At 69.9% G+C, this 57,671-nt stretch carries 47 protein-coding genes and 1 pseudogene (2 of these 48 running past the window's edge); 23 read left to right on the top strand and 25 right to left on the bottom strand.

All coding sequences use genetic code 11. The annotated features are described in order from the left end of the window. Positions 1-250 carry the beginning of a siderophore-interacting protein gene (locus tag V1460_RS06860; protein WP_338672756.1) on the bottom strand. 479 nt of this gene lie to the left of the window's left edge, so 250 of the gene's 729 nt are visible here — the first part of the coding sequence; the start codon lies at positions 248-250; its stop codon lies off the left edge, out of view. A 62-nt stretch (positions 251-312) separates the two neighbouring features. Between V1460_RS06860 and V1460_RS06855 the strand changes: the two genes are divergently transcribed. Both V1460_RS06855 and V1460_RS06850 read left to right on the top strand, forming a co-directional pair. Then, on the top strand, positions 313-2,388 hold the full coding sequence (locus tag V1460_RS06855) for a penicillin acylase family protein (protein WP_338672755.1): 2,076 nt from the start codon (positions 313-315) through the stop codon (positions 2,386-2,388). 102 nt (positions 2,389-2,490) lie between these two features. After that, positions 2,491-3,099: a GNAT family N-acetyltransferase gene (locus V1460_RS06850; RefSeq protein WP_338672754.1), complete on the top strand. Its 609-nt coding sequence runs from the start codon at positions 2,491-2,493 to the stop codon at positions 3,097-3,099. Here the strand turns inward: V1460_RS06850 and V1460_RS06845 are convergent, their stop codons facing one another. From V1460_RS06845 to V1460_RS06790, 12 genes are all read right to left on the bottom strand, one after another. After that, a complete protein-coding gene (locus V1460_RS06845) occupies positions 3,100-4,161 on the bottom strand; it encodes a dipeptide ABC transporter ATP-binding protein (RefSeq protein WP_338672753.1) in 1,062 nt (353 codons plus the stop codon). Beyond that, positions 4,154-5,131 (bottom strand): ABC transporter ATP-binding protein, encoded by a 978-nt coding sequence (locus V1460_RS06840; protein WP_338672752.1) that lies wholly within the window; start codon positions 5,129-5,131, stop codon positions 4,154-4,156. Before V1460_RS06840 ends, V1460_RS06845 begins: the two co-directional genes overlap by 8 nt. Before the next feature lie 14 nt (positions 5,132-5,145). Continuing rightward, positions 5,146-6,150, bottom strand: coding sequence for an ABC transporter permease (locus V1460_RS06835; RefSeq protein WP_338672751.1), 1,005 nt, complete (start codon positions 6,148-6,150; stop codon positions 5,146-5,148). Then, complete coding sequence (locus V1460_RS06830) at positions 6,143-7,066, bottom strand: ABC transporter permease (RefSeq protein WP_338672749.1); 924 nt, start codon at positions 7,064-7,066, stop codon at positions 6,143-6,145. The genes V1460_RS06835 and V1460_RS06830 overlap by 8 nt, the downstream gene beginning before the upstream one ends. Before the next feature lie 65 nt (positions 7,067-7,131). After that, positions 7,132-8,769 (bottom strand): ABC transporter substrate-binding protein, encoded by a 1,638-nt coding sequence (locus V1460_RS06825; protein WP_338672747.1) that lies wholly within the window; start codon positions 8,767-8,769, stop codon positions 7,132-7,134. A gap of 247 nt (positions 8,770-9,016) precedes the next feature. Continuing rightward, the gene (locus V1460_RS06820; protein ID WP_338672745.1) at positions 9,017-10,165 is read right to left on the bottom strand and encodes a dipeptide ABC transporter ATP-binding protein; all 1,149 of its coding nucleotides are present in this window, start codon (positions 10,163-10,165) and stop codon (positions 9,017-9,019) included. After that, positions 10,158-11,216, bottom strand: a complete 1,059-nt coding sequence (locus tag V1460_RS06815; RefSeq protein ID WP_338672744.1) for an ABC transporter ATP-binding protein — start codon at positions 11,214-11,216, stop codon at positions 10,158-10,160. Before V1460_RS06815 ends, V1460_RS06820 begins: the two co-directional genes overlap by 8 nt. An 11-nt stretch (positions 11,217-11,227) precedes the next feature. After that, positions 11,228-12,178 (bottom strand): ABC transporter permease, encoded by a 951-nt coding sequence (locus V1460_RS06810; RefSeq protein WP_338672743.1) that lies wholly within the window; start codon positions 12,176-12,178, stop codon positions 11,228-11,230. Next, complete coding sequence (locus V1460_RS06805; protein WP_338677929.1) at positions 12,171-13,103, bottom strand: ABC transporter permease; 933 nt, start codon at positions 13,101-13,103, stop codon at positions 12,171-12,173. Before V1460_RS06805 ends, V1460_RS06810 begins: the two co-directional genes overlap by 8 nt. A gap of 170 nt (positions 13,104-13,273) precedes the next feature. After that, on the bottom strand, positions 13,274-14,911 hold the full coding sequence (locus tag V1460_RS06800; RefSeq protein ID WP_338672742.1) for an ABC transporter substrate-binding protein: 1,638 nt from the start codon (positions 14,909-14,911) through the stop codon (positions 13,274-13,276). 448 nt (positions 14,912-15,359) lie between these two features. After that, on the bottom strand, positions 15,360-17,267 hold the full coding sequence (typA, locus tag V1460_RS06795) for a translational GTPase TypA (RefSeq protein ID WP_338672741.1): 1,908 nt from the start codon (positions 17,265-17,267) through the stop codon (positions 15,360-15,362). Positions 17,268-17,611: 344 nt separating this feature from the next. After that, the gene (locus V1460_RS06790; RefSeq protein WP_338672740.1) at positions 17,612-20,233 is read right to left on the bottom strand and encodes an ABC transporter substrate-binding protein; all 2,622 of its coding nucleotides are present in this window, start codon (positions 20,231-20,233) and stop codon (positions 17,612-17,614) included. 303 nt (positions 20,234-20,536) lie between these two features. On the opposite strand from V1460_RS06790, the gene V1460_RS06785 reads away from it, so the two are divergent. The 4 genes from V1460_RS06785 (at position 20,537) to V1460_RS06770 (ending at position 24,435) form a co-directional block, all read left to right on the top strand. After that, on the top strand, positions 20,537-20,761 hold the full coding sequence (locus V1460_RS06785; RefSeq protein WP_338672738.1) for a hypothetical protein: 225 nt from the start codon (positions 20,537-20,539) through the stop codon (positions 20,759-20,761). Between the two features lie 92 nt (positions 20,762-20,853). Then, on the top strand, positions 20,854-21,681 hold the full coding sequence (locus tag V1460_RS06780; protein WP_338672737.1) for a hypothetical protein: 828 nt from the start codon (positions 20,854-20,856) through the stop codon (positions 21,679-21,681). A 55-nt stretch (positions 21,682-21,736) separates the two neighbouring features. Beyond that, positions 21,737-23,668 carry a fumarate reductase/succinate dehydrogenase flavoprotein subunit gene (locus V1460_RS06775; protein WP_338672735.1) on the top strand — a complete coding sequence of 644 codons (1,932 nt, stop codon included), beginning with the start codon at positions 21,737-21,739 and terminating at the stop codon, positions 23,666-23,668. Continuing rightward, entirely contained in the window at positions 23,665-24,435 is a 771-nt protein-coding gene (locus tag V1460_RS06770) for a succinate dehydrogenase/fumarate reductase iron-sulfur subunit (RefSeq protein WP_338672734.1), read from the top strand. The genes V1460_RS06775 and V1460_RS06770 overlap by 4 nt, the downstream gene beginning before the upstream one ends. A 202-nt stretch (positions 24,436-24,637) precedes the next feature. Here the strand turns inward: V1460_RS06770 and V1460_RS06765 are convergent, their stop codons facing one another. After that, positions 24,638-24,811: a CsbD family protein gene (locus V1460_RS06765; protein WP_338672733.1), complete on the bottom strand. Its 174-nt coding sequence runs from the start codon at positions 24,809-24,811 to the stop codon at positions 24,638-24,640. A gap of 137 nt (positions 24,812-24,948) precedes the next feature. Between V1460_RS06765 and V1460_RS06760 the strand changes: the two genes are divergently transcribed. After that, on the top strand, positions 24,949-25,119 hold the full coding sequence (locus tag V1460_RS06760; protein WP_338672732.1) for a hydrophobic protein: 171 nt from the start codon (positions 24,949-24,951) through the stop codon (positions 25,117-25,119). Positions 25,120-25,343: 224 nt separating this feature from the next. Here the strand turns inward: V1460_RS06760 and V1460_RS06755 are convergent. Beyond that, positions 25,344-25,745: pseudogene (locus V1460_RS06755) on the bottom strand (hypothetical protein); the annotation flags it as partial. A gap of 236 nt (positions 25,746-25,981) precedes the next feature. Here V1460_RS06755 and V1460_RS06750 point away from each other — a divergent pair. From V1460_RS06750 to V1460_RS06740, 3 genes are all read left to right on the top strand, one after another. Next, complete coding sequence (locus V1460_RS06750; protein WP_338672731.1) at positions 25,982-28,105, top strand: TPM domain-containing protein; 2,124 nt, start codon at positions 25,982-25,984, stop codon at positions 28,103-28,105. Positions 28,106-28,138: 33 nt separating this feature from the next. Continuing rightward, a complete protein-coding gene (locus tag V1460_RS06745) occupies positions 28,139-28,849 on the top strand; it encodes a PspA/IM30 family protein (RefSeq protein ID WP_338672730.1) in 711 nt (236 codons plus the stop codon). Positions 28,850-29,264: 415 nt separating this feature from the next. Beyond that, positions 29,265-30,764 (top strand): phosphoesterase, encoded by a 1,500-nt coding sequence (locus V1460_RS06740; protein ID WP_338672729.1) that lies wholly within the window; start codon positions 29,265-29,267, stop codon positions 30,762-30,764. A 227-nt stretch (positions 30,765-30,991) separates the two neighbouring features. Here V1460_RS06740 and V1460_RS06735 read toward each other — a convergent pair whose 3' ends face one another. The 7 genes from V1460_RS06735 to V1460_RS06705 form a co-directional block, all read right to left on the bottom strand. Then, entirely contained in the window at positions 30,992-31,633 is a 642-nt protein-coding gene (locus tag V1460_RS06735; protein ID WP_338672728.1) for a VCBS repeat-containing protein, read from the bottom strand. 46 nt (positions 31,634-31,679) lie between these two features. Then, complete coding sequence (locus V1460_RS06730) at positions 31,680-34,379, bottom strand: SpoIIE family protein phosphatase (protein ID WP_338672726.1); 2,700 nt, start codon at positions 34,377-34,379, stop codon at positions 31,680-31,682. Positions 34,380-34,527: 148 nt separating this feature from the next. Beyond that, entirely contained in the window at positions 34,528-35,013 is a 486-nt protein-coding gene (locus V1460_RS06725; RefSeq protein WP_338672725.1) for an ATP-binding protein, read from the bottom strand. A 195-nt stretch (positions 35,014-35,208) separates the two neighbouring features. After that, the gene (locus V1460_RS06720) at positions 35,209-35,610 is read right to left on the bottom strand and encodes a (deoxy)nucleoside triphosphate pyrophosphohydrolase (RefSeq protein WP_338672724.1); all 402 of its coding nucleotides are present in this window, start codon (positions 35,608-35,610) and stop codon (positions 35,209-35,211) included. A gap of 98 nt (positions 35,611-35,708) precedes the next feature. Beyond that, on the bottom strand, positions 35,709-35,906 hold the full coding sequence (locus tag V1460_RS06715) for an SPOR domain-containing protein (protein WP_338672723.1): 198 nt from the start codon (positions 35,904-35,906) through the stop codon (positions 35,709-35,711). A 277-nt stretch (positions 35,907-36,183) separates the two neighbouring features. Further along, a complete protein-coding gene (locus V1460_RS06710; RefSeq protein ID WP_338672722.1) occupies positions 36,184-36,936 on the bottom strand; it encodes a GntR family transcriptional regulator in 753 nt (250 codons plus the stop codon). Positions 36,937-37,148: 212 nt separating this feature from the next. Further along, positions 37,149-38,726 (bottom strand): S8 family peptidase, encoded by a 1,578-nt coding sequence (locus V1460_RS06705; protein ID WP_338672721.1) that lies wholly within the window; start codon positions 38,724-38,726, stop codon positions 37,149-37,151. 212 nt (positions 38,727-38,938) lie between these two features. Between V1460_RS06705 and V1460_RS06700 the strand changes: the two genes are divergently transcribed. Together V1460_RS06700 and V1460_RS06695 are read left to right on the top strand one after the other, a co-directional pair. After that, positions 38,939-40,051 (top strand): pyridoxal-phosphate dependent enzyme, encoded by a 1,113-nt coding sequence (locus tag V1460_RS06700; RefSeq protein WP_338672720.1) that lies wholly within the window; start codon positions 38,939-38,941, stop codon positions 40,049-40,051. A gap of 236 nt (positions 40,052-40,287) precedes the next feature. Then, positions 40,288-41,961, top strand: coding sequence for a peptidase M23 (locus tag V1460_RS06695; RefSeq protein WP_338672719.1), 1,674 nt, complete (start codon positions 40,288-40,290; stop codon positions 41,959-41,961). 111 nt (positions 41,962-42,072) lie between these two features. Here V1460_RS06695 and V1460_RS06690 read toward each other — a convergent pair whose 3' ends face one another. Together V1460_RS06690 and V1460_RS06685 are read right to left on the bottom strand one after the other, a co-directional pair. Further along, entirely contained in the window at positions 42,073-43,116 is a 1,044-nt protein-coding gene (locus V1460_RS06690) for an alpha/beta hydrolase (RefSeq protein ID WP_407077596.1), read from the bottom strand. 96 nt (positions 43,117-43,212) lie between these two features. Beyond that, entirely contained in the window at positions 43,213-45,678 is a 2,466-nt protein-coding gene (locus tag V1460_RS06685; protein ID WP_338672717.1) for a penicillin acylase family protein, read from the bottom strand. Positions 45,679-45,897: 219 nt separating this feature from the next. Between V1460_RS06685 and V1460_RS06680 the strand changes: the two genes are divergently transcribed. The 11 genes from V1460_RS06680 to V1460_RS06630 all read left to right on the top strand — a co-directional run bounded on the left by V1460_RS06680 (position 45,898) and on the right by V1460_RS06630 (position 56,910). Next, the gene (locus tag V1460_RS06680) at positions 45,898-46,887 is read left to right on the top strand and encodes an esterase family protein (RefSeq protein WP_338672716.1); all 990 of its coding nucleotides are present in this window, start codon (positions 45,898-45,900) and stop codon (positions 46,885-46,887) included. 7 nt (positions 46,888-46,894) lie between these two features. Beyond that, positions 46,895-48,448, top strand: a complete 1,554-nt coding sequence (locus tag V1460_RS06675) for a peptidoglycan DD-metalloendopeptidase family protein (RefSeq protein WP_338672715.1) — start codon at positions 46,895-46,897, stop codon at positions 48,446-48,448. A 62-nt stretch (positions 48,449-48,510) separates the two neighbouring features. Continuing rightward, on the top strand, positions 48,511-50,538 hold the full coding sequence (locus tag V1460_RS06670; RefSeq protein WP_338672714.1) for a family 43 glycosylhydrolase: 2,028 nt from the start codon (positions 48,511-48,513) through the stop codon (positions 50,536-50,538). A 293-nt stretch (positions 50,539-50,831) separates the two neighbouring features. Continuing rightward, positions 50,832-51,644, top strand: coding sequence for a serine/threonine protein kinase (locus V1460_RS06665; protein WP_338672712.1), 813 nt, complete (start codon positions 50,832-50,834; stop codon positions 51,642-51,644). After that, complete coding sequence (locus V1460_RS06660) at positions 51,641-53,056, top strand: serine/threonine-protein kinase (protein ID WP_338672711.1); 1,416 nt, start codon at positions 51,641-51,643, stop codon at positions 53,054-53,056. The genes V1460_RS06665 and V1460_RS06660 overlap by 4 nt, the downstream gene beginning before the upstream one ends. Positions 53,057-53,209: 153 nt before the next feature. Continuing rightward, entirely contained in the window at positions 53,210-53,560 is a 351-nt protein-coding gene (locus V1460_RS06655) for a hypothetical protein (RefSeq protein WP_338672710.1), read from the top strand. A gap of 22 nt (positions 53,561-53,582) precedes the next feature. Next, positions 53,583-53,747 carry a GreA/GreB family elongation factor gene (locus V1460_RS06650; protein WP_338672708.1) on the top strand — a complete coding sequence of 55 codons (165 nt, stop codon included), beginning with the start codon at positions 53,583-53,585 and terminating at the stop codon, positions 53,745-53,747. Then, the gene (locus V1460_RS06645; RefSeq protein ID WP_338672707.1) at positions 53,747-54,070 is read left to right on the top strand and encodes a hypothetical protein; all 324 of its coding nucleotides are present in this window, start codon (positions 53,747-53,749) and stop codon (positions 54,068-54,070) included. Before V1460_RS06650 ends, V1460_RS06645 begins: the two co-directional genes overlap by 1 nt. Before the next feature lie 120 nt (positions 54,071-54,190). Next, positions 54,191-54,457 carry a hypothetical protein gene (locus tag V1460_RS06640; protein WP_338672706.1) on the top strand — a complete coding sequence of 89 codons (267 nt, stop codon included), beginning with the start codon at positions 54,191-54,193 and terminating at the stop codon, positions 54,455-54,457. Next, positions 54,454-54,846 carry a twitching motility protein PilT gene (locus V1460_RS06635; RefSeq protein WP_338672704.1) on the top strand — a complete coding sequence of 131 codons (393 nt, stop codon included), beginning with the start codon at positions 54,454-54,456 and terminating at the stop codon, positions 54,844-54,846. The genes V1460_RS06640 and V1460_RS06635 overlap by 4 nt, the downstream gene beginning before the upstream one ends. Positions 54,847-55,326: 480 nt before the next feature. After that, positions 55,327-56,910, top strand: coding sequence for an IS1182 family transposase (locus V1460_RS06630; protein WP_338672703.1), 1,584 nt, complete (start codon positions 55,327-55,329; stop codon positions 56,908-56,910). 246 nt (positions 56,911-57,156) lie between these two features. Here V1460_RS06630 and V1460_RS06625 read toward each other — a convergent pair whose 3' ends face one another. After that, positions 57,157-57,671 carry the final stretch of an IS1182 family transposase gene (locus tag V1460_RS06625; protein WP_338671414.1) on the bottom strand. The gene runs 1,066 nt beyond the window's last position, so the window shows 515 of its 1,581 coding nt (coding positions 1,067-1,581); its start codon lies beyond the right edge, outside the window — the gene reads right to left on this strand; its stop codon occupies positions 57,157-57,159.

Here is a 57,671-nt window from a genome sequence, read left to right as displayed (position 1 = left end):
CCAGACTGAACGTGCCCGCGTCCGGGGCCGGGTCGACAAGCGTGTAGGCGCGCTGGTGCGGCTTGCCCTCGTTCTCGAACCAGAGCCGCACCCACATCGTGGGGTGCACCCCGGTCGCCCGCAGCATGCCGCCGTCGCTCAGATGCACCCTGCGGTACCGCTCGGTGACCTGCTCGGCACCGGTCACCGTGAACGTGAAGTCCTTGCCCCGCATCAGTTTGAGGACGACGCCCTCCCAGCCATGCCCCACCGTGCTCTCCTCCCCGGACGAACAGTTAAGGTTAGGAGAGCCTAACCTAAAGGAGTGTCGGTGTGAGGACCGAGGTCTTCCGTGACGCGTGGGGCATCCCGCATCTGCGCGCCGGCAGCGTGAACGAACTCGCGTACGCCCAGGGGCACAACGCCGCCGTCGACCGCGCCTGGCAGTTGGAGATCGAGCGGCACCGTGCCCAGGGCACATCAGCCGCCATCCTGGGCAGCGATGCCCTCGCCTGGGACACCTTCGCCCGGCAGGCACGGCTCGCGGACACCGCGCGGCGCTGCTACGAGGCACTGGGCGGGGAGCCCCGCGCCTGGGTGGCGGCATACGTGGACGGGGTGAACGCGGGGCTCCGGCAGGGCGCGGCGGCCGCGCCCGAGTTCGCCGAAGCCGGCATCACGCCCGGGACGTGGGAGGCGTGGACCCCGCTGTCGCTCTGGCTTTCCACCCATGTCCTCTTCGCAGGATTCCCGACCAAGCTGTGGCGCGACGAGGTCGCACGACGACTCGGGGACGAGGCGACCGAGCTGTTCGCCGTAGACGGTCCGGGCACAGCCGGATCGAACGGCTGGCTCGTCTCGGCCGGACGCACCGGCACCGGCGCCCCTCTGATCGCGGGCGACCCGCACCGCTTCATCGAGGACCCCGGCATCTACCAGCAGGTGCATCTGGTCTGCCCCGATTACGACGTGACCGGGCTCGCCTTCCCCGGCGTCCCTGGCGTCGCCCACTTCGCCCACACCGGCGGCGTCGCCTGGGCGATCACCAATGCCATGGCCGACTACCAGGACCTGTACCGGGAGCGGCTGCGACGCACCGCCGACGGCGTCGAGGCGCTCGGTCCGGACGGCTGGCACCCGGCCTCGCGGCACACCGAGACGATAGAGGTCGCCGGAGGGGATCCGGTGCGGGTCGAGGTGATCGAGACGGCCCGAGGCCCGGTGATCATCGGTGCGGGCCCGCAGGGCGACGAGACCGTGGAGGCGATCAGCCTGCGGTACGTCCCCCGGGTCACCGGGGAGCTGGGCTTCACAGCGATCGCCGAGCTGCTGAAGGCACGTACGGTCGCCGATGTCGACCGGGCGTTCGAGCGCTGGGTCGAACCGGTGAACGTGGTTCTCGCCGCCGACACCTCGGGCGGGCTGCTGCACCGCACCGCGGGCCGGGTGCCGCTGCGGCACAAGGACAACCGGCTGCGGGTGGTACCGGCGTGGGAGCACGGGCACGAATGGCAGGGCATGCACGACCCGATGCCGCGCGCCGATGTGGCCGACTTCGCGGTGATGGCCAACGAACGTGCGCTGGCCGGGCCGCTCGGAGTGGAGTTCGCTCCCCGGCACCGCGCGGACCGGATCACCGAACTGCTGCGCGCATCGGACCGGTGGAGCGCCGCGGAGATGGCGTCGGTGCACATGGACACCCGTCTCGCGTCCGCCCGCCCGCTGCTGGACCTGATCGACGGGCTCGACGGGCTCGGTCCGGCGGCGGGCGTACTGCGCGAGCGGCTGCGGGCCTGGGACCTGCGCATGGACGCCGAGAGCACGGACGCCGCGGCGTACGCCGAGGTGCGGCACGCGGTCGTCCGTAGGTTCGCCGGGCACCCGGCGCTGGCCTCCCTCAGCGAACCCCTGCCGTACCCGGCGGTCTTCCAGCCCTGGCTCAACCTCCTGGTCAAGGTCGGCTATGCGCTCGAAGTGCTGCTCACCACCGAGTTGCTGCCCGGCATCGACCGGGCGGAGCTGGTCCGCGCGGCCCTCGAGGAGGTGGCCGCGGACCCGACACGCACCCAGGCCACCTGGGGCGAGCGGCACCAGATCGCGCCCTGGCAGGCACTCCCGCTGAGCGACGAGCAGTGGCCGGGGACGGCCGGTGACCACGACTGCGTCCTGGCCACCTCCAGCGTCCCCGGACTCACGGATCGCGCCGCACGCGGTCCGGCCGCACGCTACGTCTGGGACCTGCGGCGCCGTGAGGACAGCCGCTGGGTCGTCCCGCTGGGCGCCCGGGGCGTCCCGGGCGATCCCCACCACCGCGACCAGCTGCCGCTGTGGCTGCGCGGCGAACTCGTTCCCGTCGTCACCGACTTCGCACAGCTCAGTCCCGATTCGGCCGACGGGACCGCCGTCTGAGCACCACCCGCGTACCTGCGCTCCCGGCAGCCCCGGGGCCGCAGTCAAGCACCAAGCACCACGCACCACGCACCAACCGGCAGCACCGCACCGAGGAGAGGCATGACCACCGAGCCGGCCGACCGCACCAGCGTCCACGAGCAGGCCGTAGACGGCTTTGGGACACTGAGCATCCGCCCCCTGGACCCGGAACACGACGCCGATCTCATCCACTCCTGGGTCACCGAGGAACGGGCCCGCTTCTGGGGCATGACCGAACGGACCCGCGACGAGGTCCGGGACATCTACCGGCACATGGACACGCTCACCACCCATCACGCCTGGCTGGTGGAGAGCGACGGCACACCCCTGATGCTGTTCCAGAGCTACGACCCCGAAGCCGACCGGGTCAGCGAGTGCTACGACGTCCGGCCCGGTGACATCGGCCTGCACATCCTGGTCGGCCCGACCCATGGCTCTCCGCGTCCCGGATACACCAACGCTCTGCTGTCCGTCGTCACCGGCTACCTCCTGCGGGAGCCGCGCAACCAGCGGGTCGTGGCCGAGCCTGATCTGCGCAACGCCAAGGCCGTCAAGCGGCTGGAGCGCGTCGGCTTCACGCTGGGCCCCGAGATACTCCTGCCCGAGGTGGACCTCCCTGAGGTGTTCATCCCGCAGAAGGCAGCCCGGCTGGCCTTCCTCGACCGGGCCGCCCTCGAAGCCTTCATCTAGCTAGCCGGTTTCAGGCCGAGCGGTGCCGGGCTCGCCCGGCCCCGCCACCGGTTGCGGTTCGGCAGCGAAGTGGCAGGCCGATTCATGACTCGCGGGCCCTTCGGCGCGCCGGAACTCCTCGGGCACCGCCAACTCGGGCACCTCCAGGGCGCACCGCTCGCGTGCCTTCCAGCAGCGGGTGCGGAATCGGCAGCCGGAGGGGACGTTCGCCGGGGAGGGAACATCACCTGAAAGGATGATCCGCCCGCGCCGCTCACGCGCCTCGGGGTCCGGTACCGGGACGGCGGACAGCAGCGCCTGGGTGTAGGGGTGCGTCGGGTGCTCGTAGATCTCCTCGTCGCGGCCGAGTTCCACGATCCGCCCCAGGTACATCACGCCCACCCGGTCCGAGATGTGCCGCACGATCGACAGGTCGTGGGCGATGAAGACATAGGACAGGTCGAACTCGTCCTGAAGTTTCTCCAGCAGATTGACGATCTGGGCCTGCACGGACACGTCGAGCGCCGACACGGGTTCGTCCGCCACGATGACCTCGGGCCGCAGCGCAAGCCCGCGGGCGATGCCGATGCGCTGGCGCTGACCGCCCGAGAACTGGTGCGGATAGCGGTTCAGGTACTCCGGGTTGAGCCCCACGACGTCCAGCAGCTCCTGGACCCGGCGGCGCCGGTCGCCCTTGGGCGCTGCCTCCGGGTGGATCTCGTACGGCTCGCCGATGATGTCGCCGACCGTCATCCGGGGGTTGAGCGAGCTGTACGGGTCCTGGAACACCATCTGGATCTGGCGGCGCACGGCCTTGAGCGCCCGTCCCGACAACCTGGTGATGTCCTCGCCCTTGTAGCGGATCTGCCCGCTGGTCGGCCGCTCCAGATGGACCAGCAGTCGGGCGAGGGTGGACTTGCCGCAGCCCGACTCACCGACGATTCCGAGGGTCTCGCCCGGGAACAGGTCGGCGTCGACCCCGTCGACGGCCTTCACCTCGCCCACGTGCTTGCGAAAGAGCGCGCCCCGGGTGAGCGGATAGTGCTTGTACAGACCGCGCACCTCGATGATCGGCTCAGCCATGGAGGCACTCCCTCCAGAAGAAGCAGGCACTCGACCTGCCCGGCCGGTCCACGGCGAACAGCTCCGGCTCGTCCGTCAGGCACACGTCCCTGGCCTTCGGGCAGCGCGGGTTGAAGGCGCAGCCGGTCGGGACGCGGAGCAGGTTGGGTGGCAGACCCTTGATCGCGTACAGCTCCCGGCCCTTCTGGTCCAGGCGCGGGATGGAGTCGAGGAGGCCACGGGTGTACGGGTGGGCGGGCGCCTTGTAGAGCTCGTGCACGGGCGCGGTCTCCACGATCCGGCCCGCGTACATCACCGCGATCTTGTCCGCGACATCGGCGACGACACCGAGGTCGTGGGTGATCAGGATCAGACCCATGTTGTACTCGCGCTGGAGCTCCGCGAGCAGGTCCATCACCTGGGCCTGCACGGTCACGTCGAGCGCGGTGGTCGGCTCGTCCGCGATGATCAGGTCCGGCTCGAGCGCCAGCGCCATGGCGATCATGATCCGCTGACGCATACCGCCCGAGAACTGGTGCGGGTAGTCGCCGACACGCGCGGCGGCTGCCGGGATCCTGACCTTGTCCATCAGCTCGACGGCCTTGGCCTTGGCCGCTTTCCTGGACATGCCTCGGTGCACGGTGAACATCTCCCCCAGTTGTTCACCGACGGTCAGCACGGGGTTGAGGGCGGAGAGCGCGTCCTGGAAGATCATCGCCATCCGGGCACCCCGGACGGCGCGCCGCTCGTCCTCACGGAGCTTCAGCAGGTCCCGGCCCTGGAACAGCACCTCACCGGCGGTGATCCGGCCCGGCGGGCCGTCGAGGATGCCCATGACGGCCTGGGCCGTGACGGACTTCCCTGAGCCGGACTCACCCAGCACGGCCAGGGTCTCGCCCGCGTCGACGGCGTAGCTGACGCCGTCGACGGCCTTGGCGACTCCGTCCCTGGTACGGAACTCCACGTGCAGGTCGCGTACTTCGAGCAGCATGTCGGCGGAGCTCCTCAGCGCAGTCGGGGGTCGAGCGCGTCCCGTACCGCGTCGCCGAGCATGATGAACGCCAGCACGGTGATCGCGAGCGCTCCGGCCGGCCATAGCAGCATGTGCGGGGCGTTGCGGATGTACGGGGACGCGGCGGAGATCTCGATGCCCCAGGAAACGGTGGGCGGGCGCAAGCCGACGCCGAGGTAGGAGAGCGTCGCCTCCAGCGCGACATACGTTCCGAGGGCGATGGTGGCCACGACGATGACCGGGGCCACCGCGTTGGGCGCGATATGGCGGACCAGCAGCCGCCTGGGGGACGCGCCGAGCGCGCGGGCGGCCTGGACGTAGTCGTTCTGCCTGACGCTGATCACCGAGCCGCGGGCGATCCTGGTGATCTGCGGCCAGCCGAGCAGCACCATGAAGCCGATCACCGGCCAGATGGTGTTACTGGTGACGACTGAGAGCAGCACCAGTCCGCCCAGGACGACGGGGATGGCGAAGAAGACGTCGGTGAGCCGGGAGAGCAGGGAGTCGGCGAGACCGCCGAAGTATCCGGCGAGCCCGCCGAGTACGGACCCCAGCAGGGCGACGCCCAGCGTGGCACAGACGCCGACGGCCACCGATGTGCGGGCACCGTAGACGACCCGGGTGTAGACATCGCAGCCTTGGCCGTCGAAGCCGAAGGGGTGCCCCGGCTGGGAGCCCTGCTGGGCCTTGGCGAGGTCGCAGTCCAGTGGGTTTCCGGAGGCGATCAGCGAGGGCCAGAGGGAGATGACCACCAGGAACAGGATGACCAGGGCGGAGCTGACGAAGACGGGATTGCGGCGGAGATCGCTCCAGGCGTCGGACCGCAGGCTCCGGGGACGGCCGATGTGCCCGCCGAGTGGCGCGTCCGGTCCGCCCTGCGGGCCACCCCGGGGGCGTGCCTCCAGGGTCACGCCCTCGCTTGTGGCGAGGTCCATGGCACCGCTGGCGCCGGTGGGGGCGATGGCTCCTCCGTTGTCGTACGGCTGGGACTCAGGCATAGCGGATCCTCGGGTCGAGTACGGCATAGAGCAGGTCGACCAGCAGGTTCACCAGCAGGAACACCAGCACCAGCACCGTGACGAAGCCGACGACGGTCTGGATGTTCTGGCGCAGGATGCCCTGGTAGAGCTGGTAGCCGACGCCGTGGATGTTGAAGATGCGCTCGGTGACGATGGCCCCGCCCATCAGGGCCCCGATGTCCGCGCCGATGAAGGTGACGACCGGGATCAGCGAGTTGCGCAGCAGATGACGGCCGATCACCCTACGGCGCGGGAGGCCCTTGGCGATGGCGGTGCGGACGTAGTCGGCGCGCCGGTTCTCGGCGATGGAGGTACGGGTGAGCCGGGTGACATACGCGAGGGAGACGGATGCGAGCACCAGGCCGGGGACGATCAGCTCGCCGAGCAGGGCATCGGAGGAGACCGAGGGCTTGATCCAGCCCCACTCGACTCCGAGCAGCAGTTGCAGCAGCAGGCCGGTCACGAAGGTGGGGACGGAGATGACCACCAGGGTCAGCAGCAGTACGGAGGTGTCGACGGGCCGTCCGCGCCGCAGTCCGGTGAGCACGCCCAGACCGACGCCGATGACGATCTCGAAGAAGATCGCGACGAGGGTGAGCCTGATGGTGACCGGGAAGGCGGTGCCCATCAGCTCGGTGACGGGCTGTCCGTTGAAGGCGGTGCCGAAGTCACCGGTGAAGACGTTGCCCATGTAGGTCGCGTACTGCTGCCATAGAGGCTGGTCGAGGCCGAATTCCTTGCGCAGCTGGGCGGCGGTCGCCGGGTCGCACTGCCGCTCTCCGCACAGTCCGGCGATGGGGTCGCCCATCACGTTCACCATCAGGAAGATCAGCAGCGTGGCGCCGAAGAAGACGGGGATCATCTGGAGCAGGCGGCGGATCACGTAGCGTCCCATCACGGGCTCCCTGGGGTGGTGCGGGTCGGGGCGGGGCCGCGTGGCCGCACCTCAGTGCTCGGGCGTCAGCCGGACACCTTGATCTCGTTGTAGACGGGGACGCTGAACTGGTTCAGCTGGACATTGCTGATCCGGTCCGAGTAGCCGGCGCTGCCGTTCTGGTACCAGAGCGGAATCGATGCCATCTGGTCGCGTACGACGGTCTCGGCCCGCTTGAAGGTGTCGATGGCCTTGGCGGGGTCGGTCTCGGCGTTGGCCTGGTCGACCAGCCGGTCGAACTCCTCGTTCGTCCACTTGCCGTCGTTGGACGAGGCGTTGGTGTAGTAGAGCGGCTGGAGGAAGTTCTGGATGAGCGGGTAGTCCATCTGCCAGCCTGCCCGGAAGGGGCCGACCAGCTTGGCCTGGCTGATCTGGTTGCGGTAGTCGGCGAAGGTGCCGACCGGGCTGCTGGTGCAGGCCCGGTGGTTGTCGAGAGCGTTGTTGATGGAGTGGCAGACTGCGTCGACCCACTCCTTGTGCGAGCCGCTGTCCGCGTTGTACGTGATCGTCAGCCGGCCGCCCGGAATACCGCCGCCCTCGGCGATCAGCTGCTTCGCCCGCCTCGGGTCGTAGGTGCAGTACGTGCCGCAGAGCGCGTCGTCATAGCCCCCGTCGGGCCCGAGCACGGGGGAGGTCCAGTCCCTGGCGGGGGTGCGGGTCTTCATGAAGATCTTGTCGGTGATCTGCCGGCGGTTGATCGCCATGGAAAGGCCCTGGCGCACCTTCTCCTGGCCGGGCTTGTTCCAGGCCGGGTCGTAGTAGGGGAAGGCCAGGGTCTGGATGATGCCCGCGGGGGTGTTGATGTAGCGGTCGCTGAGGTCGGACTGCACATGCTTGAGCTGGGAGGCGGGGATGTCGTCGGCGAGGTCGAGGTTCCCGGCCGTCAGGTCGGTGTAGGCGGTGTTGCTGTCGGTGTAGACCACGAGGTCGACACCGCCGTTCATGGCCTTGTCGTCGCCGGGATAGGCGTCCCAGCGGCGCAGGGACATGCGCGAGCCCTTGGCGTAGGAGTCGACGGCGTACGGACCGTTTCCGACGGGCTTGGCGAGCCAGGCGTCATGGTCGGTGAAGAAGCTCTTCGGCAGCGGCGCGAAGGCGGCGTAGCCGAGGGTCTCGGGCCAGGTGGAGAACTTCTGGCTGAGCGTCACGGTGAAGGTCCGCGGGCCGGTGACCTTGAGCCCCGAAAGGGTCCGGGCGGTGGGTTCACCGGATTCGGGGTGGACCTGGTCGTACCCCTGGATGTAGCCGAAGAAATAGGCGTTGCGCTGGTTGTTCCGCAGATGGGCACCATAGTTCCAGGCGTCCACGAAGGACTCCGCGGTGACGGGCTCTCCGTTGGAGAAGGTCCAGCCGTCCTTGACGGTGATGGCGAAGGTGGTGGAGTCCGTGGTGGCGATCTTCTCGGCGAGCATGTCCTGTGCCTCGCCGGTCTTCGGGTCGTAGCGCTTGAGGCCTCGGAAGATCAGGTCCAGGACCTTGCCGCCCTGGACCTCGTTGGTGTTCGCCGGCTCCAGCGGATTCTGCGGATCACCCCACGACGAACTCACGATCCCGTCGGCGCCGCCGCCGCTGCCACCCCCACCGCCGCAGCCCACCGCGGCGAGCGCGAGGGCGAGCGCGACAGCGGCCCGCGTGGCGGATGTGGCCTGCACGACTGGGCGCATGGGATGCCTCCTCGGGGTCCAGGAAGACAAGTAGACCCCAATATCACCTCAAAACCTGACATTACACACATCGGTGGTGTCGGACAGCGGTACGGCCGCCGGGACAGCTTCTTCCGGTGCCGTCCGGTGACTCCGCCGGAACGCGCATCGGACCGGTGAAGTGGAAGGCGAAGGAAGAGGGGCGGCGAAGGAAAAAGGGCGCCCCGGCCGTTGCGGCCAGGGCGCCCTCAGGTATCACGACCAACCGTCAGGAGGCGTGCACCACGTCCTTCTCCTCGGCGAAGTGGCACGCCGACTCGTGCGCGGCGTGCGAGTCCGAGCCTTGGAAGCGCTCGGGGATCGCCAGCAGCGGCACGTCGGTGGCGCACTTGTCCTGCGCCTTCCAGCAGCGGGTGCGGAAGCGGCAGCCGGACGGCGGGTTCGCCGGGGACGGGACGTCCCCGGCGAGGATGATGCGCTCGCGTCCCTCGCGGGCCTGAGGGTCGGGCACCGGGACGGCGGACAGCAGCGCCTGGGTGTAGGGGTGCGTCGGGTGGTCGTAGATCTGCACGTCGGTGCCGATCTCGGCCATCTTGCCCAGGTACATCACGCCGACCCGGTCGGAGATGTGCCGGACGATCGACAGGTCGTGCGCGATGAAGACGTAGGACAGGTTGAACTCGTCCTGGAGCTTCTCCATCAGGTTGATGACCTGCGCCTGCACCGAGACATCGAGCGCCGAGACGGGCTCGTCGCAGATGATGATCTCGGGGTTGAGCGCCAGGCCGCGGGCGATGCCGATGCGCTGGCGCTGACCGCCCGAGAACTGGTGCGGGTACCGGTTGATGTACTCCGGGTTCAGACCGACGACGTCGAGCAGCTCCTGCACCTTGCGGCGCCGGTCGCCCCTCGGGGCCACCTCGGGGTGGATGTCGAAGGGCTCGCCGATGATGTCGCCGACCGTCATACGCGGGTTGAGCGAGGTGTACGGGTCCTGGAACACCATCTGGATGTTCCGGCGGACCGCCTTCAGCGCACGGCCCGACAGCCGGGTGATGTCCTGGCCCTTGTAGAAGACCTCGCCGGCCGTCGCCCTCTCCAGAGACATCAGCAGCTTGGCGACCGTGGACTTGCCGCAGCCGGACTCGCCCACGATGCCGAGGGTCTCGCCCTGGTAGAGGTCGAAGGAGACCCCGTCCACGGCCTTGACCGCGCCGATCTGCTTCTTGAAGAGGATGCCCTGGGTCAGCGGGAAGTGCTTGACCAGGTTGCGCACCTGGAGGATCGGCTCACCCCGGCCGGCCGGGGCCTCGATGGCTGCCACGGCCTCGGCCTCGCTGCCCGTGCCGACCTTCTCGGCCTCGGCGACGTTCGGGGTCGCGTCCACGGCCTCATCCTTCTTGCTGGTCTCAGCCATGGATCGTCTCCTTCCAGAAGTGGCACGCGCTTCCGCGGCCGAGCAGCTCGGTTCCGTCCTGCTCGCTCACCGGGTGCAGAGCGGGAATCTCCGTGCGGCAGATGTCCTCGGCCTTCGGGCAGCGCGGGTTGAAGGCGCAGCCGGTCGGGACGCGGAGCAGGTTGGGTGGCAGACCCTTGATCGCGTACAGCTCCCGGCCCTTCTGGTCCAGGCGCGGGATGGAGTCGAGGAGGCCACGGGTGTACGGGTGGGCGGGCGCCTTGTAGAGCTCGTGCACGGGCGCGGTCTCCACGATCCGGCCCGCGTACATCACCGCGATCTTGTCCGCGACATCGGCGACGACACCGAGGTCGTGGGTGATCAGGATCAGACCCATGTTGTACTCGCGCTGGAGCTCCGCGAGCAGGTCCATCACCTGGGCCTGCACGGTCACGTCGAGCGCGGTGGTCGGCTCGTCCGCGATGATCAGGTCCGGCTCGAGCGCCAGCGCCATGGCGATCATGATCCGCTGACGCATACCGCCCGAGAACTGGTGCGGGTAGTCGCCGACACGCGCGGCGGCTGCCGGGATCTTGACCTTGTCCATCAGCTCGACGGCCTTGGCCTTGGCCTCCTTCTTGGAGAGGCCCTGGTGCACCCGGAACATCTCGCCGAGCTGGTAGCCGACGGTCAGCACGGGGTTGAGCGATGACAGCGCGTCCTGGAAGATCATGGCGATCTTCTGGCCACGAATCTGCCGGCGCTCCTCGAAGGACATCTTGAGCATGTCCTGGCCGCGGAAGAGGATCTCGCCCTGCGGGATCTTCCCGGGGGGCATGTCGAGGATGCCCATGACGGCCTGCGCGGTGACGGACTTGCCTGAGCCGGACTCACCCAGCACGGCGAGCGTCTCCCCGGCCTTCACCGAGTAGTTGACGCCGTTGACTGCCTTGGCCACACCGTCCCGGGTATGGAACTCCACGTGCAGGTCACGGACTTCGAGCAGAGCGTCTTCATGGTCCTCGCCGCCCCGCTGGGCGGGGACGGGCGCGTTCTTGTCGATGGTGGTCACGTACGCCCTCCTCAGCGCAGCTTCGGGTCAAGGGCGTTGCGGACGGCTTCGCCGAGCATGATGAACGCCAGAACGGTGATGCTCAGCATGATCGAGGGGAACAGCAGGATGTGCTGCGCCGTACGGATCTGGGAGACACCTGCGGAGATGTCGACACCCCACGAGACGATCGGCGAGGCAAGGCCCAGACCCAGGTAGGACAGAGTCGCCTCGGCCGAGATGTAGGCACCGAGCGCGATGGTCGCGACGACGATCACCGGGGCCATGGCGTTGGGCAGGATGTGCCGGAACAGGATCCGCGTCGTGCCGGCGCCGAGGGCCTTGGCCGCGTGGACGTAGTCGGCCTCCTTGACGGTGATCACCGCACCGCGCATGACACGGGTGATCTGGGTCCAGCCGAGGAACGCCAGGGCGAAGACGACCACCCAGATGGTGCGGTCCGTGAAGGACTGGAGCACGACCATGGCACCGAGCAGGAACGGGATACCGAAGAAGATGTCGGTGAGCCGGGACAGCATCGCGTCGATGAGGCCGCCGAAGTAGCCGGCCATCATGCCGAGGGTGCCACCGACGACCGTGACGATCATGGTGACGGCGACACCGACGATGATCGAGGCACGGGTGCCGTGGATCAGCCGGGCGTACACGGAACGGCCCTGGCCGTCCCAGCCCAGCCAGCCCTCCGAGCCGACCTTGCTCAGCTCGGGCTTGCCGAGGTAGTGGTGCACCAGGTCGCCGGCCGTGGGCGAGGCGCTGGTGAACCAGGTCGGGAAGGCCGCGATCAGCAGCAGGAAGAAGATCAGGACGGACGACACCACGAAGTACGGGTTGCGCCGCAGGTCCCGCCAGGCGTCTCCCCAGAGGCTGCGCGCCTTCTCCTGCTTCGCGGGCACGGTCTCCGCCGCGGTTGCCACGTCCACGGACTCCGTGGACGCGGCGGCGGTCTTGGTCGCGTCAGGCATAACGGATCCTCGGGTCCAGGACCGCGTACAGCAGGTCGATGAGCAGGCTGGTGACGAGGTAGACGAGCACCAGGATGGTGACGAGGCCGACCAGGGTGGTGCCCTCGCGGCGGGTGATGGACTCGTAGATGAGACCGCCGACACCCTTGACGTTGAAGATGCCCTCGGTGACGACCGCGCCGCCCATGAGGGCGCCGATGTCGGTTCCGAGGAAGGTGACGACGGGGATCATCGAGTTGCGCATCAGGTGGACACCGATGACGCGGCGCTTGGGCAGGCCCTTGGCGACGGCCGTACGCATGTAGTCGGCGCGCAGGTTCTCCGCCATGGAGGTACGCGTGAGCCTGGCCACATAGGCGAGCGACAGGCCACCCAGCACAATGGCCGGGGCGATCATCTCGGAGAGCAACTGGTCGTTGCTGACATTGGGCTGCATCCAGCCCAACTGGAAGGCGAAGACCACCTTGATGATGAAGCCGAGCACGAAGACCGGGATCGCGATGATCATCAGGGTGAAGATCAGGATCGCGTTGTCGGCGAGCCGGCCGGCCCGCAGGCCGCCGATGATGCCGAGGGCGATACCGAAGACGAGCTCGAAGACAAAGGCCAGGGCCGCGAGCTGCAAGGTGATGGGGAACGCATCGCCCAGCACTTCGGTGACCGGCCGTCCATTGCGGATCTGATTGCCGAAGTCGAAGTGCAGGATGATATTGGTCATGTAGTTCCAGTACTGCTGCCAGAGTGGCAGATCCAGTCCCAGTTCACGTCTCTTCGCGGCCAGCGTCGCCGGGTCGGCGCCCTTGTCGCCGAACAGGCCCAGCACAGGGTCGCCGGGCAGGCTGTAGACCATGAAGAAGATCAGAAAGGTTGTCCCGAGGAAGACCGGGATCATCTGGAGCAGTCGTCGTGCGACATAGCGCCCCATCATGCCTCCGTTGAGATATCACAGCGGCAGCCGGACGGGCCCTCCCTCGACAACCGTGTCCCTGTGGGACGTGGCTGTCATGGAAGGGCCCCCCGGCCGCTGCGTAGGGTGCCGGAGCGGGGCTGACGGTCCGTCAGCCCCGCATCAGCATGCGGACTACGCTGGGATGGTTACTTCTTGACCTCGATACCCGTCAGGATCGGGTCACCGGCCTGGTCGTACTTGACGCCCGAGACCTTCTCCGAGTAGCCCGCGTTGACCTTGTAGTACCAGAGCGGGATCGACGGCATGTAGTTGACCAGGGACTTCTCGGCCTCCTGGAACAGCTTCACGGACTCGTCGAGCGTCGCGGCGCTCTCGGCTGCCGCGAGCTTGGCGTCCAGGTCCTTGTTCGAGAAGCCACCCTGGTTGCCCGCCGCACCCGTGCGGTACAGGTCGCTCAGGAAGTTGCCGTTGATCGGGTAGTCCAGAGACCAGGCCGAGCGGTACATGGACTTGACCTGCTCGCTCTTGCGAGCGGCCAGGTCGGCCTGGAAGTCCGGCTTGCTGTCGCCGGTGCACTTGACGCCGGTGGCCTGGGTGATGCTGTTGCAGACCGCGTCGACCCACTCCTTGTGGCCGCCGTCCGCGTTGAACTGGATGGTGATCGCGTTCTTCGGAACGCCACCGCCGGCCTTGATGAGCTCCTTGGCCTTGGCCGGGTCGTACTTGGTGACGTCGCCCGCGGCGTTCTCCTGGAAGCCCAGGACACCCTTGGCGACCCAGCCGGTCGCCGGCTCACGCGTACCCTGCAGCACCGTCTTGGTGATGGTGGCACGGTCGATGGCCATGGACAGGCCCTGGATGACCTTGACGTCGACCGGCTTCGGCTTCGACCACTGGTCCGCGTAGAACGCGACCGCGATGGACTGGATGGCGGAGTGGTCCGCGTCCACGGCGCGGTCACCGAGGTCCTGGTGGTAGACCGGGAGGTCCTTCGGACCGACCTGACGCAGAACGTCGACGTTGTCGGACTTCAGGTCCTCGTAGGCGGCCTCGAGGGTGGTGTAGTTCTTGAAGAGCACACCGCCGTTCTTCGCCTTGTTCGGACCCTTGTAGGCGTCGTAGCGGACGATCTTGATCTGCTTCTTGTGGTCCCACGACTCGAACTTGTAGGGACCGTTGCCGACCGGCTTCTCACCAGCGGCCTTGGGGTCCTTGTAGAAGGACTCCGGGAGCGGCGCGAAGGGGATGTAGGCGAGCTTGTGACCGAAGGCCGGAACCGGGCTCTTCAGCTCGACGGTGAAGGTGTTCTCGTCGACGATCTTCAGACCCTCGAGCTTGTCCCCGGTCGGCTTGGCGCCTTCCTTCTCGGGGTGCAGAGCCTCGAAGCCCTTGATGTCGGAGAACCACGAGGCAAGGCCCATGGCGTTGTTGACGTTGGCGTTCCAGTTCCACGCGTCCACGAAGGACTTCGAGGTCACCGGGGTGCCGTCGTGGAAGGTCCAGCCCGGCTTGAGCTTCACCGTCCAGGTCTTCGAGTCGGTAGTGGTGAGCGACTCCGCGTTGATCATCTCCAGCGAGCCGTCAGCCTTGTAGTCGACCAGGGTCGAGAACAGGCCGGACATGACGAGGGAGCCGTTGGACTCCATCGTGTCGCCGGTGTGCAGAAGCTTCTCCGGCTCACCGAGCTCGACCGAGAAGATCCCGTTCGGGTCCGCCTCGCCCTTGGCGTCGGAACCGCTGTCCTTGCCACCACCACAGGCGGTCGCAGCCAGGGCGACGACGATCGCGCCCGCTACCCACTTGGCGCTCTTGGCACCACGCATGGGTTCCTCCTCATGAGTCCACTAGTCACAACAAGACAGGCATCGATCTACGCGCGCTGACACCCCTGACAGCGTGCTTGTCAAGTACCCGGAGTGTGCTCGTGAGTCGGCGCTCCCCACAGCGCGTGACCCATTGACCCGAGCTCAACGGAGCCAACTATTAAGGAGCCGAGGGCTATAAACCACACTTAAAGGGTCTCGTTTTGACAACATCGACGGACCCGTGCTGCCCGAAATCCGGACAAAGCGATCACAGACAGACACCCGCGAAACGGACCGTTAACACATGTTCCGGAGCGGTGCGTTCGATAAACGGATGCAACCGGTCACGTTAGGCGCGGAAAAAGATTTGACGAAGGGCCCGGCCATCCTGAGTGTCAGGATGGCCGGGCCCTTGCCGATCAGGTTGGCCGGGAGTCGACGGTCAGCCGCCCGGCAGGGTTGCCGATCAGCCGTGCTTGGCGCGCGAGGCGGCGCGGGCGCGCTCGCGGGCGTCCAGGTTCACCTTGCGGATGCGCACCGCCTCCGGGGTCACCTCGACGCACTCGTCGTCCCGGCAGAACTCCAGGGACTGCTCCAGCGACAGCTTGCGCGGCGGCACGATGGACTCCGCCACATCGGCCGTGGAAGAGCGCATGTTGGTGAGCTTCTTCTCCTTGGTGATGTTCACGTCCATGTCGTCGGAGCGGGAGTTCTCACCGACGATCATGCCCTCGTACACCTCGGTGCCCGGCTCCACGAAGAGGACTCCGCGCTCCTGAAGGTTCGTCATCGCGAAGCCCGTGACCGAGCCGGACCGGTCCGCGACCAGCGAACCGTTGTTGCGGGTCGTCAGGGTGCCGAACCAGGGCTCGTGGCCCTCGTGGATCGAGTGCGCGATACCGGTGCCGCGGGTGTTGGTCAGGAACTCCGTGCGGAAGCCGATCAGGCCGCGGGACGGCACCACGAACTCCATACGGACCCAGCCCGAACCGTGGTTCGACATGTTGTCCATCCGGCCCTTGCGGACGCCCATGAGCTGGGTGACGGCGCCCATGTGCTCCTCGGGCACGTCGATGGTCATACGCTCGACCGGCTCGTGGACCTTGCCGTCGACCTCCTTCGTGACCACCTGCGGCTTGCCGATGGTCAGCTCGAAGCCCTCGCGGCGCATCTGCTCGACCAGGATCGCCAGGGCCAGCTCGCCACGGCCCTGCACCTCCCAGGCGTCCGGGCGCTCGGTGTCCAGGACCCGCAGCGACACGTTGCCGATGAGCTCGCGGTCCAGGCGGTCCTTGACCTGGCGGGCGGTGACCTTGCGGTCCTTGACCGCGGCCTTGTTGTCCGCGCCCTTGCCGGTACCGCCACGGCCGACGAGCGGCGAGGTGTTGGTGCCGATGGTCATCGAGATCGCGGGCTCGTCCACCGTGATCAGCGGAAGCGCCACCGGGTTCTCCGGGTCGGCCAGCGTCTCGCCGATCATGATCTCGGGGATACCGGCCACGGCACAGATGTCACCGGGGCCGGCCTTCTCGGCCGGCTTGCGGGTGAGCGCCTCGGTCATCATCAGCTCGGAGATGCGGACGTTGGCGATCGAGCCGTCCCGCTTGATCCACGCGACGGTCTGGCCCTTGCGGAGCTCGCCCTGCTCGACCCGGAGCAGGGCGATACGACCGAGGAAATTGTCGGCGTCGAGGTTGGTGACGTGGGCCTGGAGCGGCGCCTCGTCGTCATAGGTGGGGGCCGGGATGTGGTCCAGGATCGTGGAGAAGAACGGCTCCAGGTTCTCGCTGTCGGCCGGGACGGTGCCGTCCTCCGGCTTGGTCAGCGAGGCGACGCCGTCCCGGCCGCAGGCGTAGACGATCGGGAACTCGATCTGGTCCTCGTCGGCGTCCAGATCGAGGAAGAGGTCGTAGGTCTCGTTGACGACCTCGTCGATACGGGAGTCCGGACGGTCCGTCTTGTTGATGCAGAGGATGACGGGCATCCGCCGCTGAAGCGCCTTGCGCAACACGAAGCGGGTCTGCGGGAGCGGGCCTTCGGAAGCGTCCACCAGGAGCACGACACCGTCGACCATCGACAGACCGCGCTCGACCTCACCGCCGAAGTCGGCGTGGCCGGGGGTGTCGATGATGTTGATCGTGATCGGGGCCCCGCCGTCCTTGGGGTGGTACTTCACCGCCGTGTTCTTGGCGAGGATCGTGATGCCCTTCTCACGCTCCAGGTCGTTCGAGTCCATGACGCGATCGTCGACGGAGTCGAGCTGGTGCGCGGCGAAGGCACCAGCCTGCTTCAGCATGGCGTCGACGATGGTCGTCTTGCCGTGGTCGACGTGGGCGACGATGGCTACGTTACGGATGTCGTGGCGCGTGGGCATGAGTGGCTTGCGCTTCTCTCGGATCGTGGGATGCGGCGTCTGTGTGCTCGTCCGCCCGCCGGGCGGACGCGCCACGGCTGTGTCCATGGTACGGGGCCGCCGCCGAAGGGGCTTCCCGGGCGTGGGTCCGGTGGCACGGAGTGCCTTTGACGGACTGCCTTTGTCGGATGGCGCCGAGCCCGGGAGCCGCTGCCGCTCCGCCGCCTCGGTTCGCCCGCCGGGGCCGGGGAGGGTGCTCCGGCACCGGCACGGAGTGCGGCGCCGCCGGACGCTCTCGCGTCCGGCGGCGCCGATGCCCCGCGTATCGGGGGAGCCCGACCACCCGTCCCGACGGGCGGCCGCTGTCACCTCTGCTTGAAGCCGATGTCCTGGTAGCGGGGCGAGGCATAGCCGAAGGCGCCGACATTGGCCAGGCTGTTCCTGACCGCCACGAGCTGAGGCCGTTGGTAGAGGGGGATGGACCCGGCGGCTGCCCAGATGTGCGCGTCCGCCTGCTTCACCAGCTCGACCGCTTCCTTCTCGTCGAGCTCCGAGAGCGCCCGCTCGAAGAGCTGGTCGATACGGTCCGTGCCGACCCGGGTGAAGTTCTGCTCCACCAGCAGGGAGCCGTCGGCGGCCGGCCGGGGCTTCGCGAAGATCGGCCGGGCGTCGGTCGCGGGGAACGCGCTGGTCGGCCAGGAGTAGAGGGCGAGGTCGTACTCGCCGGACGCGATGTGGTCCTTGAAGTAGCTCTCGTCGGCGACCTTGGTGATCTCGGTGTGGATGCCGACCTCGTCCAGCATCCGGGCGATCCGGTTGCCGACGGTGCGCAGGGTCCCCGAGCCGGGTCCGGAGGGGAGAACGAACCTCAGGGTCAGGGGCTTGCCGTCCTTGCCGAGCGGGCCTCCGGCCGGGTGCCCGGACGTGCCCGCCGGGGCGGGGGCACGGGTGCCGGTCGGGGCGTAGGCCCCAGCCATACCGCCGCCCTGCTTGCCGTCCCCGTGGCCGAAGCCGTCCGCCGCGTCCCCGGCGGCCGAGTCGTCGCGGGTGCCGTCACCGAAGTACGCGTCCGGGGCGCGGTCGCGGTCAAGGGCGCGCGCCTGACGGCTCAGCGCCGCGCGCTGGACGGAGGCACTGGGCGCGGGGGCCAGTACGCTCCAGCCGGCCTCACGTCCGGGGAGCGCATCACCCGGCTTGTCGTCCGTGACGCCCGCCTCGTCGTTGCCGTCGCCGAGGTCGGCGTCCTCATCGGCCTCGGCTGACCCTTCCGGCTCGGCTGACCCTTCGGGCTTGCCTGACTCATCGGGCTCGCCTGACTCATCGGATCCATCGGATCCGGCCCCGAAACCGTCCGAACCTTCGAAGCCCTCGCCGTCGGCGGCCCCGTCCTGATCCCGAGTGCCCGGGTCGCTTCCGGCCGCGCCTGCGGACGGCGCGGCGCCGGTCGTCGCACCGGAGCCGGAACCCCGCGCGGCAGGGGTCTTCGCAGCCGGAGTCGGCACGGCAGGAGTCGGCGCGGCAGGAGTCGGTACGGCGGAGCTCTTCCCGCCCGTGCCCTGGGGTGTGTCGGCTTCCGCGCCCGCCTTGGTCCCGTCCTCGGTCTTCTGGCGGGCGCCCTCCCGCGTCCAGCCCGCGTCGGCGAGCAGGGCCTGAGCCTCCTCGGTGTCATGACCTCCGAGTGCCCCGCTGCTGTCGGCATAGGCCCGCTGCCCTACGAGCGCGACATGGCTGCCGACCGGCGTCGCGGGCAGTCCCAGCGGCCCGAGCACGCTCTCGGCGAGCGCTTTCCGGTCGAGTGCGCGGGCCACGGCACGGCGCACCCGCTCGTCCGCGAGCGGACCGGACTCGCCGTTGAGCGCGAGCTGGGTGTACGCGGGCTCCAGCGACTTGCGGACCACGAAGTCGCGCAAGGCGGTCTGCTCCTTCAGATAGGCCGCCAGCGCCGCCTCGCCCGGTCCCCCGGCAAGCTGCGCGGTCTCGGCCTCGTCCTCGTCCGCTCCGTAGGCCTTGGCCTGGGCCAGCGAGGTCGGCGTGGACGAGGACGCGGCCCCCGGGGAGACGGTGGACCGCCCGCCGGGACCGTTCTTCCCGTCGCGGGCGGCCGCGGCGATCCGATCGGCGGCGCTGCGGTCGACCTCCGCCACGTCGACGGTGCCCGCGGCCAGCGCCGCGGCGCGCTTGTCGCGGGGTACGGCCTTCAGGACGATCGAGTCCAGCCTGGCGGGCTCGCCCCACCAGCGCGGATTGCGGACGAGGGTCAGTGTCCCGGCGTCACGGTCGGCGGCCTGGATCATGAAGGGGCCGGCGGATGCCTTCAGGGCGTTGCGGGCCTCCTCGTTGAAGGCCGCCGGAGCCCCCATGACCTCCTTGGGGTAGAGCGGTGTGAACAGGGCCTGCCAGTCGGTGTAGGGCTTGGCGAAGGTGACCCGGACCTCCAGGTCGTTCTTGCCGCGCTCGATCTTCTCGATCCGGTCGTAGCCGGCGTTGCGCGCGCTCCAGAACGCCGTGTTCCGGCCGCTGAGCGCCTGCCATTGGGCTACGAAGTCGGGAGCACCGATCTCCCGGCCGTTGCTCCAGACCGCACGCTCGCTGAGTTTGTAGACGACGACCTGCTTGGGTTCGCGATCGGTGATCTCGGCCGATGCCAGGTAGTCCGCGTTGCGCTGCGGGCGGCCGTGCTCATCGAGCCGGAACAGGGCGGGGAGCACCGCCCCGGTGACCCGGGAGGTCGCGGCGTCGGCATCGGCCTGGAAGGCGTTGAAGGTCGCGGGTACGGCGTCGACGGCCCAGCGCAGGGTGCCTCCGTCGTCAAGCCGGTCGGGGGCCGCGGCGCCGATGTCCATGGGCACCTGCTTCTCGCGCCCTCCGGGCTGCACCGCGGTGCAGCCCGTCAGCGCGGGCACCGCGATCACTCCGCTGGTGAGGAGGGCGAGAGCGGAGCGCAGGGTCCTGCGGCGCAACCGGCGCGTGGCGACGACGTCGGGCATGACCTGTACCTCTTCGTCCTGGTATGAGATGGTCCGAGAATTTAGCGATGATCACACCTATTCCGCCTACACTGAAAAGCACGGTGGGTAGGGGCGTGCCGCCGACACGGCGGTCCGGCCCGCAATCCCACCCATGCGGCCCACCAGGGATGCCCTCCTCCGGGTGGCGCGCGCGGGAATCCGTGCACACGCCTTCACAACAGGGGACGTGACGCGCGACACTCGCAGGCGCACGAAGAGCCCTCTGGGGAGCGACCCCAGACACCCGCATGCCACCCGCGACCGCGGAAGTGAGGGCAACACATGTCCGTTCAGGACGATTTGACGGCGGTCAAGCGCTGCCTCGACGACCTGACCCGTACGGTCCACCGGCTGGAGCAGAGCCTGCAGCGCGAGGACGCCTCGCGCGCCCAGCCGGCCCAGCGACCCGAGCACCTGGTCAGCATCCCTGACACCCCATACGACAGCACCCTGTGGACGGACTCGGACGACGAAGGCTTGGGCGCGCGCGACCGACACGCCCCGTAGTGGCCGAAAACGTTCCTCCGGACCTCGCAAGGCTCGCGTGCCGCGTACCCCGTACGCCGTCGCTCCCGAAAGCCATGTCCTAGGAGACCTCGTTGGCCACAGGCACCCAACCTCACAGCGCCCACAGCGGGACAGGCGTACACGGCGCGACACGCGCCGCCATCTCCCCCCGCCAGCTCCGGACCGATCGCTGGTGGCTGGCGCCCGCCGCCACCGCGGCCGGTCTGCTCGCCTTCATCGTCTACTCGACCTGGCGGGCCTTCGCCAACAGCGACTACCACGCCGCGCCCTACGTCTCACCGTTCTACTCGCCCTGCCTCGCCGAGAACTGCGAGACCATGCCCGGCGGACCCAACTGGGAGATCTTCGGCAGCTGGTGGACCCTCTCCCCCGCACTGCTGATCCTGGTCTTCCCGCTCGGCTTCCGGCTGACCTGCTACTACTACCGCAAGGCCTACTACCGGGGCTTCTGGGCCTCACCGCCCGCCTGCGCGGTGGCCGAGCCGCATCGGAAGTACACGGGCGAGACCCGCTTCCCGCTGATCCTCCAGAACGCCCACCGGTACTTCTTCTACCTGGCACTGCCGGTCGCGGGGATTCTCACCTACGACACCGTGCTGGCGTTCCGCGACGAACACTACGCCTGGGGGCATATGGGGCTCGGCACCCTGGTCTTCCTCGTCAACATCGTGCTGATCTGGGCGTACACCCTGTCCTGCCACTCCTGCCGGCACATCATCGGCGGGCGCCTCAAGCACTTCTCCAGGCACCCGGTGCGCTACCGGATGTGGGGACTGGTCAGCAGGCTGAACGAGCATCACATGCTGCTCGCCTGGACCTCTCTGGCCAGTGTGGCGCTCGCCGACTTCTATGTGTATCTGCTCGCGAGCGGCGCCTTCGCCGATCCGCGCTTCTTCTAGACGGCCCCCTCTTCCAGATGCTCCTCTTCTCACGTGCCAGGAAAGGTGCTCATCGATGACCGAGCCGGAACGCCAGGAGTGGGACGTCGTCGTGGTGGGCGCGGGAGGCGCGGGCTTGCGGGCAGCCATCGAGGCTCGCGAGCAGGGCGCCCGCACCGCCGTGATCTGCAAGTCGCTCTTCGGGAAGGCGCACACGGTCATGGCGGAAGGCGGGATCGCCGCCTCCATGGCCAATGCGAACCCCCATGACAACTGGCAGGTCCACTTCCGCGACACCATGCGCGGAGGCAAGTTCCTCAACCAGTGGCGGATGGCCGAGCTGCACGCCCAGGAGGCGCCCGAGCGGGTCTGGGAACTGGAGACCTGGGGCGCGCTGTTCGACCGCACGAAGGACGGGAGGATCTCCCAGCGCAACTTCGGCGGCCATGAGTATCCGCGCCTCGCCCACGTCGGCGACCGTACCGGGCTGGAACTGATCCGCACCCTCCAGCAGAAGATCGTCTCCCTCCAGCAGGAGGACAAGGCCGAGTTCGGCGATTACGAGGCCCGGCTGAAGGTCTTCCAGGAATGCACGGTGACGCGGGTCCTGAAGGACGGCGCCCGAGTGTCGGGGGTCTTCTGCTACGAGCGCGAGTCAGGCCGCTTCCTCGTGCTGGAAGCACCATCGGTGGTACTGGCCACCGGCGGCATCGGCAAGTCCTTCAAGGTGACGTCGAACTCCTGGGAGTACACAGGCGACGGGCACGCGCTGGCGCTGCTCGCCGGGGCTCCGCTGGTCAACATGGAGTTCGTGCAGTTCCACCCGACCGGAATGGTCTGGCCGCCGTCGGTGAAGGGCATCCTCGTCACCGAGTCGGTGCGTGGCGACGGAGGCGTACTGCGCAACAGCGACGGCAAGCGGTTCATGTTCGACTACGTCCCGGATGTCTTCAAGGAGAAGTACGCGGAATCCGAGGAAGAGGGCGACCGCTGGTACGAGGACCCGGACAACAACCGGCGCCCGCCGGAGCTGCTCCCCCGCGACGAGGTGGCCCGTGCCATCAACGCCGAGGTGAAGGCGGGCCGCGGCTCCCCGCACGGCGGCGTTTTCCTCGACGTGTCGACCCGGATGCCCGCCGAGGCGATCAGACGCCGACTGCCGTCCATGTACCACCAGTTCAAGGAGCTGGCGGATGTGGACATCACGGCGGAGGCGATGGAGGTCGGACCGACCTGCCACTACGTGATGGGCGGTGTCGCGGTCGACTCCGACACGGCCGCCGCGGTCGGTGTTCCCGGGCTCTACGCTGCGGGCGAGGTCGCGGGCGGGATGCACGGCTCCAACCGGCTCGGCGGCAACTCGCTCTCCGACCTGCTGGTGTTCGGCCGCCGGGCGGGGCTGCACGCCGCCCGCTACGCGGCGGAATCCGCCGGAGCCAGGCCGGTCGCCGATCCGGGCCGTATCGAGGCGGCCGCGGCGGAGGCACTGCGCCCGTTCAGCGCGGCGAAGCCGGAGCCCGGCGCGGTACCCGAGAACCCGTACACCCTCCACCAGGAACTCCAGCAGTCCATGAACGACCTCGTCGGCATCATCAGGCGTGAGCCCGAGATGACGCAAGCGCTCGCGAAACTGGCCGAGCTCCGGGTCCGTGCCCGGTGCGCAGGGGTCGAGGGGCACCGCCAGTTCAACCCGGGCTGGCACCTCGCCCTTGACCTGCGCAACATGCTGCTGGTCAGCGAGTGCGTCGCCCGCGCGGCGCTGGAACGCACCGAGAGCCGCGGCGGCCACACCCGTGAGGACTTCCCCGGGATGGACCGCGAGTGGCGGGCGGTCAATCTGCTGTGCCGACTGGCGGACCCCACGGGCGGGTCGGCCGCCACCGACCCGGAGCGCGGCCAGATCACACTCGTCCGCAGGACCACCGAGCCGATCCGCAACGACCTGCTCGCCCTGTTCGAGAAAGAGGAACTGGTCAAGTACCTCGCCGAAGAGGAGCTGTACGCATGAGCACGTACGACGCCCGGTTCAGGGTGTGGCGGGGCGACCAGGAAGGCGGCGAGCTCACGGACTTCACCGTCGAGGTCCACGACGGCGAGGTCGTACTGGACATCATCCACCGGCTCCAGGCCACCCAGGCACCCGATCTGGCGGTGCGCTGGAACTGCAAGGCGGGCAAGTGCGGTTCGTGCAGCGCTGAGGTCAACGGGCGCCCCCGGCTGATGTGCATGACCCGGATGTCGGTCTTCTCGCAGGAGGAGACCATCACGGTGACCCCCCTGCGGGCCTTCCCTGTGCTGCGCGACCTGGTCACCGATGTCTCCTTCAACTACACCAAGGCCCGCGAGGTGCCTTCGTTCGTCCCGCCCGCCGGGCTTGCCCCGGGCGAGTACCGCATGCAGCAGTCCGACGTGGACCGCTCCCAGGAGTTCCGCAAGTGCATCGAGTGCTTCCTGTGTCAGGACACCTGCCATGTGGTGCGCGACCACGAGGAGAACAAGCCGGTCTTCGCCGGCCCCCGCTTCCTGATGCGTGTCGCGGAGCTGGACATGCACCCCCTGGACGCCGCCGCCGAGTCCGGGCTCGACCGCAAACGCGCCGCCCAGGACGAGCACGGTCTGGGCTACTGCAACATCACCAAGTGCTGCACGGAGGTGTGCCCCGAGGGCATCAAGATCACCGACAACGCCCTGATCCCGCTGAAGGAGCGCGCGGTGGACCGCAAGTACGACCCGCTGGTCTGGCTCGGCAGCAGGATCCGCCGCCGGACGCAGTGACGCTCGCGCGGTTCCCGGGCCGGACGGACGGCGGCGGCTGGAGCAAGCGTCGGCCGGCTCCCGGGGGCTGTCCCGCAATCGGGCTCGAATGCCGTCGCCGGCTCACCGCATCCGGGCGGCTCGAACAGAAGCGAATGCCGGATGGGGCCCTTCCCGACAGTTTCCTGAAGGGAGGACCCCATCCGAGGGGGGCGCCGGATTGTCAGCGCTTGAAGGCGTCCTTCGCCTTCTCCTTGCTCTGTCGGGCATCGCCCAAGCTCTTTTCCGCCCGCCCCTCGGCTGCCATTCGGTCGTTGCCGACGGCATTGCCCAGGAATTCCTTGCCCTTGCCCTCGGCCTGCTCGATCTTCGCCTTTGCCTTCTCGCCGGCAGTCATGGGAACGCGCCTCCTCGAAGCTACGAAGCCGTGGTTTCAGTAGCACCTCGTGCCCCAGTCACCCCTGCACAAACAAGAATTCTTCAAGGAATGAGGCTGGAAAGGCAGGGCATACGGAGCCCAGGAGGTCGTTAACTATGGTTCCCCTGCTACTCGTTCTGCTTCTCGCCGTGATTCTCTTCGGTGCCGGATTCGCTGTGAAGGTGCTGTGGTGGGTGGCCCTCGCCGTTCTGGTGCTGTGGTTGCTCGGCTTCGTCATGCGCTCCACCAACGCGGGCGGCGGCCGTGGCCGCTGGTATCGATGGTGACCTGAGTCCGTCAGCGCACGCCCCAGGGGCTCCGCCACCGACGTCTGTCGGTGGCGGAGCCCCTGGGGCGTGACCGAGGAGGAGCCCCGGGGTCCGGAGAGACGGGGGATACACGCGCGCCGGGACGCCGTCCCCGCTCCATCCAGGAGGAGGAACAGGGCAGCCGTCATCGATCGGGCGCGATGGTCAGCATCGAGCCGCCGCCGCGGCGTACTCGGCATCCGTCAGTGCCAGCCCTCGCGGTACGCCGCCCAGTCCCCTCCTCCGCCGCGACGTCCACGTACAGCGACGCCGAAGCGCTCCCGAGCGGGATCCGTGCGTCCGGGGCCGAGACGCACACCGCGGATGGCGGCGGCCACCGTCTCGGCGTTCTCCCAGTGCCCGATGTCGTCCTCGTGGAAGAAGGGCAGCCCCATGAGCACATCGGTGCTCTCGGGCGCGACTTCGAGTGACAGGTAGTCTCGGACGCCCGAGCGCAGGTGTTCCAGGTCGAAGCGCGCTCCGTCGAAGCCGGCATCGAGCACCTGGCCGGCGGGCCGGACGACCGCCGCCCGGCTCGCCGTGTCGGACAGCCTCAGTCCTTCCGACGACTCGCCCGCCAGCAGGTCCCCGAGCCAGGCCTGGACCGGACACGCAGCATCGAGGCGCTCGCCCGCGCCTTCAGCGGTCGTGCCTTCAACAGTGGTGCGTTCAACAGAAGCCCCCGTCAGCAGTGCCGTGTGCGGCAGTGATGCCTACGTGCCCACCCTAGAATCCACCACTGGCAGTGACGGTCACTCAGCGTGCGCGATCCGCCCGGCAGGACCGAGTGCGGTTCACTCTCCGGTCGCGCGCCTCTGTGGGCGGACTTAACCTCCAAAACGTGACACGAATAGCCACCCGGGCCCTGACCGCCCTGCTGGTGGCGGCGTGGTGGCTCCTCGTGCCCGCCGCTCAGTGCGAAGCACGCGCCGAAGACCCGGTGCGACTGTCGGGACAGGGCCAGATCACCGATCCCGTGGGCGCACTGGGCGATCTGGACGGGCAGGTGGAAGCGGCTCAGGACCGCCTCTACGACACGCACGGCGTGCAGCTTTTCGTGGTCTACGTACGCGACTTCTCCGGGCGCTCCGCGCAGGCTTGGGCCGACGAGACCGCCACGAAGAACGGCCTCGGGCGGGACGACATCCTGATGGCGGTGGCCACGCGCGACCGGCAGTACGCCTATTCGGCGGACACCGACGCGCCCCTCTCCCAGCAGCAGATGGACGACGTGGCCCGTACGGCGATCGAACCGGCACTGCGGCAGAACGACTGGGCCGGCGCCGCGATCGGCGCCGCGAACGGCTACGCCGCCGTCCTTTCCGGGCGGTCCGTACCCGTCCCCTCCATCACCCCGGGACCCGCCGATCCGGCAGGCGGCGACGCACGTGGGGCGTCCGACACGGATCTGATCGTGCCGATCGCCGTGGCGGGCGGGGCGAGCGCACTCGCCGTGTACGCGTACACCCGCCGCAGGCGCAGGGCCGCGGAACGCACCACGCCCGGTGGCGCGACGCACGAGAAGGGCTGGGGCCACCCGGGAGGAGGAACCGGCGCTGGGTCGCCGACTCCGCTGCCTGAGCTACCGGAGCTCGACGCCCGGGCCAAGCAGACCCTGGTCGAGACGGACGACGCCATCCGCACCAGCCGGGAGGAACTCGGATTCGCCACCGCGCAGTTCGGCGAGGAGGCGACCAAGCCGTTCACCGAGGCGCTGGAGTACGCCCAAGGCGAGCTGACGGCCGCGTTCCGGCTGCGACAGGCACTCGACGACGCGTATCCGGAGGACGACGCGACCAGGCGCCTGATGCTGGACGAGATCATCTCCCGCTGCGCGGAGGCCGACCGGAGACTGGACGCGGAGACCGACGGATTCGACCGGCTGCGGGCCCTGGAGGAGAACGCGCCGCACGCCCTCGCCACCGCCGACGCCGCCTATCGCGAGCTGACCGGCCGGACGGACACCGCGCAGGCCACGCTGACCGTGATGGGACGGAGATACGCCGAGTCCGCCGCGGCTCCCGTGGCCGGGGACGTCGAACAGGCCAGGCAGCGACTGCTGTTCGCGTCCGCCACCCTCGGTGAGGCGCGCCGTGCCCTGGAGCAGGGCGACAATGCCGCCGCTGCCGTCCAGATCAGGGCGGCCGAAGGCGCGGTCGACCAGGCCACCCGGCTCATCGACGCGGTCGACCGGCGTGCCCAGGACCTGGCGGAGGCCGCAGGCAAGCTCCCGGGGGCGCTCAGCGAGACGGACGCCGACCTGGCCGACGCTCGCGGCCTGCTGGAGGGCACGGCGGCGGGTATCTCCACGGCCGACCTCCAGGGCCGTATCGGCCGCGCGGAAGCGGTCGTCGCCGAGGTGCGGCACGCCGTACAGAGCGGCCCTTACGACCCGATCGACGCGTTGCGCAGGGTGGAGGAGGCGGACGCGATGCTGGACGAGGCGCTCGCGGGCGCCCGGGAGAGCGAACAGGCGGCACGCCGCGCCCGGGCGCTGCTCGACCAGGCGACGCTCACCGCGCGCTCGACGGTCACGGCGGCCACGGACTTCATCACGACGCACCGCGGGGCTGTCGGCGCCCAGGCCCGTACGCGGCTCACGGAGGCGCACCGCAGGCTGGAACGGGCGGAGGAGCTGGCGAGCGTGGACCCCCAGGGCGCGCTGCCCGAGGCCCAGCAGGCGGGCGCGCTCGCCCGGCAGGCGCAGGGGCTCGCCGAGCAGGACGTGCGATCGTACGGAGACCCGTTCGGGCCTGGCGGGGGCGCCGGGCGGATGGGCGGAAGCGGTGGCGGGCTCAATGGCGCAGTGCTCGGCGGGATCATCCTCGGCGGGCTGCTGGGCGGTGGCGGTCACCGTGGCGTAGGCGGGCTCGGCGGGGGCGTGGGCGGCGGCTTCGGCGGGCGTCCCGGCAGTTTCGGCGGGGGTGGCACACGCGGCCGAATGGGAGGCGGCGGCCGTTTCTGATCGCATTCCGCATTCCGCGCAAGGAGAGGCGCCATGACGAAGCAGACCATCCTCGGCCGGGTCGCCCAGCTCGCGAAGGCCAACATCAACGCGCTCCTGGATCAGGCCGAGGACCCGCAGAAGATGCTCGACCAGCTGATCCGGGACTACACCAACAACATCGCCGAGGCCGAGCAGGCGGTCGCCGGCACCATCGGCAATCTGCGGCTGATGGAGCAGGACCACCGCGAGGACGCGGAGGCGGCCGAGGAGTGGGGCGGAAAGGCTCTGGCGGCGAGCAGGAAGGCCGACGAGCTGCGGACGTCGGGCCAGGGCGCGGAAGCGGACACCTTCGACAACCTCGCCAAGGTCGCGCTGCAGCGGCAGTTGCAGTCCGAGCGGGAGGCGAAGACCGCCGAGCCGACGATCGCCGCGCAGACGGAGGTCGTGGACCAGCTCAAGAAGGGCCTCGAACAGATGCGGGCCAAGCTCGGTGAGCTCAAGGCGAAGCGGGACGAGTTGGTGGCCAGGTCCAAGTCCGCCCAGGCGCAGAACCAGATGATGGACGCGGTCAAGAACATCGACGTACTGGATCCCACCAGCGAGCTGAGCCGCTTCGAGGACAAGGTGCGCAGGGAAGAGGCCAAGGCCCTGGGCAAGCAGGAGCTCGCCGCGTCGTCACTGGACGCGCAGTTCGAGCAGTTGGACGCGCTCGGGGACGGCGCGGAGATCGAGGCTCGGCTGGCGGCGCTGAAGGCCGCTTAAGCCCCTGCCCTCCGGGGCTCCGAAGCCATGGGGCAACCCCGAGGCGTACGAGACGCCTCGGGGTTGCCCCATGGCTTCGGCGGAACAATCACACCGCACCGCATCGCGTTCCGGCGAGGTGCGGTGCGGTGCGAAGGTAGAGGCAGGGCGGGGGAAGGGGGAGGAGGCAAGGCGGGGCGGCGGGACCTGAAGCCCGACCTCCCGTGGAACGGTGACAAGGACGGCGTTCGCGGACCGCTCGGGTGGTGCCACCGTCATTCCCACGGCCTGGATGACCGCCATCGCAGGTCGAACACACCATCTCCAAGCGGGAGTTCATTGTCGTCCGGCGTCCGACCGCTGTTCACTCCGCGTTCGACTGGTGCTTCGAGACTCACTCGTCGCCCCCCACACCAGTCGAACGAGAGGCTTCCCGGTGAAGGACAAGAACTTCGAGGGCCCCGAGAACTCGGCGATCTCACGCCGCCGTCTGGTCAAGTTCGCCGGTGTCGGGGCGACGCTGGCGGCGGCGACCCCGCTGGTCGCGGGTGGCACGGCAGTGGCCGACAGCCGGGACGGGGACAGGCATGGGAAGCGGGACGACCACCGGAGGTCCTGGCGGGCCGGTGACCACCATGTGCACTCGGAGTACAGCGGCGACTTCGACACGTCGACGACCCCCCCGACGTTCCAGAAGGGTGCCGACGCCGTGTACCCCATCGTCACCAACGCGATCATGGGGAAGCACTTCGGTCTCAGCTGGATGATGTGCACCGACCACGGTGGCCCGACGCACTCGAAGGTGAACCTCGAACTGGCCTACCCGGACCTGCTGCGCTCACGAGCGCTCGTACCGGAGGTCCTCCAGTTCTGGGGCATGGAGTTCGATGCGCCGGCCCTGGACCACCACACGCTGATGATTCCCCACCACACCGACGAGGCCCAGCAGCTCTACGCGTTGGAGAGCCGGTTCGCCAAGCACGACGCCTTCCCCGCCGATCCCGGCCGTGACACCGAGGCCAGGATGGTCGAGTTCCTGAAGACCGCGAAGGACATGAGACGCAAACCCCTGGTGATCGCCCACCACGCCTCCCGCTCGGCGACCGGGCTCGGTGTCTACGGGCAGGACACGCCCCGGGAGTTCCGCAACGGCAACAACGCCGCCCCCGACGTCTACGTGGGCTTCGAGGGCGCTCCGGGCCATCAGGCCGGTCCGCTCATCGGCAAGGCACGCGGAGGCTACGGCAAATACCCGACCCATGGCGGCTTCGACCAGATGACCGCACGCGTCGGCGGGCTCTGGGACTCGCTGCTCGGCGAGGGGCGTCGCTGGTGGATCACCGCGACCTCGGACTCGCATGTGCACTGGACACGCGGCGGAGCCGACTTCTGGCCGGGTGAGTACAGCAAGACCCATGTGCTTGCCAGGCAGGACTACGCCGATGTCATGGACGGGCTCCGCAACGGCCGGGTCTGGGTGGGCACCGGGGATCTCATCACGACCCTCGACCTGACGGCGAGCAACCGCGGCTGCGACGCCGGGATGGGCGAGACGCTCACCGTCAGCCGCCGACACCGCACCGACGTCGAGTTGGAGATCAGGTTCCGGCCGCTGGAGGGCACGAACGGCAACGGCGACCGGCCGCAGGTCCGTCGCGTGGACCTGATCGTGGGCCAGGTCACCGGCCCGAGCGCCAACCTCGACACCGACACCGACCCGACCACCAGGGTGGTGGCGCGATTCGGTCCCGGTGACTGGCGCAGGGAGGGGGGTGGGTTCGTCATCCGGCACACCCTGCGTGGCGTGGAAAGCGACCTCTACGCCCGGGTGCGCGGCACGAACACCGATGAGGTGGAGCCGCTCGCCGACGGGCTGGAGAGCCCTTGGGACGACCTGTGGTTCTACTCGAACCCGGTCTTCGTGGACGTTCGCTGAAGCGTCGGCCGGCGGCACTTCCACGTCGGGACCCGGCTCCGGGATGTCGGTTCCGAGACGCCGGTCATGGGATGTCCGACGCCGATCGACCGGTGATCACCGCACGGGACCGACGACGGCTCGCCACCCGGTGCCTGCGGTCACCTCGATGGTGACCGCAGGCACCGGGTGGCGAGCCCGAGGTGGCGCGGCGCCGGGCGTTGCAGTGCGCGCCGTGGTGCCGCTTGCTACGCGATGCTGTTGAACTCGGAGCCCTCGCCCGCGTACAGCGACGTCGACTGACGGCTGAAGGGGGCGGTCGTGGAGCCCGTCGAGCGGTAGACGTACGTGCCGCCCGCCCCGTACGCGATCAGGTCCGGACGTCCGTCGTCGTCGACATCACCGGCGCCGACGAGCTGGGTGAAGGCTCCCCAGCCGCCGCCGATCCGTACCCGGGTGGCGAAGTTGCCGCGGCCGTTGCCCTGGTAGAGCCAGAGGACGCCGGCCTTGTTGCCCGCGAGGTCACCGACGGCCTCGATCTGCTTGTACGTCTGCCAGCCCGCGCCGACCCGGGTGCGCAGGGCGGGCTTGATCTGACCGTTCGCCGGCCGGTCCCGTAGGTCGTCGCGCCACAGCACACCGGACGCGTCCCGCACGAGGACGTCGGTGGAACCGTTGTCGGTGTAATCGTGCGGGTTGGCGCGTGATCCCACGACGGTCCGCTTCTGCTCGTGCGTCGTGCGGTCGACGGACGTGACGAACAGTCCCGTGCCGGACTTCCAGTCGAGCCAGGCCACGTGCGAAGCGGCTCTGGACTCGCACTCCTTCGGTGTGCCGGTCACCGGCTGTGTGGACAGGCCCGCGAATGCCGACCAGCCCTCCGTCCACATCTGCGCGGAGAATCCGGTCGGCCTCGATGCGATGGGCCCGGAACATTCAGAACATGCTGAGTAGTTGCTCCACGCTGGGCTCGGGCGACGAGTCGCCGTCCGGGAGGGCCAGTTCGAACCACACCGTCTTGCCCTGCGGAGTGCGGCGGGAGCCCCATGCGGCGCTCAGCAGCCCGACCAGTTGCAGGCCACGGCCGCCTTCGTCGGTGTCCTTGGCTCGCCTGCGCCGAGGCTGTACGAGGCCCGCGTCCCAGACCTCGCAGACCAGGGTGCGGTCGCGGAGCAGGCGCAGCCGTATCTCGCCCTCTCCGTAGCGCAGGGCGTTGGTGACCAGTTCGCTGACGAGCAGTTCGACGGTGTCCACGAGTGGTTCGAGGTCCCAGGCGACCAGCTGTGCCCTGGTGAGTTCGCGGGCCCTGCCCACCGAGCGTGGCTCGCGGGGCAGCCGCCAGTCGCCCACGGCCTCGGTCGGCATGCCCTGGACACGGGCCATGAGGAGGGCGATGTCGTCCTCGCCGTGGCGGGTGTCCAGAGTGTTCAGGACGTGGTCGCAGATGTCCTCCAGCGAAGAGGAACCCGCTCCCGGGGCGGGCACGGGCGCCGGTGCCCTGTGCCCGGTCGCCTGCGGCGGGAGTGTGCGGCCCGCCAACGGCCGGGAGGGATCGGTGAGCGCTGCCCGGAACGCGCCTAGCCCCTCGTCCAGCGGATGGTGCCTGGACTCCACGAGACCGTCCGTGTAGAGCGCGAGCAGGGCGCCTTCCGGAAGCTCGACCTGGACCTCCTCAAAGGGCTCCCCGCCGACCCCCAGTGGCATGCCGGGGGGCACGTCGAGCAGCAGGGCCTCCTCGCCCGGCTCCACGAGGACGGGTGGCAGATGCCCGGCGTTGGCGAAGGTGCAGCGCCTGGTCACCGGGTCGTACACGGCGTAGACACAGGTCGCCAGATAGACCTCGGAAAGCTCCGGGCCGCGGTTCTTGTGCGCCACGCGGGACGCCTGCTGGGCACCGCTGGGGCTGCCGAGCCCGCGGGCGATCTCGTCCAGCGCGGACAGCACCTCCGCGGGTTCCAGGTCGAGCAGCGCCAGCGTCCTTACGGCGGTGCGCAGTTCGCCCATGGCCACGGCGGCGCGCAGTCCACGGCCCATGACGTCACCCACGACGAGTGCGGTGCGATGACCGGGCAGTTCGATGACGTCGAACCAGTCGCCGCCGACCTCGGTCGCGGTGTTGCCCGGCAGATAGCGGCAGGCGATGTCGAGTCCGGCGGCCTCGGGGTCGCCCGGGGGGAGCAGGCTGCGTTGGAGGATCAGGGCTCGTTCGTGCTCTCGGCGGTAGAGCCGGGCGTTGTCCATGCAGACGGCGGCGCGCGCGGCGAGTTCGACCGCGAGGGCGCGGTCCCGTTCGCCGAAGGGTTCGCTGCCCTTGGCCCGGGAGAACTGCACCAGCCCGATGACCGCGTCGTGCGCGACCATCGGGACGGCGAGGGTCGACTGGACGAGACTGCCTTCCTCACCCGGGATGGCCTGCACCCGGGCGGTGCGCAGAGCGGTTGCCGACGGCGAGCTGAACGGGAAGTGGTGCAGGGCCCCGACACTCGGCGCCCCCGGGGTGGACGCGGCGACGCCCCCGGTTGCGTCCGAGCCCCCGTCCCGACCCGTCCGATCGCCTGGGGCGGTGTCCGGGCGGTCGGATGGCAACGCGCCTGAGACCGCGCTGGCGAAGGCGACCCGGCGCAGTTCGGCGCTGGTGCCGCCGTACCCCTCGGGGTGGCCGGAACCCCAGTGTCCGGGCGGTGCCTCGTCTCCGGTGAGCAGCCCCTGGTACAGGTCGACGGACGCGAGGTCGCAGAAGCCGGGCACGGCGACCCCGAGGAGTTCGCGGGCAGTGGTCTCCAGGTCCAGCGAGTTGCCGATCCGGGCGCTCGCCTCGTTGAGGATGGCGAGGTTGCGCCGGGCGCTGGCGGCCTCACGGGCGGCGATGTGACGGCGCGTGACGTCGATACCGAGTCCGGCGACGCCGACGGGGCGCCCTGTACCGCTGTGCACCCGGTAGAGGTTGACCGACCAGTGGCGGCGCTCGTTGCCGCCGGGCACGTTGCCGACGACCTGAAGGTCGGTGACGGAGTCGCCGGTGTCCAGGACCCGCTTGAGGGCAGCGGTCATCCGCTCGGCCTCCGGCCTGGAGAGGTAGTCGTGGACGGTACGCCCGCGGTGTTCCGACGGAGCACCGCCGAACACGGCCGCGAAGCGCCGGTTGGCCTGTACGACGGTGAGGTCGGGACCGAACAGCAGGAAGCCAAATGGAGATTGGCCGAAAATGGCCTGCGAGGCGGCGAGGTCGGTCTCTATGCCGCGCAGCGCCCGCACATCGACCACGATACAGAGCGCGGCGTGCCGGCCGCCCTCGGTCTCGCTCGGCATGACATAGACCTCTGCCAGGCCGTGCGGGTGTTCTCCGCCCGGCGTGCGGAAGGGGACGAGGCCGGTCCACTCCCTGCCGTCGAGGATCTCGGCCATCTTCCGGTAGCCGCGTGGACGCAGCTCCACGGGCATGAACACCTCGATCGGATCCTTGCCCATGACTTCCGCGGCTTCGATACCGAACTGCTCGGTGGCACGCCGACTCCACTGGTCGACCAGCCCGTCCGGGCCTATCGAGAATGACGCGACCTTGATGTAGTCGTAGATCGAGCCGGGCGGACTGCTCTGCCACACCACGCCGCTCGCCGTCTCAGGTATCTCGCTCACGCGACCGTCCCCTCCAGCTCACCGCACCGGACCGGCCATGCCTGGCAGTATTCAGCACTACGGCCTTCGACGGCACGGCGTTCACGATCACAGAGCGGTCTCGTTCACTTTGAGCCGAAAACGCGATGATCGATGTCCCAACAGACTTCTAACCAGGCAGAGGCAGCTCGAACCACACCGTCTTGCCCGCCCTTCCGCGACGTGTGCCCCACCGCCTGGCGGTGCAGGCCACGAGCTTGATTCCGCGCCCGCCTTCGTCATCGGGTCCTGCCGGGCGCTCCAGGGGCGGATCGGGGAGCGGGTCGCTGACTTCCACCAGGAGCGCCGAGCGGGATGCCGGGGCGCCGCCGCCCGGGCGGGCCCCGTCCCTGCTGACCCCGTCCCTGCTGACCCCGTCCCTGCTGACCCCGTCCACTCTGAGCCGGGCGAGGCGGACGCCGATCGGGCCGGACGCGTACCGAAGGGAATTGGTCACAAGCTCGCTGACCAGCAGTTCGGTCACATCGCTGAGGCCGTCCAGGTCCCAGCTGCGCAACGTGTCGCGGACCGCGTGGCGTGCGGCGCGAACGGCACCGGGCGCGCCAGGGAAGGTCCACTCGGCGACGTCGCCAAGGGTGTCGCTCACACCGATCACTTCCCACGGCCGAACATGGTGACTGGACCACGTCTGATTCCGGAGCGTCAATCACCCCATACCCGATATTCGGAACAACTACCGCAGCGCTGGGCGTATGGTGACGCGAATGGCGGACAGCGGCCGAGTGCTGCTCAAACAGCGGTCAACGGCAGCGAAAAGCCTCATCCCACGAGGCGGAAGCGTCCCGCCCGATCAGGGAAGCCGCAGCACCGCGGCGTCGACCGCGGGGCGGTCCTGGGGCAGCCAGTCCACGGTGTCCAGCTCATCGGGCGAGAGCCAGCGCAGCTCGTCGTGGTCTTCCAGCGGCTCGGGTTCGCCCCGCAGCAGCCGGGCGGTCCACACCTGGAGCACATAGCCGGGCCCGAGCGGCCATTCGCCGGGGACCCGTTCGATCGGTTCCGCCTCGACGCCCAGCTCCTCGCGCAGCTCACGCACGAGCGCCTGCTCGGAGGTCTCACCCGGCTCCAGCTTGCCGCCGGGCAGCTCCCAGCGACCGGCGAGCTCAGGCGGCGCGCTCCGGCGCGCGGCGAGCAGCCGTCCTCGCTCGCACACCGCTGCCGCCACCACGACGCGGGCTGTCACACGATCCGTCATGCGCCGGAGCGTAACGCGCCGAGGCACCCCACGCCGTGTGCGCGGGCAGGGAACCCCCACCCCCGACAAGGGTGTGCGGGATGCGGGCGGGTCTGGGTCTAAGCCAGGTCCGGGGACGGCGTCGCCGACCCAAAGCGCTCCACCCAGTAGAGCTGCTTGTGACCGCGGGAGTCGAGACTGTCCGCGATCTCCCGCGCCTCGACCTCGGTGGCGTACCTGCCGACGCGATAGCGGTTGCCGTTGTCGTCCTGACGGATCACCAGCCACGGAAGCAGCACCGCGCTGTCCTCGCTCATCGCGACCCTCCCGCCGCCTGCCTGCACACCTTCATCGACCCCCGGGAAACCGCACTCTGCATATGCCCGACCTTACGCCTGGCATTTACTCAGCGGTCATGTGTTCTCACAAAGAGATACGGATCCGGCCAGGGCCGGGCCGGAATACGGGAGCGCACATGGCCGAGTGCGCCCCTCCCGAACCCTTCGAACCCTTCCCGAGCGGCCCTGCCCGGCGCTCCCCGCCCTTCGCGGAGCGCCCCGACCCACCGATCGCCCGCCGACCCGGACCCATGGCTCAGCGCACCGGCAGGTGGTACGAGATCCGGTAGCGATCGGCTGGGACGACCACGTCCGCCGTCTCCACCGCCCGGCCGGATGCGTAGTACGTCCGCTGGATGACCATCACCACATGGCCGGGGACACCGCCGAGCGCCTGGAGCTCCTCCGCCAGCCCCGGGCGTGCGCTGACCTCCTCCGCCACGTTGTCCACGACGATGTCGATGGCACCCATCCGTTCGACCACACCGCAACCGCCGAGCGGCCCCTCCTCGGGCAGCATCACCGGTGTGCGCCCGGTGATCGCGAGCGGCTCCCAGGAGGTGGACAGCATCATGGCCTCGCCCGCGTCCCGGAACACATAGCGCGTACGCATCACCCGCTCGTCCGCACCGATGCCCAGCCGGGCGGAAACGGCCGTGCCTGCGTCCACCTGCTCACTGCTCGACTCCCACGTACCCCGGACGCCGTCCGCCGCCTGCTCCTGACGGAACGGACTGCCGCCGGACGCCAGCCGGAAGCCGGAGCGGGCGATACGGCGGGGCACCGGCCGCTCACGTACATAGGTGCCCGATCCCGAACGGCCCTCGACGAGCCCCTCGGCCATCAGCACCTTGCGGGCTTCGAGTGCCACGGTGTCCGACACCCCGTACTCCTCGCGGATGCGGGCCTGGGAGGGGAGCCGGGTACGCGGCGGCAGCGAACCGTTGGCGATCTTCCGTCGGAGATCGCCCGCGACACGCAGATAGGCGGGCTGCTCACCGAATGTCACTGGCCACTCCCAACGGGTTGACAGACAGCAACAGCGTGGCAACCGACGGTTGGCCCCCGCAAGCATGGGCCAGAGCGTCACTGGAAGCAATGCCGCCTCTTCAGCCGGAGATTTACCGCCGGTAGACCACCGGTGGACCGCGGGCTGAACGGGCCTGCGGCAGAAGGGGTGGCCGCTCGGCGCGGCCACCCCTCAGTGCTCATCCGTTCATGTCAGAACTGGAGACCCCAGGAGTCGATCTTCCCGGTGTCGTAGCTCGCGTTGTCGCTGACCCTCAGCTTCCACGTGCCGTTCGCGGCCTCGGACGAGGCGTTCACCGTGTACGTGGTGCTGATGTTGTCCGCGCTGCCGCCGGTGCCGTACGACTTCAGCGTGTACGCGGTGCCGTCCGGGGCGATCAGCTGGACCTGGAGGTCGCCGATGTAGGTGTGCACGATGCTGACGGGCACCTGGAGCGAACTCGGGGCGTTGCCCGAGACCCCGCTGACGGTGATGGACGACTCCACAGTGGCGTTGTCACTGATGGTGTGGTCCGCCGTGTTCTCGAACTTCGTGGTGCCGGGCGGGGTGGTCGTGCCGCCGCCGACGTACAGCAGACGGTTCGGGGAGCCCGTGCCCGCGCTGGTGACCTTGTTCTGGGTGGCGGCCGTCGTCAGGGCCGTGGAGACCTGGGCCGGAGTGGCCGACTGGTTGTCCGCGAGATAGACGGCGGCGGCGCCCGCGACGTGCGGTGAGGCCATGGACGTCCCGGAGATGGTGCTGGTGGCGCTGTCGCCGGTGTTCCAGGCGGAGGTGATGGACGAGCCGGGCGCGAAGATGTCCAGCGAGCTGCCGTAGTTGGAGAAGCCGGAGCGCGCGTCGGAGCTCGTGGTCGAGCCGACGGTGATCGCCGCGGCCACCCGGGCCGGGGAGTAGTTGGACGCGTTGGCGCCGTCGTTGCCCGCAGCGACCACGTAGGTGATGCCTGCCGCGATGGAGTTGCCCACCGCGGTGTCGATCGCGGTGTCGGCGCCACCACCGAGGCTCATGTTGACGACGGCCGGCTTCACGGCGTTACGGGTCACCCAGTCGATGCCCGCGACGACCTGCTCGGTGGTGCCGGAGCCCTCGTCGTCGAGCACCCGGACACCCACGATCTTGGCCTTCTTGGCGACACCGTAGGAGCTGCCGGCGACCGTCGCGGCGACATGCGTGCCGTGGCCGTTGCCGTCCTGGGCGGTGTAGTCGTTGTCGATGGCGTCGTAGCCGTAGGAGGCGCGGCCACCGAAGTCGCTGTGGGTGATACGGACACCGGTGTCGATGATGTATGCCGTGACGCCGCCACCGGCCGACGCCGGGTAGGTGTAACTCGAGTTGACCGGCAGGGACTGCTGGTCGATGCGGTCCAGACCCCAGGACGGCGGGTTGGTCTGGGTGTCGTTGGTCTTGAAGACACGGTTCTGCACCACGGACTTGACGTCCGGGTCCGCGGCGAACTTCTTCGCCTGCGCCTCGGTGAGCTGTACGGAGTAGCCGTTCAGCGCGGCGCGGAAGGTCCTCTTGATCTTCGCTCCGTACTCCGCGGCAAGGGCCTTGCCCGCCTTGGAACCGGCGTCGGCGGCGGAACCGTCGAGAGTGACGATGTAGCTGCCGGCGATGGCGCCGGGCGCACCCGCGTTCTGGATGACGCCTTCCGGCGCCGGCTCGACCGCGGTCGCCTGGGAGGCTGACGCGGTGCCGAGCGCGAGGGCGGCGACGACTATGGCACTGGCCGCGGACAGTCTTCGCCGGGCATCTCGCATCGCATGCATGGTGGGGGTCCTCCTCATCGGTCCTGCTACGTGGGGGAGGCGGACACCGCAAATAGGACATGCTCATGACAAATTGGGGTTTGAGACGAGCGGGGATCGTTCTGTCTACACGCGGTGACTGCCGACCGAAAGGTTGACTGATCTTCAAGGCTCCCACAAGAGGTTCGGCAGCGGATTAACACACACGACACACAAGTGCCATCCTGAAACACATGACGGCGTATCAATGTTCGATGTGCGGGGTTCATTGCCCGGTGGAGACAGCCGCCTGGTGCTGTCCCGAGTGCCGCGGCCCGTGGGACCTCGCCTTCGCCCCGTCCCCGGTGCCGCTCGCCTCGCTGCCGTCGCGCGTCAACTCGCTCTGGCGCTACGAGGAGGCGCTGCCACTGCCCGCCGCCCCGGCACGCGCCACGGTCTCCCTGGGCGAGGGCCGCACCCCGCTCGTACCGCTCACGGACGCCATCACCGCCAAGCTCGACTTCCTCATGCCCACCTTGTCCTTCAAGGACCGCGGTGCGGTGCTGCTCGCCGAACTGGCGCGCCGGCTGAAGCCGCACCGGGTGATCGCCGACAGCAGCGGGAACGCGGGCACGTCGATCGCCGCGTACTGCGCCCGCGCGGGGCTCGACTGCACCGTGTTCGTACCCGCCGGGACCTCACCCAAGAAACTCGAACAGATCGGCGCCCACGGCGCGCGTACGGAACTCGTGCCCGGCGACCGCGAGGCCTCGGCGCGGGCGGCCCGCGCGGTCGCCGACGAAGAGGGCGTCTTCTACGCCTCGCATGTCTTCAACCCGTACTTCCTGCACGGCACCAAGACCTACGTCTACGAGATCTGGGAGGAGTTCGGCGGCCGACTGCCGGAGGCCCTCGTGCTACCGGTGGGCAACGGAACCCTCCTGCTGGGTGCGGCGCTCGCGATAGGCGAACTCCACGCCCACGGCCTGATCACTCGGAAGCCCGCCCTGCTCGGCGTCCAGGCGGCGGCGGTCGCCCCGCTCGCCGTCGCGTTCCGCGAAGGCGCGGACGACGTGCTCGCCCCGGCCGCCACCACCCGCACCCTCGCCGAGGGCATCGCGATTCCGCATCCGCCGCGCGCCCGTCAGATCCTCACGGCGGTACGCGCCACCGGCGGCACCTTCCTCACCGTGACGGAGGACCAGCTCCGCACCGCCCAACTGGACCTCGCCGCCCGCGGCCTCTACGTCGAGTCCACTGCCGCCGCCTGCTGGGCCGCGGCTCGCTCCCACGGCCTGGACGGGCGGACCGCGGTACTGCCGCTGTGCGGTGCGGGGCTGAAGTCGGGCCTCGCGGCGACGGTGTAGCCGAGCCCGCGCCGCCGCCTCAGGACGAACCACACACCTGAGGCCTGATCGCACCACAGCGGCCAAGCGTGGGCGCGCCGTATGGGCTTCCACCGCCACTCCCCCGACGTCGGCTCCTGTCCGTGTCACTCCGGATCGTTCCGGATGCCTTGCCGCGCGCGGCCCCCCTAGTTTGTCGACGGCGTCCCCTGCTCGGGCAACCGGCACGGCCCGTACGACAGACAGAGAGGCACTCCATGGCAAGAACCGGCTTATCCCGCATGCTCTCCCGATTCGCCGTCGTCACCGTCCTCTGGGCCCTGGTCATCGGCATGACCGCCTCGGTCGGCGTCGCCCGTCCCGTGCCGCCCGGCCCCGGGGGCGACCGGAACGGGGTCTCCCGGTACTTCCTGGGGCCGGAGGGGGTGGTCGAGGGGAAGGCCATTCCCACCGTCCCCTGTGATCCCGTCGGACCGTCGGCCACCGACGGCGTCATGGCCGATCAGCTCAACCCTCAGCTCGGCGCGAAGATGGCCGGCTATCTCGACGCGTACAAGATGTCCTGCGCCCGGATGGTCACGCAGGCGGTGAAGGACCGCGGGCTCAACCCGAAGGCCGCGACCATCGCCATCGCCACGATCATCGTCGAGGCCAGCATGAACAACTACTCCCAGGCCGTCGACCACACCAGCCTCGGCCTGTTCCAGCAGCAGGACTGGTGGGGCACCCGCGAGCAGCGACTGAACCCGGCGTACGCCACCAACGCCTTCCTCGACGCCATGGAGCAGCAGTTCCCCGGCGGCTCCTGGAACAACCAGGAGATCGGTTACGTCGCCTGGAACGTGCAGCGGCCCCGTGAGGACCTGCGTCACCTGTACGGCCTTGAGGCCGGCGACGCCGCGCTCGTAGCCAACGCGCTGTGGGCCGGGACGAGCGGCGGGCCCAAGCGCCCGTACGGTTCGGGCCGGGTGGTCTCCGGCCGGTCCGCGGACGGGCGCCTGGAGGCTTTCGCCGCCGGTGCCGACGGGGTGTATCACGCATGGCAGACCCAAGTGAACGGCAACTGGTCGCCGTGGCGTTTCGCGGGCGGCCCGCGCAACGCGCAGCTGGCGGTAGCGACCAACGCGGACGGTCGGCTGGAGCTGTTCGCGCTGTCCGACGCGACCTTCGACCATATGTGGCAGACCGCGCCCAGCGCGGGATGGTCCGGCTGGGCGAACTTCGGCACGGGCGGGTACCGGGTTGCGGCGGGCACCAACGCCGACGGCCGTATCGAGGTGTTCGCCTCCAACCCCGACGGCGTGTTCCACCGATGGCAGACGGCGCCCGGCGGCGGCTGGGCCGCCTGGGACGGCACCGGCGGCGGCCCGGCGAACGCGCGCCTCGCCATGGAGAACGCGCCAGACGGCCGGCTCGAGGTGTTCGCGCTGTCCGACGCGACTTTCCAGCATCTGTACCAGACCGGCGTGAACGGCGGCTGGTCCGCCTGGGAGGACTTCGGCACCGGCGGCAAGTCGGTCGCCGTCAGCCACAACCAGGACGGCCGTATCGAGGTGTTCGCGTCCAACCCCGACGGCGTGTTCCACCGCTGGCAGACCAGCCCGACCTCCTGGTCGGCGTGGACGGGGACCGGCGGCGGGCCCGCCGACGCCGAGCTGGCCACCTCGCGGTCGGTGGACGGCCGGGTCGAGGTGTTCGCGATCAACGCCACCACCGCCGGCCACGCCTGGCAGACCGCCCCGAACGCGGCGTACGCGCAGTGGGAGTCGTTCGGCGGCGGCGGCACGGCGATCGGCGCGAGCAACAACGCCGACGGCCGCATCGAGGTCTTCGGCACCAGCCACGCCGGCGTCTACCACCGCTGGCAGACCGGCTTCGCCTCGTGGTCCGGGTGGGGCTGGCTGAACGACCGCGGGCCGGTGATGGATTAGCCGATCCAGCAGGACCGGATGAGGTCGAGGGAGTGTGCGGCTCCCGCCCGGCCCGCACGGGACGACGACCGGCGTCGCGTTGGCCGTCGTCCCGTGCGGGCCGGGTCCGCTTCAGGAGGTGAAGGACCTCTCCAGCCTGGGGATCAGGTCCCGGAGGGACTCTTCCCAACAGCCGCCGTTGTGGCCCCCGTCGCACAGCGTGCCCCAGCCGGAACCGTCGCCGTAGTTGACGTAGTGGTACGACATACCGAGGGCGTCCATCGCGTTCTTGACGTGCTTGGCCGCTCCTTCGAGCCAGAACTCGATGTCGGTGGGCGAGCCGCCGCCGTTGCCGACGTAGAGGGAGACGCCGACGCCGCCCGTCTTGAGCCTGTCCATGTGCTGCGAGGGGTCGACCTCGTTCCACCGCCGGTCGGCGTTGAACACCGGGTACGGAGAGCCGAACGCGGCGTCGCTGTCCACGCCTGGCTTGTACGGGGAGTCCTTCGGGTCGCAGGCACCGGACGCCGAGCCGCAGATGGCGCCCTGTGCGTCGATCAGCGAGGCGACGACGGCGAGCCTCAGGTCCATGGACCTGACCGACAGGTCGATGTCGCCCGACAGGGACGCGGTCTGACTGAACAGGTCCGGGCGCGCCTGGGCGTAGCGGAAGGCGCCGAAGCCGCCCATGGAGACGCCGACGACGGCCCGCGCCTTCTTGGTGGGGATGGTCCTCAGGTTCGCGTCGATGTACGGGATCACCTGCTTGAGGTGGAAGTTCTCCCAGTTCTGGGCACCGGCCGCGGTCTTCTGGTTGAGCCAGTTCGCGTACCAGCCTCGGGCGCCGCCGTCCGGAATGACGGTGATCATGGAGTCCGACATGGAGAGCGCCGGATAGTCCTGATGGATCGGGTCGTCCGGCGAGCCGTGCAGGAAGTACACCACCGGGTAGCGCCGGGAGTGGTCGTCGTGATATCCGCTCGGAAGAATGATCTTGATGTGCTGCTCGCCGGCGACCTCGGGCGTGGTCACCGTCAGGTAGAAGTTCGTGGCGCTGCCCTTCGCCGTGTCGACCTGGGTCAGGCCGAAGCCGTTCGGCATCGGCGGCGGCACAGTGCCGCCGTCGGCGGCCTGGACCGAACCCGCCGGCGCGACCATGGCCGCGGCGGCGAGCATCCACGCCGCCCCCAGTCGCCACCAGTTCGCTCGTCTCGTCACAACGTTCTCCCTCATGAGGTGTCGGTCATGGGTGCACGTCAGCTCAGGTGCACGTCAGCTCAGGACCTTGATCCGCAGTTCCGGTGAAGCCGCGATCTGTTCCTCGGTGAAGCGCTCAGTCACCCACTGTCCGGCCGAGAACAACTTCGTCTGGTCGATGTGGTGCGGTGAGGTGGGGTCGGCCGACTGGGAGTAAGCCAGGACGGAGAGCGCCTGCGGCGGCCCGTCGGCGGTGAACAGGACCTGCTGGATGAAGCTCGATCCGTAGACGATGTCGAACTTTCCGTCAACCTGACCGGGCGTGACCACGTTCAGCACCCCCAGTTGGCCGATCGAGCCGTGGATCGGGATCTGATCTCCCCCACGGGTGATCTTCTGGACGTCCGACAGCCGGGCGTTCAGCGGGATGCCCGCCCTGCGCAGCGCGAGAACGGCCCGGCCGAGGGCGTCACGGAGGACAGAGCTGCCGGAGTCCAGCGAATTCGGCGTGTGCACGGGGTCCTTGGGGTCGAAGGGCACCCGCCACGGCAGCTTCTCGATCCCCTGTCCTCCGAGAATGAAGGACCAGTAGTGCGCGAACAGCCAGGAGCCGCTGCTGTCCGACGTGTAGTCATGGCTCTTCCAAGCGGCCAAGATCGGGCACGCCTCGCTCACGTTCACCAGGTTGCCGTCCACCAGAACCAGCCCGAAGGGGACGCTCCGGCACATCGACACCGTGGTGTTGAGGGCCAGGTCGGCCGCCCGGCTGTTGTCGGCGAAGAGCAGCCGCCCCATGGTCTCCGGGGTGAAGCCCCTGCCCGGCAGTCCGTCGGTGCCGTCGATCCGCTTCTGCGCGGTCAGGATGAGCTCCTGGGTACGCAGCGAGCGGGGCGCCGCGCTGTCGCCCATCACCCTGGGGAAGGTCAACGGCTGCTCGGGGTTGGCCAGCCAGGGGCTGTCGTTGGCATTGCCCACGAAGTCGGTACGGATCAAGCGCGGCTGCTTCCTCGGGTCCAGCAGGCCCGGCGCGGCCGCGTTCGGGTCGTCGGGCCAGTCGCACGCGCTGCGCTTGCCGTCGAACACGGAGATCGGCGGGACGTTCGGCAGCCGGAGCGTCTGGTTGAACAGCAGCTTGCCCGTCTCGGTGAGACACGACCGGGCGTGTTCGTCGGTGATGTTCGGGGTGGCCTGGATGTCCGCGTACAGGGCGTTGCCCTTGCGGTCGGAGGCGACGGTGTTGAAGAAGGGCACTCCCTGAGTGCTCTCCAGGGCGTCGACGACGTCGTGGACGTCCTTGGCCTGGTCGAGTCGGAACCAGGTGTTCAGTGCGCGCAGGTTGTCGAGGTTCGCGTCGCGCACCGCGTGCGCGCTGACCACCCAGGGCAGGGGCACGCCCTGCACGGAGGTGGTGATCGGGCCGTAGCGGGTGGACCACAGGGTCCTGGTGACCTGGGAGAGGGTGCCGTCCGCGTTCCGTACGTCGACCGCGACCTGCTGCGAGGTCATCTGCTCCCAGGCGCCGTCCACCAGGTACTTGGTGGGGTTCAGCGGATCCACCTGGACGTCGAAGAGGCCGAACGGCGCGACGGTGGCGACCGTGTGGCTCCAGGCGACGTTCTCGTTGTAGCCGATGTTGATCGCGGGGAGGCCCAACAGGCTGGCCCCGGAGACATTGATCCTGCCCGGGATCGTCAGCTGGCTCTGCCACATGCGGTTCTTGCCCTGCCACGGGAAGTGCGGGTTGGCCAGCAGCATGCTCGTGCCGCCGGACACACCCTGCGAACCGACCGCCAACGCGTTGCTGCCCATGCTCTGTTCACGGCTCGCGGCCATCGCGTCGCGGATCTTCTCGGCGGTCTTGGCAGGCGGGTCTGCCGTCGTCGAGGCTGCGGTGGCTCCGGGAGGCGCTGCGTTGACCAGCCCGTCCAGCAGCGCGTCGGCGCTACCCATGATGATCTCGGCATGGGCGTGCCGGTAGACGTCCATCTCGGTGATCGGCCGCACCCAGTCCGCACCGCGGCAGGCGGGGTCGGAGAGGTTGTCCACGCCCGTCTCGGCCAGGTACCGGTTGTAGCCCTGGACGTAGCCGCGGATGGCCTCCGTGACCTCCGGCGCGGGGCCGTTGGGGGCCGGCTCGGCGAGCAGCCGCTCCACCACCCGGTTGTCCTTGATCCTCTGGAAGTACAGGTCGCTGTTGAGGTTGGTGGTGGTGTTCTGGTTCTGGCCGGGGCTCGCCTTGCCCTCGGGCCCCAGATGGCGGGACCTCTGGGCGTTGACCATCAGATAGGTGTCGGCCAGGGTGCAGATGTTGTCCTTGGCCGCCGCGTATCCGTAGCCCGTGCCGAGACCCGCCCAGTCCGAGGCGACGATGTGCGGGATTCCGTACTCGGTGTAGCGGATCGTCGGCTTCTCCGGCGCCGGCCCCTGCCCGCCGGCGGCCGGTGCCGCGGCTGTCAATCCGGTGGCCGCCACCGTGCTCATCACCGCCGCCGCGGCCAGGACGGCCATCGGCAGCCGCACCCTGTGTCTCCTCCGTGCCATCGAGCCGTCCTTCCCTGGGGTACGGGTCCTGGTCCGAACGCGGACAGGCCAGGGATAGCCGACGCGCCCGTCGGCTGTCCCTCCGTAATCTTCCGGAGTCCCCCGGCCGTCTCGCGCTGCTACGTTCCGGACGCCCGTTCGCACGGCCGCGGCCGCTTTCCGCCGCGTCGGACACCTCGCCGTCACACACGAGCCATAACTCCCGACCAGGAGGACACGTTGAGCGCGCAGCAGCCCACCCGTAGGAGCATCCTGAAGTCCGCCGGCGGCCTTTCGGCCGCTCTGGCCCTCGGCGCCGGAGGCGTCCTCGCCGGCGCGACCTCCGCAGCCGCCGTCGGTGACGGCTTCGGCCTGCGCATCGTGGAGCGCGGCGAGGCCGACCCCCGTATGTGGTACTACCGCTTCCAGACGAGCGCGATCGGCTGGAACCCCGCCGTCAACGTGCTCCTGCCGGACGACTACCACTGGAGCGGGCGCACCTACCCCGTGCTCTATCTCTTCCACGGGGGCGGCAACGGCCAGGACTTCATCACCTTCGACCGCGAGCGCATCCGCGACTGGACCGCGGGCAAGCGGCTCATCGTCGTCATGCCCGACGGCGGCCGCGCCGGCTGGTACTCCAACCCGGTGAGCTCCAACGTCGGCCCGCGCAACTGGGAGACGTTCCACATCGAGCAGCTGATCCCGTGGATCGACGCGAACTTCCGCACGTTCGCGGAGTACGACGGCCGTGCCGTGTCCGGTTTCTCGATGGGCGGCTTCGGCGCGCTGAAGTACGCGGCCAAGTACTGGGGGCACTTCGCCTCGGTCAGCTCCCACTCCGGCCCCGCCAGCCTGCGCCGGGACAGCGGTCTCGTGGTCCACTGGGCCAACGCCACCTCGGGGACGCTGGACCTGGCAGGCGGCACGGTCTACGGCGCGCCGTTCTGGGACGAGGCCCGGGTGAACGCCGACAACCCGATGCAGCGGATCGAGAGCTACCGCCACAAGCGGGTCTTCCTGGTAGCCGGCACCAGCCCGGACCCGGTCTCCTGGTTCGACACGGCCAACGAGACCCAGGTTCTCGCGGGCCAGCGGGAGTTCCGGGCCGCCCTCGGCAGCGCGGGCATCCCGCACGAGTGGCACGAGTTGCCCGGCGGCCACTTCGTCCGCCACGACATGCTGGTGCGCGATATCGACGGTGTCATCGCCCGGCTGCGCAAGGCGTGAGCGCCTCATGTTCCGTAGACGCCCCCGAAGCGTTCTGACCTGTCTTCTCGCCACGGCCGCTGCACTGCTGCTGTCGGCGACGCCGGTCACGGCCGCAGCCCCCGCCACTGCCGCCGCCCCGTCCCGCGCGGCCGTCGCCGCGTCCGCCGCCGCCGGGGCGTCCTGCCCGACGGCCGGCACCGTGACCCAGCACTACCACAGCCGCCACAACGGCGTGGACATCGCCAATGCCGTCGGCACACCGATCTACGCCATCGGTGACGGCGTGGTGACCATCTCCGGGTACGAGTCCGGCTATGGCCAGTGGATCCGGGTCCAGCACCCCGACGGCAGGATCTCCGAGTACGGGCACATGTCCCGGCGGGACGTCTTCGAAGGCGACCGGGTCGTGGCCGGGCAGCAGATCGCCCTGATGGGCTCCGAGGGGAACTCCACCGGTCCCCACCTCCATCTGCGGATCTGGGGCGACCCGTCCACGTCGTACGGCATCGACCCCGAGGTCCACCTCGCGGAGCGGGACATCGTACTGCCCTGCACACCGGGCCCCGGCCCGCGGCCCAAGCCGCCGGTCTACCCGGCGGAGTCGGGCCGGGTCGTGTCCGCGCGTTCGGCGGACGGGCGCCTGGAGGTGTTCGCCGCCGGAGCCGACGGCATCCACCACGCCTGGCAGCAGCGGGTCAACGGCGACTGGTCGTCCTGGGAGTTCCTCGGCGGCCCCGGAAACGCCCAGCTCGCCATCGCACCCAACGCCGACGGCCGCCTGGAGCTCCTCGCCCTCAACGGCGTCATCTTCCAGCACCGTTGGCAGCTGAACCCGTCCGGCGGCTGGTCGAACTGGGAGAATTTCGGCGAGGGCGGCCGTGACGCCGCGGCCGGTGTCAATGCCGACGGCCGGATCGAGGTGTACGCGTCGGGCCCGATCGGGCTCTTCCACCGGTACCAACTCGCCCCGAACGGCGGCTGGTCGGGGTGGGAGCCCACGGGCGGCGGACCGGCCGACAGCCGGGTGGAAATGGGAAAGGCGCCCGACGGACGCCTGGAGGTCTTCGCCCTCAACGGCAGCACCTTCGAGCACAAGTACCAGACCTCCCCCAACGGCGGCTGGTCCGACTGGGCGACCTTCGGTGAGAGCGGCGGCCACGACCTGACCGTCGACCACAACGCCGACGGTCGTCTGGAGGTCTTCGCCTCGGGTCCGACCGGCGTGTTCCACAAGTACCAGACCACTCCGACGAGTTGGTCTGGCTGGGAAGGCACCGGCGGTGGACCCGTGAACGCGCAGCTCACCAGCGAACGCACCCCCGACGGCCGCGTCGAGGTCTTCGCGCTGAACGGCACCTCCGCCATGCACATCTGGCAGACCGGTCTCAACGCCCCCTACAGCCAGTGGGCCACGTTCGGTACCGGCGGCACCGAGGTCACCGCCGCCTCCAACGCCGACGGGCGCATCGAGGTCTTCGGCACCAACGCCGTCGGCACCTTCCACACCTGGCAGACCGGCTTCAGCTCCTGGTCCGACTGGGTCTGGGTCAACGACACCGCCGGCCCCGCCCTCGACTGACCCACCCGTGGTCGGCCGTGCCCCGGCGCCACGGCCGGCCACGCGGTACGTCCGGAGGACCCATGATCCCGATCAGCAGACGGCGTCTCTTGCGCGGTGCGGCCGCCGGCGCGGCCACGCTCCCGTTCCTGGGCGCGAAAGGCGCCGCGGCATCCGGGGACGTACCGCCCCCTCGGTGGGTGAGCGCCGGACCCTTCACATACGTCCACGACCCCTCCACCTCCACCGGCCCGCGCTATCTCAACGACCACACGCTGGTGAAGGCCCAGGGGCGCTGGCACCTGTTCGGCATCGTCGGGGACAGCGCTCCGCGGGGTGAATCACCGAACAGCGCCGAGGAGATCGCCTTCGCTCACGCCTCCGCGCCGAGCCCGGTCGGGCCGTGGACCAGCCACGCCGCCGCGCTCAGCGTCGACCCGTCGTACCACGGCGAGGAACATCTGTGGGCCCCGCACGTCGTCGAGGCCGACGGCCGGTACTGGATGTTCTACGCCGCGGGCGGCGCGACCGGAGCCGCCATCAACCTCGCCACCTCGACCGATCTGTTCACCTGGACCCGCGAACCGTCGGGACCGCTCTTCCGGGGGCTCGCGGCGCGCGACCCGATGGTGCTGCGGATCGGCGCCGAATGGGTCATGTACTACACCGAGCTGTCGGGCCCGGGCGGCCACCATGTCGTGGCGTACCGGCGCTCTGCCAACCTGCTGAACTGGAGCGAGCCGGGCGTCGCGTTCACCGACGCGAGCACGGACGCGACCGTCTCGGTCACCGAGTCGCCGTGCGTCGTCGAACGGGACGGCTGGTACTACCTGTTCATCGGTCCCAGAGGCGGCTACGAGGGGACCGACGTCCTGGCGTCCCGGGACCCCTTCCACTTCGGACTTGCCGGATACGCGGGCCATGTCGCCGGTCACGCCGTCGAGGTGGTCCGCGACGGGGACGCGTGGCACGCCAGTGCGGCGGGCTGGTTCCGGCACGGGCTGTACGTGGCGCAGCTGCACTGGCGGGACGCCCCGCCGCCGTGGCAGAGCGCCGACAACCCGGTGGTCGGCCTCGACACGCTCGGCCGCCTCACGGTGTTCGCGCTCGACGCCGCCGACCGGTCGATGCTGCGGCGCGTCCAAACCGACCCGTACACCGACAGCTGGTCGGAGTGGGAGCCGTTCGGCGGGCCGGCCGGCGCGGTGCCCACCCTCGGCCGCAACACCGACGGCAGGCTGGAGGTGTTCTCGCTCGCCCCCGGCGGGGTGAACCTGCACCACCGGGTGCAGCGGCCGGACGGCGGCTGGCACCCGTGGGAGGAGTTCGGCGGCCCGGCGGGCGCCGCACCGGCCGTCGCCCACGATGCCGACGGCCGCTTGGAGGTGTTCGCGCTGAGCCCCGGCGGCGGCTCCGTCGCGCGGCGGCGGCAGCGGTCGGCGGGGGCACTGGCCTGGGACGCGTGGGAGATCGGCTTCGGCGGGGCGGCGGGCGCACCCCCGGTGGTCGCTGCCAACGCCGACGGCCGGCTGGAGGTGTTCGTCCTCTCCCCCGGCGGCGCGGGCATCCGCCACCGTTGGCAGGAGACCCCCGGCGGCGCCTGGACCCCGGGCTGGCACCCGTACGGCACCGCCGCAGGTGCCGCACCCCGGGTCGCCCGGGACGGCAGCGGCCGACTCACGGTCGCCGCGATCGGGCCGTCCGGCGTGGGCACCTTCGCCCGGCGGCAGGCCGTGGCGAGCGGCGGCTGGGCCGAGTGGCTGCCGCTGTTCGGCTGGAGCGCCGCCGCCCCGGCGTTCGCCGCCAACGCCGACGGCCGCCTGGAGGCGTTCTCGCTGTCGCCCGGCGGCGCGCGGCTCGACCACCGCTGGCAGGTCGCTCCGGGCGGGGACTGGGCGCCGGGCGGGGAGTTCGGCGAGCCGGGTCTCCGTCTCGCGGCGACGCCGACGTCCGCGCTCGACTCCACCGGGCGGCAGCACGTATTCGCCGTCACCGTCGCGGGCGGGGTACGGACCCGGGTCCAAGAGCGGCCGAGTGGCGGTTGGCGGCCATGGACGGCCTTCGGACAGCGGGCGGTCGCACCGCTGGTCTCGGGCAGCCTCACACTCTGAGCGGCAGCGGAGCGCGCCGAGGGTGCGGATCGCGCCAACTGGACCGAGCCGTCGGGCTCGCGTTCGAACAGCCCGAGGGGGCACCCGCGCCCCGCCCGTCCTCGGCTCCCTCCCTTCGCCCCACGCCCCCGGCGTGGACCCACCGGCCGGAACGCCTCGCTCCGCACCGGTCACGAACGGTCCGCCGCCCGGGACCGGTTTCGGCGATCCGGCCGAAGTACGGCGGTGAACTCCCCGGGAGATGAGTATCGTTCCGCCCGTCCGACAAGTGACGCGGGGGAACGGGGGAAGCGGTGAGTGGCGTAGTCGTCCATCTGCCGCGGGGAAGCGGGAGCGCCGACGGCTCCGCACCGCACGGTGACGGTGTGACGTTGCGGCTCCGTGCGGGCGAGGTCGCCCGCTTCGGACGGGGCTCCCCCCGGGTGCCCGTGGAGCTGTGCCTCGACGACCCGGCGATCTCGCGGCTCGCCGGGGAGATCCGGGTGACCGACGACCACTGGCAACTGACGAATCACAGCACGAGCCACAGCTATCTGGTGGAGAACCCGGAGGGAGCGGGCGAGTACCTGCGAGTTCCGCCGCGCAGGGTCGGGGCGCCCATCCCCTTCGAGTTCTCCCGCGTGGTGCTGCCCACTCGGGGTGACGTCGCGGTCTCCTTCCAGGTGTTCGCGCCCGACCACCTGTACCTCGACCCGGAGGTCATGGGACTGCCCTGGGGGACCAGCACGGTCACCGCGTACTCGCTGGACGAGACGGCCACGTACTTCCTGGTCCTCGTCGCCCTCTGCGAACCGCGGCTGCGCGACCAGTCCCGGGTCGCGGTCCCCACGACCCCCCAGATCGTCGAGCGGCTGAAGGGGCATGCCGCCTGCGGGGCGCTGACCGCGCGGGCGGTCAGCTCGCACATCGACTACCTCGCCGAGGAGAAGCTGCGCATCAGCGGCCAGGCCGCCCACGAACCGGGCAAGGCCGACCGTCGCAACGGCAAGCGGGAGGAGATCGTCGGGCTCGCGCTCCGCTTCGGCCTCGTACGTGAGGAACACCTCGCGCTGCTGCCACCCCTGACGGCGGCTGGTGGCGGGCGGGGGCGGCAGGCCGCGCGATGACCCGGACGCACGGTCCGGGAGACACGGCGGAGTACGACCGCGCGGATCAGCTCCCGCCCGGCTTCCAGGTGGGCGACTGGGTTGTGACCGAACTGATCGGCGCCGGCGGCTGGTCCACGGTCTACGCGGCGAGACCGGCCGAAGACGGGGCCGGCGACCGTCCCGCCGACGCCGCGCTCAAGATCATGCCGACCGCCGGCCTCGCCCCGTTGCAGACACGCAGGATCGTGGAGTCCGCCCGCCGTGAGGTCGAACTCGGGCGAAGGGCCGGACATCCCCGGCTGATCGGACTCCTGGAATCGTTCGCGCTCGCCGCGCCCGACCACCCCGCCCTGGAGGGCGCGATCGTGCTCGTCATGGAGCGGGCCGCCGGCAGTCTGCGGGAGCTCCTGGACGCGGGGGTGCCCGAGGCCGATCGCGGCCGACTGATCGCCGGGATCTGCCAGGGGCTCGCCCATCTGCACCGCTCGGGCTGGGTCCACGCCGATCTCAAGCCGGAGAACATCCTGCTGGGCAGGGACGGCTCCGTGAAGCTCTCCGACTTCGGCCTCGCCACCGAACTGACCGGCACCCACGGGTACGCCCCGCCCATGGGCACCCTGGACTACCTCCCGCCCGAGCGCTGGCGCGCGCCACTCGGCGAGCTCGGCATACGGGTCAGGCCGACCGCCGACATCTGGGCCCTGGGCATCATCGTTCACGAGGTGTTCACGTCGAGCGGCTCGCCGTTCCCCGGTGCCACCCCCATGGCGCGGGGCGCCTCGGTCCAGGCATACGGCCAGGGGCGTGCCCCGCTGCGCCTGGGCCACGAGCTCCCGCCGTTCTGGCGCGCCCTCGCCTCCGACTGCCTCGCCCCGAACCACGAGGCCCGCGCCCCGCACACCGCCGAGAGCCTGCTCGCCCGTGTCACCGCCCGGCAGCGGCCGCCGGGGCCGGTGGCGGGGCGGAGGCTGCGGCACCGGGCCCGCGCCGCCGTCCTGGCCACCGCGCTGTGCGGGATCGCCGGCACGACCCTGTCCTCGGACGCGGTACGGCAGGGCTCCACCGCGTCGGGGAGTGGCCGTGCGGGTACGACGGCGGGCACGGTACGGGTGTTCAACGCGGAGCGCGGCTGCCAGGAGCGTGCCGACCGGGACCGGCTGTGCAGCCTGGGCCTCGCCGTCGATCCCGCGCGGCCGTACACCGCGGACAACGTCGTGGCGACTCGGGTCTGGCACGGCGACGTCCTGGTCGCACACTGCCGGTTCGGCGGCGGCGAGCCCATCATCGACGAGGAGAACGCGCGTTCCACCGACTGGTACCTGATCCGACTGCCGTCCGGCTCGCTTCCGCCCACGGCCTGGCTCCCCGCCGTACGCACCAGGGACCAGCCGTCGCTGCCGGACTGCCCGCACCCGGTGACCGGACGGTGAGCGGTGGGGACGCCGAGCGGTGACACGACCGCGACCGCCTCACGGCGCGCCGCCGGGCGCCGGCACCACGCCGGCGCTTCCGACGGCCGCACAACGGAACTGCTGCGTGCACGACCAGCGGCAGGACGGACCCCCGTGAAAACGCTTCCGGCCGTGCCACGGCAGCCGACCCACGGTGCCGAACCCGCCGCCGTCACGGGATCCCCGGTGCCCAGCGGTGCCGGGTCCTCCCTCCGTCTCCCCGTCGACCGGCTCAGCGTCGCCGCCCATCGACGGGTGCAGCGCGAGCTCCAGCGCGTGCAGGACGCGCTGGACCAGCCACTTCCGGAGATCGTGGCCGTGGACTCGTCCTCCAGGAAGGCCCAGCTGGCCGACCACGACCGGCGGCGCCAAGCCCTGCAAGAGCGGCGCAGCCACCTGCGTGCCCTACTCGACCAAGCGGTCCCTGACTTTCTCCCTGACGGGCGGGGCGATGGTCGTCCCTGGATGCCTCGTCGGCGTTGAGGATCCGGACGAGCCCGGCATCATGACGTACGAGATCGCGATGCTTGCGGGTGACGAGGCCGAGCGGTTGAGCCCCGACACCCCACTGGGGAAGGCGCTGATGTGGCGAGAGGTAGGGGATGAGGTGAGCTGGGAGACGGAGCGGGGCACCCACATGCGCGTCACCGTCCGGTACATCCAGGACTGATGCTGGAGCCGTTCCACGCCGGGCAGCTCACACCGGAACACGCGGACGCGCTGGTGGCCGTGGCCGGGCTGTACGGCGAGGACTGGGTGCGGAGCGTCGTCGGCGGCTGGTTCGGGCCGGAGTACCACCAGCGGACCGACCTGTCCGAGTGGGCCGGCGGCACGCTGCCCGGAGTCTACGGAGTGCTGCGTGCCGCCGACGGCCCGGCTGGAGAACCTGAGCGTGCCCCTGGCGCGGCTCCCAGAAGCGGCCGACGGCGCCCTGCGCGACGCGATCACGAGAACACTGCACGCGTACGAGGACAACCGTCCTGGAGTGTCTGATGCCGGCGCTGCGCCTGGCACACGCGCAGGGGGCGGCGGGGCTCGGCCGCTCGTCCGGGACGTCGAGGACATCCCCCAAACCCGTAAGTGCTCTACGCCATACCGCGCTATGGTGTTCGTATGGCGAGCAAGAAGGTAACCATTACTCTCGATGAATCCCTGTTCGAGGCCCTGGCCAGTGCCGCCGAGGAGGAAGGCATCCCGCTTTCCCGGCTCGTCGCCGGAGCAGCCGAGCGAGAACTGCGGCTGCGGGCCGGCCGGGCCGTGATCCAGGAGTGGCAGGCGGAGCAGGGTACCTTCACCCCGGAGGAGCTCGCCGCCGCCCGAGCCGACATGGCCGACGCCGACGCCGAATATCTCAGCAGCACGGGGGCATCGGCCGCATGAACATCCCTTACCTGTACGACGCCGGTGCGCTGATCGCCATCGACAACGACGACAGGCGTATGTGGGCCCGCCACAGCCTGGCTCTCGACGACGGCCGGGACATCCACGTCCCCTCCGTCGTCGTCGGCCAGGCCTGGCGGGACTCCCGCCGCCAGGTCAGGCTCGGCAAGTTCCTCGCCGGCTGCCACGTCGCGCCCGTGGGCCTCGACACCGCCAAGGCCGCAGGCATCCTCTGCGGCAGAGCCGGCACCGCCGACATCGTCGATGCCACCGTCGTCGTCATGGCCGCCAGCCTCGGCGCCATCATCTGGACCTCCGACCCAGACGACATCCGTGCTCTCGTCGACGCCCAAGACATCAAGCCCGCTCCCGTCATCCGCACCGTCTGACCTCCGAGCGCACCTTCCAGAGCGTCGACAGCGCGCTGCGGTGAAGTTGCTCGGTGACGCTCCGACCCGCCTCCAGTGCCTGCCGGCGCATCTCCGTACACCGCGCCCACCGCAGCCGCCGGAGACAGAACCGATGACGGGGCCCTCGCCGGCCACGGCGAGGGCCGCGCCGGGACCGCGCGGCGCGCTGCCACCCACCGCCTGCACTAGGGCGTGTTGCGAAAGTAGCTCCGTCCGCCCGCAGGGCGGGGCCTGCGGCGTCTGGTGCGTGCGATCGCAAGGCGGAGGATCATCCTCGTACCGGACGTACTTGGATGACTCCGACAACGCGGCGAGCGTGCGTGCCAGGCGTCGCGGGTCAGGAGGGACTTTCGCAACACGCCCTAGGTGACTGGTGTTAATCGTGTGAGCTCGCGCTGGGTCTTCGTCCTGTGTCAGGCTGCGGGGTGTTGGTCGCTGGGTGTGGGGAGAGGTTGAGCGATGGCAGTGGGCCGGACTCCGATGCAGCCGGGGTTGCTCTCCTCCACAGTGGGTTTCTGCGAGGGTCGGCTGGCGCCGAACTCGATCTACGCGGTGCTGCACCGCGAGTGCCGGGCGTTGTTCCCCGATGAGATGTTCGCCGATCTGTTCGCCGAGGACGGCCGCAGGTCGGTGCCGCCGATGATCGTGGCGGTCGTGATGGTCCTGCAGCGTCTGGAGGGTTTGTCCGATCGCGAGGCGGTCGAGCGGTTCGCGTTCGATGTGCGCTGGAAGTACGCCGCCGGCGGGCTGGACTTCGACCATCCGGGGTTCGTGCACACCGTGCTGGTCGACATGCGGGCGAGGCTTGCCGCTTCCGCCCGGCCGAACCGGATCTTCGAGCGGACGGTAGAGGTTGCTGCACAGGCCGGACTGGTCGGCCGCAGGAGGGTGCTGGACTCGGCACCGATCTATGACGCGGTGGCCACGCAGGACACCATCACGCTGATCCGTTCGGCCATCCGCGGCCTGCTGCGGGCGGCCGATCACGTGCTGCGGGCCGAGCTGCGGGCGGTGATCTCCAGCGGGGACGCCTACACCAGCACGGACAAGCCGGTCATCGACTGGACGGACGCGGCCGAGCGGGAAGCCCTCATCGATTCGCGGGCCCGTGACGGGTTCGCGCTGCTGACCGTGCTGGACGGCCGGGCCGTGCCCGGGGATGTGGGCCAGGCCGCGCGGTTGCTGGCCACCGTGCTGGGCCAGGACCTGGAGCAGGACGGGGGCGTCTTCAAGATCGCCCGCAAGGTGGCCGCGGACCGGGTCATCTCCACGGTTGATCCCGAGGCCCGGCACGGCCACAAGACCGTCCGCCGGTCCTTCGACGGTTACAAGGGTCATGTGGCCGAGGAACCCGACAGCGAGGTCATCACCGCGACCGAGGTCACGGCGGGCAACGCCGGCGATGCCGAGCCCGCCGCCGACCTGCTCGCCGACGTTCTCCAACCACCTGCCGCCGAGCAGGCAGACCAGGCGCGGGCCGAAGTCTACGGCGACGCCGCTTACGGGACCGGGCCGCTGCTGGCCGAGCTGGACGACGCGGGCGCCCGGGTGATGGTCAAGGTGCAGGCGGCCAACGCGCCCGGTGGGCGGTTCTCCAAGGACGCCTTCACCATCGATCTGGAGGCAGGGCAGGTCACCTGCCCGAACCAGGTGACCGCCGCGATCCGCCCGAAGTCTGATGGCGGTGGGGCGGCCTGCTTCAAGACCGCCTGCGCCGCCTGCCCCCTTGCGGCGCAGTGCACTACCGCCAGGAACGGACGCGTCATCACCATCGGCCCTCACGAAGAACACCTGGCCCGGGGCCGGGCTCGCAGTGCGGACCCCGTCTGGCTGGCCGCCTACCGGGCCACCCGCCCCAAGGTCGAACGCAAGATCGCCCACCTGATGCGGCGGCGACACGGCGGACGCCGCGCCCGGGTGCGGGGCCGGGCCAAGATCGCCGCCGACTTCTCCTTGCTGGCCGCCGCCGTCAACGTCGCGCGGCTCGGCGTGCTCGGAATCATGTCCACAGGCAGTGACAAGTGGGCGGTCGCCGCCGGCTGACCGTCCCGAGGGCGCCCTGGACCATGCAAACGACCCGCACGCGGCCGTGCCAAGCCCCCAACAGCCCCCACGACGGCCACGAACCACCCACACGCCGCCCGACCACCAGCCAGCAACCACGACCCTGACACCCCCAACGGCGACACCGCACGCCCAGGACGACCCGCTTAACACCAGTCACCTAGAAGGCTGCTGAAAATCTTGTTGTGGGGGCGGTCCGCCGGTGGCGGGGCCGCCCTCCGTGCTTCACGGTGTGGCCGGGGTCAGGGTCCAGGTGCCGTCGGCGGCCACTTCGAGGCCGAGGTTGACGAGCCGTCGGAGGTTGAGGGCGGCGGCTCGGTTGCGGAGCCAGGTGTCGTTCTTGAGGGTGCCGAGGTAGCGCAGTCTGCGGTTGCCTTTGGTGGTCAGCCAGGCGATGCCGCGTTCGACGGGTGGCCGCCAGCGGCGGTAGGTGTCTTTCCAGGCGGGGTCGGTGGCCTGGGCACGGGCGTCGGCCAGGCGCTGGTGCTGGGGGTGGACTTGCAGGACGCGGCCGGTCTTGGAGGTGGTGCAGCGTTCGCGCAGCGGGCAGCCGGCACACAGCTTCTTGAACTGAGCCTGCCGCAAGCCGGTCTTCCGGGGCTTGCCGAGGGGGACGATGTGCCCGGCAGGGCAGGTGACCTGGCCGTTCTCGGTGTCGATGTGGAAGTCGTCGCTGGTGAAGCCGCCGGGCACGGCCGCGCGAAGCGGGGGTGGTTTGAGGACGGCGTCGTGGCCCTGCT

It is taken from the genome of Streptomyces sp. SCSIO 30461 (genome assembly GCF_037023745.1).
Taxonomy (GTDB): Bacteria; Actinomycetota; Actinomycetes; order Streptomycetales; family Streptomycetaceae; genus Streptomyces.
The sequence above is the reverse complement of the archived record's forward strand: the minus strand, read 5'-3'. Positions and strand labels throughout refer to the sequence as shown.

Coding starts and splice junctions, on each gene's coding strand:
- V1460_RS06850 (WP_338672754.1), top strand. CDS start 2,491: ATGACCACCGAGCCGGCCGACCGCACCAGCGTCCACGAGCAGGCCGTA.
- V1460_RS06845 (WP_338672753.1), bottom strand. CDS start 4,161: ATGGCTGAGCCGATCATCGAGGTGCGCGGTCTGTACAAGCACTATCCG.
- V1460_RS06840 (WP_338672752.1), bottom strand. CDS start 5,131: ATGCTGCTCGAAGTACGCGACCTGCACGTGGAGTTCCGTACCAGGGAC.
- V1460_RS06835 (WP_338672751.1), bottom strand. CDS start 6,150: ATGCCTGAGTCCCAGCCGTACGACAACGGAGGAGCCATCGCCCCCACC.
- V1460_RS06830 (WP_338672749.1), bottom strand. CDS start 7,066: ATGGGACGCTACGTGATCCGCCGCCTGCTCCAGATGATCCCCGTCTTC.
- V1460_RS06825 (WP_338672747.1), bottom strand. CDS start 8,769: ATGCGCCCAGTCGTGCAGGCCACATCCGCCACGCGGGCCGCTGTCGCG.
- V1460_RS06820 (WP_338672745.1), bottom strand. CDS start 10,165: ATGGCTGAGACCAGCAAGAAGGATGAGGCCGTGGACGCGACCCCGAAC.
- V1460_RS06810 (WP_338672743.1), bottom strand. CDS start 12,178: ATGCCTGACGCGACCAAGACCGCCGCCGCGTCCACGGAGTCCGTGGAC.
- V1460_RS06805 (WP_338677929.1), bottom strand. CDS start 13,103: ATGGGGCGCTATGTCGCACGACGACTGCTCCAGATGATCCCGGTCTTC.
- V1460_RS06800 (WP_338672742.1), bottom strand. CDS start 14,911: ATGCGTGGTGCCAAGAGCGCCAAGTGGGTAGCGGGCGCGATCGTCGTC.
- typA (WP_338672741.1), bottom strand. CDS start 17,267: ATGCCCACGCGCCACGACATCCGTAACGTAGCCATCGTCGCCCACGTC.
- V1460_RS06790 (WP_338672740.1), bottom strand. CDS start 20,233: ATGCCCGACGTCGTCGCCACGCGCCGGTTGCGCCGCAGGACCCTGCGC.
- V1460_RS06785 (WP_338672738.1), top strand. CDS start 20,537: ATGTCCGTTCAGGACGATTTGACGGCGGTCAAGCGCTGCCTCGACGAC.
- V1460_RS06775 (WP_338672735.1), top strand. CDS start 21,737: ATGACCGAGCCGGAACGCCAGGAGTGGGACGTCGTCGTGGTGGGCGCG.
- V1460_RS06770 (WP_338672734.1), top strand. CDS start 23,665: ATGAGCACGTACGACGCCCGGTTCAGGGTGTGGCGGGGCGACCAGGAA.
- V1460_RS06765 (WP_338672733.1), bottom strand. CDS start 24,811: ATGACTGCCGGCGAGAAGGCAAAGGCGAAGATCGAGCAGGCCGAGGGC.
- V1460_RS06760 (WP_338672732.1), top strand. CDS start 24,949: ATGGTTCCCCTGCTACTCGTTCTGCTTCTCGCCGTGATTCTCTTCGGT.
- V1460_RS06745 (WP_338672730.1), top strand. CDS start 28,139: ATGACGAAGCAGACCATCCTCGGCCGGGTCGCCCAGCTCGCGAAGGCC.
- V1460_RS06735 (WP_338672728.1), bottom strand. CDS start 31,633: ATGTGGACGGAGGGCTGGTCGGCATTCGCGGGCCTGTCCACACAGCCG.
- V1460_RS06720 (WP_338672724.1), bottom strand. CDS start 35,610: ATGACGGATCGTGTGACAGCCCGCGTCGTGGTGGCGGCAGCGGTGTGC.
- V1460_RS06715 (WP_338672723.1), bottom strand. CDS start 35,906: ATGAGCGAGGACAGCGCGGTGCTGCTTCCGTGGCTGGTGATCCGTCAG.
- V1460_RS06705 (WP_338672721.1), bottom strand. CDS start 38,726: ATGCATGCGATGCGAGATGCCCGGCGAAGACTGTCCGCGGCCAGTGCC.
- V1460_RS06700 (WP_338672720.1), top strand. CDS start 38,939: ATGACGGCGTATCAATGTTCGATGTGCGGGGTTCATTGCCCGGTGGAG.
- V1460_RS06695 (WP_338672719.1), top strand. CDS start 40,288: ATGGCAAGAACCGGCTTATCCCGCATGCTCTCCCGATTCGCCGTCGTC.
- V1460_RS06690 (WP_407077596.1), bottom strand. CDS start 43,116: ATGCTCGCCGCCGCGGCCATGGTCGCGCCGGCGGGTTCGGTCCAGGCC.
- V1460_RS06685 (WP_338672717.1), bottom strand. CDS start 45,678: ATGGCACGGAGGAGACACAGGGTGCGGCTGCCGATGGCCGTCCTGGCC.
- V1460_RS06675 (WP_338672715.1), top strand. CDS start 46,895: ATGTTCCGTAGACGCCCCCGAAGCGTTCTGACCTGTCTTCTCGCCACG.
- V1460_RS06670 (WP_338672714.1), top strand. CDS start 48,511: ATGATCCCGATCAGCAGACGGCGTCTCTTGCGCGGTGCGGCCGCCGGC.
- V1460_RS06660 (WP_338672711.1), top strand. CDS start 51,641: ATGACCCGGACGCACGGTCCGGGAGACACGGCGGAGTACGACCGCGCG.
- V1460_RS06650 (WP_338672708.1), top strand. CDS start 53,583: ATGACGTACGAGATCGCGATGCTTGCGGGTGACGAGGCCGAGCGGTTG.
- V1460_RS06645 (WP_338672707.1), top strand. CDS start 53,747: ATGCTGGAGCCGTTCCACGCCGGGCAGCTCACACCGGAACACGCGGAC.
- V1460_RS06640 (WP_338672706.1), top strand. CDS start 54,191: ATGGCGAGCAAGAAGGTAACCATTACTCTCGATGAATCCCTGTTCGAG.
- V1460_RS06635 (WP_338672704.1), top strand. CDS start 54,454: ATGAACATCCCTTACCTGTACGACGCCGGTGCGCTGATCGCCATCGAC.
- V1460_RS06630 (WP_338672703.1), top strand. CDS start 55,327: ATGGCAGTGGGCCGGACTCCGATGCAGCCGGGGTTGCTCTCCTCCACA.